The 56,674-nt window shown below is 64.4% G+C and carries 54 protein-coding genes (2 of these 54 only partly in view); 36 read left to right on the top strand and 18 right to left on the bottom strand.

What is annotated here, in order from left to right:
• Together ECTPHS_RS03585 and ECTPHS_RS03580 are read left to right on the top strand one after the other, a co-directional pair.
• Nucleotides 1–1,413, top strand: partial view of a methyl-accepting chemotaxis protein gene (locus tag ECTPHS_RS03585; protein WP_008931320.1) — the 3' portion only. It extends 213 nt beyond the left edge of the window; only the last 1,413 of its 1,626 coding nucleotides appear in the window; the start codon falls outside the window, past its left edge; its stop codon occupies nt 1,411–1,413.
• Between the two features lie 42 nt (nt 1,414–1,455).
• A complete protein-coding gene (locus tag ECTPHS_RS03580; protein WP_008931319.1) occupies nt 1,456–2,142 on the top strand; it encodes an HAD family hydrolase in 687 nt (228 codons plus the stop codon).
• A gap of 9 nt (nt 2,143–2,151) precedes the next feature.
• On the opposite strand, the gene ECTPHS_RS03575 is transcribed toward ECTPHS_RS03580, so the two are convergent.
• On the bottom strand, nt 2,152–2,763 hold the full coding sequence (locus ECTPHS_RS03575; RefSeq protein ID WP_008931318.1) for an arylesterase: 612 nt from the start codon (nt 2,761–2,763) through the stop codon (nt 2,152–2,154).
• Between ECTPHS_RS03575 and ECTPHS_RS03570 the strand changes: the two genes are divergently transcribed.
• The 6 genes from ECTPHS_RS03570 (at nt 2,762) to truD (ending at nt 11,822) form a co-directional block, all read left to right on the top strand.
• The gene (locus tag ECTPHS_RS03570; RefSeq protein WP_008931317.1) at nt 2,762–3,451 is read left to right on the top strand and encodes an ABC transporter ATP-binding protein; all 690 of its coding nucleotides are present in this window, start codon (nt 2,762–2,764) and stop codon (nt 3,449–3,451) included. The two genes, ECTPHS_RS03575 and ECTPHS_RS03570, sit on opposite strands and share 2 nt — an antisense overlap.
• Nucleotides 3,448–5,940: an ABC transporter permease gene (locus ECTPHS_RS03565; RefSeq protein WP_008931316.1), complete on the top strand. Its 2,493-nt coding sequence runs from the start codon at nt 3,448–3,450 to the stop codon at nt 5,938–5,940. Before ECTPHS_RS03570 ends, ECTPHS_RS03565 begins: the two co-directional genes overlap by 4 nt.
• A gap of 75 nt (nt 5,941–6,015) precedes the next feature.
• Nucleotides 6,016–8,187: a GTP diphosphokinase gene (relA, locus tag ECTPHS_RS03560; RefSeq protein ID WP_008931315.1), complete on the top strand. Its 2,172-nt coding sequence runs from the start codon at nt 6,016–6,018 to the stop codon at nt 8,185–8,187.
• 24 nt (nt 8,188–8,211) lie between these two features.
• Nucleotides 8,212–8,829 carry a tetratricopeptide repeat protein gene (locus tag ECTPHS_RS03555; protein WP_246828302.1) on the top strand — a complete coding sequence of 206 codons (618 nt, stop codon included), beginning with the start codon at nt 8,212–8,214 and terminating at the stop codon, nt 8,827–8,829.
• Complete coding sequence (locus ECTPHS_RS03550) at nt 8,826–10,766, top strand: ATP-dependent DNA helicase (RefSeq protein WP_008931313.1); 1,941 nt, start codon at nt 8,826–8,828, stop codon at nt 10,764–10,766. Before ECTPHS_RS03555 ends, ECTPHS_RS03550 begins: the two co-directional genes overlap by 4 nt.
• Nucleotides 10,767–10,790: 24 nt before the next feature.
• Entirely contained in the window at nt 10,791–11,822 is a 1,032-nt protein-coding gene (truD, locus tag ECTPHS_RS03545) for a tRNA pseudouridine(13) synthase TruD (protein WP_008931312.1), read from the top strand.
• A gap of 28 nt (nt 11,823–11,850) precedes the next feature.
• Here the strand turns inward: truD and tsaB are convergent, their stop codons facing one another.
• The 5 genes from tsaB to ECTPHS_RS03520 all read right to left on the bottom strand — a co-directional run bounded on the left by tsaB (nt 11,851) and on the right by ECTPHS_RS03520 (nt 15,054).
• The gene (gene tsaB, locus ECTPHS_RS03540; protein WP_008931311.1) at nt 11,851–12,543 is read right to left on the bottom strand and encodes a tRNA (adenosine(37)-N6)-threonylcarbamoyltransferase complex dimerization subunit type 1 TsaB; all 693 of its coding nucleotides are present in this window, start codon (nt 12,541–12,543) and stop codon (nt 11,851–11,853) included.
• Entirely contained in the window at nt 12,540–13,019 is a 480-nt protein-coding gene (locus ECTPHS_RS03535; protein ID WP_008931310.1) for a PAS domain-containing protein, read from the bottom strand. Before ECTPHS_RS03535 ends, tsaB begins: the two co-directional genes overlap by 4 nt.
• 1 nt (nt 13,020) lies before the next feature.
• On the bottom strand, nt 13,021–13,794 hold the full coding sequence (locus ECTPHS_RS03530) for a Crp/Fnr family transcriptional regulator (protein WP_083838745.1): 774 nt from the start codon (nt 13,792–13,794) through the stop codon (nt 13,021–13,023).
• A gap of 4 nt (nt 13,795–13,798) precedes the next feature.
• Complete coding sequence (locus ECTPHS_RS03525; protein WP_040404999.1) at nt 13,799–14,383, bottom strand: DUF3365 domain-containing protein; 585 nt, start codon at nt 14,381–14,383, stop codon at nt 13,799–13,801.
• Nucleotides 14,384–14,511: 128 nt separating this feature from the next.
• Nucleotides 14,512–15,054: a Smr/MutS family protein gene (locus ECTPHS_RS03520; protein ID WP_008931307.1), complete on the bottom strand. Its 543-nt coding sequence runs from the start codon at nt 15,052–15,054 to the stop codon at nt 14,512–14,514.
• 137 nt (nt 15,055–15,191) lie between these two features.
• Here ECTPHS_RS03520 and surE point away from each other — a divergent pair, with 137 nt between their 5' ends.
• The 5 genes from surE to rpoS are packed head-to-tail and all read left to right on the top strand — an operon-like array spanning nt 15,192 to nt 19,175.
• Entirely contained in the window at nt 15,192–15,944 is a 753-nt protein-coding gene (surE, locus tag ECTPHS_RS03515; protein ID WP_008931306.1) for a 5'/3'-nucleotidase SurE, read from the top strand.
• Nucleotides 15,941–16,606, top strand: coding sequence for a protein-L-isoaspartate(D-aspartate) O-methyltransferase (locus tag ECTPHS_RS03510; RefSeq protein WP_008931305.1), 666 nt, complete (start codon nt 15,941–15,943; stop codon nt 16,604–16,606). Before surE ends, ECTPHS_RS03510 begins: the two co-directional genes overlap by 4 nt.
• Entirely contained in the window at nt 16,603–17,187 is a 585-nt protein-coding gene (locus tag ECTPHS_RS03505) for a YqaA family protein (RefSeq protein ID WP_008931304.1), read from the top strand. Before ECTPHS_RS03510 ends, ECTPHS_RS03505 begins: the two co-directional genes overlap by 4 nt.
• A 10-nt stretch (nt 17,188–17,197) precedes the next feature.
• Nucleotides 17,198–18,112: a peptidoglycan DD-metalloendopeptidase family protein gene (locus tag ECTPHS_RS03500; protein WP_008931303.1), complete on the top strand. Its 915-nt coding sequence runs from the start codon at nt 17,198–17,200 to the stop codon at nt 18,110–18,112.
• Nucleotides 18,113–18,146: 34 nt separating this feature from the next.
• Complete coding sequence (rpoS, locus tag ECTPHS_RS03495) at nt 18,147–19,175, top strand: RNA polymerase sigma factor RpoS (RefSeq protein ID WP_008931302.1); 1,029 nt, start codon at nt 18,147–18,149, stop codon at nt 19,173–19,175.
• Nucleotides 19,176–19,193: 18 nt separating this feature from the next.
• Here the strand turns inward: rpoS and ECTPHS_RS03490 are convergent, their stop codons facing one another.
• Nucleotides 19,194–19,574, bottom strand: a complete 381-nt coding sequence (locus ECTPHS_RS03490; RefSeq protein WP_040404996.1) for an Mth938-like domain-containing protein — start codon at nt 19,572–19,574, stop codon at nt 19,194–19,196.
• 138 nt (nt 19,575–19,712) lie between these two features.
• On the opposite strand from ECTPHS_RS03490, the gene alaC reads away from it, so the two are divergent.
• The 18 genes from alaC (at nt 19,713) to thrC (ending at nt 36,433) form a co-directional block, all read left to right on the top strand.
• The gene (gene alaC / locus ECTPHS_RS03485) at nt 19,713–20,918 is read left to right on the top strand and encodes an alanine transaminase (RefSeq protein WP_008931300.1); all 1,206 of its coding nucleotides are present in this window, start codon (nt 19,713–19,715) and stop codon (nt 20,916–20,918) included.
• A gap of 194 nt (nt 20,919–21,112) precedes the next feature.
• On the top strand, nt 21,113–21,478 hold the full coding sequence (locus tag ECTPHS_RS03480; RefSeq protein ID WP_008931299.1) for a response regulator: 366 nt from the start codon (nt 21,113–21,115) through the stop codon (nt 21,476–21,478).
• Between the two features lie 67 nt (nt 21,479–21,545).
• On the top strand, nt 21,546–23,102 hold the full coding sequence (locus ECTPHS_RS13875; RefSeq protein ID WP_008931298.1) for an Hpt domain-containing protein: 1,557 nt from the start codon (nt 21,546–21,548) through the stop codon (nt 23,100–23,102).
• Complete coding sequence (locus ECTPHS_RS15090) at nt 23,057–23,836, top strand: chemotaxis protein CheW (RefSeq protein ID WP_008931297.1); 780 nt, start codon at nt 23,057–23,059, stop codon at nt 23,834–23,836. Before ECTPHS_RS13875 ends, ECTPHS_RS15090 begins: the two co-directional genes overlap by 46 nt.
• A complete protein-coding gene (locus ECTPHS_RS03470; RefSeq protein ID WP_008931296.1) occupies nt 23,829–24,332 on the top strand; it encodes a chemotaxis protein CheW in 504 nt (167 codons plus the stop codon). The genes ECTPHS_RS15090 and ECTPHS_RS03470 overlap by 8 nt, the downstream gene beginning before the upstream one ends.
• A gap of 34 nt (nt 24,333–24,366) precedes the next feature.
• Nucleotides 24,367–24,720 carry an MCP four helix bundle domain-containing protein gene (locus tag ECTPHS_RS03465; protein WP_008931295.1) on the top strand — a complete coding sequence of 118 codons (354 nt, stop codon included), beginning with the start codon at nt 24,367–24,369 and terminating at the stop codon, nt 24,718–24,720.
• Nucleotides 24,721–24,798: 78 nt separating this feature from the next.
• Nucleotides 24,799–24,945, top strand: coding sequence for a hypothetical protein (locus ECTPHS_RS14755; protein ID WP_008931294.1), 147 nt, complete (start codon nt 24,799–24,801; stop codon nt 24,943–24,945).
• A gap of 69 nt (nt 24,946–25,014) precedes the next feature.
• Complete coding sequence (locus ECTPHS_RS03460) at nt 25,015–26,805, top strand: methyl-accepting chemotaxis protein (RefSeq protein WP_008931293.1); 1,791 nt, start codon at nt 25,015–25,017, stop codon at nt 26,803–26,805.
• Nucleotides 26,790–27,626, top strand: a complete 837-nt coding sequence (locus ECTPHS_RS03455; RefSeq protein WP_008931292.1) for a CheR family methyltransferase — start codon at nt 26,790–26,792, stop codon at nt 27,624–27,626. The genes ECTPHS_RS03460 and ECTPHS_RS03455 overlap by 16 nt, the downstream gene beginning before the upstream one ends.
• A gap of 11 nt (nt 27,627–27,637) precedes the next feature.
• Nucleotides 27,638–28,249 (top strand): chemoreceptor glutamine deamidase CheD, encoded by a 612-nt coding sequence (cheD, locus tag ECTPHS_RS03450; RefSeq protein WP_008931291.1) that lies wholly within the window; start codon nt 27,638–27,640, stop codon nt 28,247–28,249.
• Nucleotides 28,250–28,266: 17 nt separating this feature from the next.
• Complete coding sequence (locus ECTPHS_RS15080; protein WP_008931290.1) at nt 28,267–28,563, top strand: hypothetical protein; 297 nt, start codon at nt 28,267–28,269, stop codon at nt 28,561–28,563.
• Complete coding sequence (locus tag ECTPHS_RS03440; RefSeq protein WP_008931289.1) at nt 28,563–29,507, top strand: methyl-accepting chemotaxis protein; 945 nt, start codon at nt 28,563–28,565, stop codon at nt 29,505–29,507. The genes ECTPHS_RS15080 and ECTPHS_RS03440 overlap by 1 nt, the downstream gene beginning before the upstream one ends.
• Nucleotides 29,508–29,570: 63 nt before the next feature.
• Nucleotides 29,571–30,635, top strand: a complete 1,065-nt coding sequence (locus ECTPHS_RS03435; protein WP_040404993.1) for a chemotaxis response regulator protein-glutamate methylesterase — start codon at nt 29,571–29,573, stop codon at nt 30,633–30,635.
• Nucleotides 30,636–30,687: 52 nt separating this feature from the next.
• Complete coding sequence (locus ECTPHS_RS03430; RefSeq protein ID WP_008931287.1) at nt 30,688–30,993, top strand: STAS domain-containing protein; 306 nt, start codon at nt 30,688–30,690, stop codon at nt 30,991–30,993.
• 12 nt (nt 30,994–31,005) lie between these two features.
• Nucleotides 31,006–32,703 carry a fused response regulator/phosphatase gene (locus ECTPHS_RS03425; protein ID WP_008931286.1) on the top strand — a complete coding sequence of 566 codons (1,698 nt, stop codon included), beginning with the start codon at nt 31,006–31,008 and terminating at the stop codon, nt 32,701–32,703.
• Between the two features lie 37 nt (nt 32,704–32,740).
• Nucleotides 32,741–33,877: an HD domain-containing phosphohydrolase gene (locus tag ECTPHS_RS03420; RefSeq protein WP_008931285.1), complete on the top strand. Its 1,137-nt coding sequence runs from the start codon at nt 32,741–32,743 to the stop codon at nt 33,875–33,877.
• Between the two features lie 81 nt (nt 33,878–33,958).
• The gene (locus ECTPHS_RS03415; RefSeq protein ID WP_008931284.1) at nt 33,959–35,269 is read left to right on the top strand and encodes a homoserine dehydrogenase; all 1,311 of its coding nucleotides are present in this window, start codon (nt 33,959–33,961) and stop codon (nt 35,267–35,269) included.
• A gap of 24 nt (nt 35,270–35,293) precedes the next feature.
• On the top strand, nt 35,294–36,433 hold the full coding sequence (gene thrC, locus ECTPHS_RS03410; protein WP_008931283.1) for a threonine synthase: 1,140 nt from the start codon (nt 35,294–35,296) through the stop codon (nt 36,431–36,433).
• Between the two features lie 157 nt (nt 36,434–36,590).
• Here the strand turns inward: thrC and ECTPHS_RS03405 are convergent, their stop codons facing one another.
• On the bottom strand, nt 36,591–37,448 hold the full coding sequence (locus ECTPHS_RS03405; RefSeq protein ID WP_008931282.1) for an ATP-binding protein: 858 nt from the start codon (nt 37,446–37,448) through the stop codon (nt 36,591–36,593).
• Between the two features lie 130 nt (nt 37,449–37,578).
• Nucleotides 37,579–38,028, bottom strand: coding sequence for a DUF2721 domain-containing protein (locus ECTPHS_RS03400; protein ID WP_008931281.1), 450 nt, complete (start codon nt 38,026–38,028; stop codon nt 37,579–37,581).
• A gap of 86 nt (nt 38,029–38,114) precedes the next feature.
• On the opposite strand from ECTPHS_RS03400, the gene ECTPHS_RS03395 reads away from it, so the two are divergent.
• Nucleotides 38,115–38,582, top strand: coding sequence for a bacteriohemerythrin (locus ECTPHS_RS03395; protein ID WP_246828301.1), 468 nt, complete (start codon nt 38,115–38,117; stop codon nt 38,580–38,582).
• Between the two features lie 38 nt (nt 38,583–38,620).
• Here the strand turns inward: ECTPHS_RS03395 and ettA are convergent, their stop codons facing one another.
• Nucleotides 38,621–40,288 (bottom strand): energy-dependent translational throttle protein EttA, encoded by a 1,668-nt coding sequence (ettA, locus tag ECTPHS_RS03390; protein ID WP_008931279.1) that lies wholly within the window; start codon nt 40,286–40,288, stop codon nt 38,621–38,623.
• A gap of 225 nt (nt 40,289–40,513) precedes the next feature.
• On the opposite strand from ettA, the gene ECTPHS_RS13870 reads away from it, so the two are divergent.
• Nucleotides 40,514–42,325 carry a diguanylate cyclase domain-containing protein gene (locus tag ECTPHS_RS13870; RefSeq protein ID WP_008931278.1) on the top strand — a complete coding sequence of 604 codons (1,812 nt, stop codon included), beginning with the start codon at nt 40,514–40,516 and terminating at the stop codon, nt 42,323–42,325.
• Here the strand turns inward: ECTPHS_RS13870 and ECTPHS_RS03380 are convergent.
• The gene (locus ECTPHS_RS03380; RefSeq protein ID WP_008931277.1) at nt 42,315–43,091 is read right to left on the bottom strand and encodes an ABC transporter permease; all 777 of its coding nucleotides are present in this window, start codon (nt 43,089–43,091) and stop codon (nt 42,315–42,317) included. The genes ECTPHS_RS13870 and ECTPHS_RS03380 overlap by 11 nt on opposite strands.
• Nucleotides 43,088–44,011, bottom strand: a complete 924-nt coding sequence (locus ECTPHS_RS03375) for an ABC transporter ATP-binding protein (protein WP_008931276.1) — start codon at nt 44,009–44,011, stop codon at nt 43,088–43,090. The genes ECTPHS_RS03380 and ECTPHS_RS03375 overlap by 4 nt, the downstream gene beginning before the upstream one ends.
• A 129-nt stretch (nt 44,012–44,140) precedes the next feature.
• Between ECTPHS_RS03375 and ECTPHS_RS03370 the strand changes: the two genes are divergently transcribed.
• Nucleotides 44,141–45,529: a M17 family metallopeptidase gene (locus ECTPHS_RS03370; RefSeq protein WP_008931275.1), complete on the top strand. Its 1,389-nt coding sequence runs from the start codon at nt 44,141–44,143 to the stop codon at nt 45,527–45,529.
• A 24-nt stretch (nt 45,530–45,553) separates the two neighbouring features.
• Here ECTPHS_RS03370 and ECTPHS_RS03365 read toward each other — a convergent pair whose 3' ends face one another.
• From ECTPHS_RS03365 to ECTPHS_RS03340, 6 genes are all read right to left on the bottom strand, one after another.
• Nucleotides 45,554–46,984 (bottom strand): Glu/Leu/Phe/Val dehydrogenase, encoded by a 1,431-nt coding sequence (locus ECTPHS_RS03365; protein ID WP_008931274.1) that lies wholly within the window; start codon nt 46,982–46,984, stop codon nt 45,554–45,556.
• Between the two features lie 91 nt (nt 46,985–47,075).
• Nucleotides 47,076–47,264 carry a hypothetical protein gene (locus tag ECTPHS_RS03360; RefSeq protein ID WP_050814200.1) on the bottom strand — a complete coding sequence of 63 codons (189 nt, stop codon included), beginning with the start codon at nt 47,262–47,264 and terminating at the stop codon, nt 47,076–47,078.
• A gap of 144 nt (nt 47,265–47,408) precedes the next feature.
• Nucleotides 47,409–49,085 carry a thiol reductant ABC exporter subunit CydC gene (gene cydC / locus ECTPHS_RS03355; protein WP_008931272.1) on the bottom strand — a complete coding sequence of 559 codons (1,677 nt, stop codon included), beginning with the start codon at nt 49,083–49,085 and terminating at the stop codon, nt 47,409–47,411.
• On the bottom strand, nt 49,082–50,725 hold the full coding sequence (gene cydD / locus ECTPHS_RS03350; protein WP_256364672.1) for a thiol reductant ABC exporter subunit CydD: 1,644 nt from the start codon (nt 50,723–50,725) through the stop codon (nt 49,082–49,084). The genes cydC and cydD overlap by 4 nt, the downstream gene beginning before the upstream one ends.
• Nucleotides 50,726–50,817: 92 nt before the next feature.
• Nucleotides 50,818–51,822 carry a cytochrome d ubiquinol oxidase subunit II gene (gene cydB, locus ECTPHS_RS03345; RefSeq protein WP_008931270.1) on the bottom strand — a complete coding sequence of 335 codons (1,005 nt, stop codon included), beginning with the start codon at nt 51,820–51,822 and terminating at the stop codon, nt 50,818–50,820.
• 19 nt (nt 51,823–51,841) lie between these two features.
• Nucleotides 51,842–53,230 (bottom strand): cytochrome ubiquinol oxidase subunit I, encoded by a 1,389-nt coding sequence (locus ECTPHS_RS03340; RefSeq protein ID WP_040405020.1) that lies wholly within the window; start codon nt 53,228–53,230, stop codon nt 51,842–51,844.
• Nucleotides 53,231–53,427: 197 nt separating this feature from the next.
• Between ECTPHS_RS03340 and ECTPHS_RS03335 the strand changes: the two genes are divergently transcribed.
• The gene (locus ECTPHS_RS03335) at nt 53,428–54,561 is read left to right on the top strand and encodes an efflux RND transporter periplasmic adaptor subunit (protein WP_008931268.1); all 1,134 of its coding nucleotides are present in this window, start codon (nt 53,428–53,430) and stop codon (nt 54,559–54,561) included.
• A gap of 18 nt (nt 54,562–54,579) precedes the next feature.
• Nucleotides 54,580–56,674: the 5' portion of an efflux RND transporter permease subunit gene (locus ECTPHS_RS03330; protein WP_008931267.1), read on the top strand. 965 nt of this gene lie beyond the right edge of the window; 2,095 of the gene's 3,060 nt are visible here — the first part of the coding sequence; its start codon is at nt 54,580–54,582; its stop codon lies off the right edge, out of view.

Here is a 56,674-nt window from a genome sequence, read left to right as displayed (position 1 = left end):
CTGAGTGACCCCAGGCAGGAAGTGATCGACGCAGCCATCGCCCGGGTCCGGGAGAATCAGCGGGCCATGGACGGGATCTGGGCGGAGTACATGCAGACTTATCTCACTCCCCGTGAAGCCCAGCTGGCGAGCAGTTTCGACGCCCGGCGCAGCGAGCTTCAGCGCCGGGGATTCGATCCGGTGGTGGGTGCCTTGCAATCCTGGAACTGGCAGGAAGGTGAGCGAATCGTGATGGGTGATCTGGCCGGCACTTATCAGCAGACCACGGACATTCTGCGGGAAATGATGAACCTTCAGCTGGAGGTGGGGCGGCAGGTTTACGATGAATCCCTGGTGTTTCACCAGCGCATTCAGAACGGAATGATACTGATCCTGTTGCTGGGTGTGTCCGTCACGGGGGCGACCGGGTGGTTCCTCATGAGACGGATCACTGCCTCCATGGACCAGTTGGTCACTGCCAGCGGTCGCATGGCCCAGGGGGATCTCCAGGTCAGGGTGCCGGTCGAAGGAAATGACGAACTGGCTCGGGTCGCTCGTGCCTTCAACGACATGGGGGACAGTTTCCGTAACATTCTGGGACAGGTGAGTGGTGCCGCCGCCCAGCTGGCGGCGGCATCGGAACAGCTTTCCACGGTGACGGATCAGACCTTGCGTCGCGTCGGTGAGCAGCAGTCCCAGACGGAATTGGTGGCCACGGCCATGAACGAGATGACGGCCACCGTGGTCGAGGTCGCTCGTAGTGCCTCGGAGGCATCGGCGGCCGCGGCGAAGGCCAACGACGAATCCCGCGAATCCCAGGCCATCTCGACCCAGGCCATCCGGGCCATCCAGGAACTGGCGGATGAGATCAGCCGCGCCGCCGACGTGATCCAGAAGCTGGAGGCGGACAGCGAGAAGATCGGGGCGGTGTTGGACGTCATCCAGGGCATTGCCGAGCAGACCAACCTGCTGGCCCTGAACGCGGCCATCGAGGCCGCCCGGGCCGGGGAGCAGGGACGCGGGTTTGCGGTGGTGGCGGACGAGGTGCGCACCCTGGCCAGCCGGACCCAGACCTCCACCCGGGAGATCGAGTCCATGATCAAGACGCTGCAGGATGGCGCCAGGGCCGCCGTGCAGGTGATGCAGTCGGGCCGCAAGCGGGCGGAGGACACCTCGGCCGGAGCCGGCGAGGCGGACAAGTCCCTGCGCACCATCGTCGCCGCGGTGGGCACCATCACCGACATGAGCGGACAGATCGCCAGCGCGGCGGAGGAACAGAGCGTCGTGGCCGAGGACATCAACCAGAATGTGGTGCGCATCAGCGAGAGCGGTCATGACGTCTCCTCCGGGGCCCAGGAAACCGCCCAGGCCGCCCATGATCTGGCCCGTCTGGCGGCCGAACTCAGGAGTTCGGTGGAGCGATTCAGGATTTAGCCGTGGCTGTATTCCGACCGCGCAACTGGGTATGCTTGCGGGATGAACATACGCTGCATCACCTTCGACCTGGATGACACCCTGTGGGACTGTGCCCCGGTGATCCAGAACGCGGAACGGGTCTTTCATGACTGGCTCGGGGTTCACTATCCACGCATTGCCGAGCGTCATGGCCTGGAGGCCATGATCCGTCACCGTCAGGCCTGGTTTGCCGAACGCCGGCACCTGCACTACGACATGACCCGGCTGCGCAAGCACTGGTTGCGCATCCTGGCGGCCCAGTCGGGCTATGGGGACGAACTGGTGGAACCGGCGTTCCGGGTGTTCTGGGAGGCCCGCAACCAGGTGTCCCTCTACGATGACGTGCTGGAGACCCTGGATCGTCTGCGGGGGCATTTCCGCATCGGCGCCATCACCAACGGCAATGCCTGCGTGCATCACATCGGCATCGGTGATCGGTTCGATTTCGTGATCACCTCCGCTGCCGCCGGGGCCGCCAAGCCATCGGCGCGGATTTTCACCGCCGCCCTGGACGAGGCCGGCGTGGCTGCGTCCGAGACCCTGCACGTGGGGGATGACGCGGAGCGGGATGTGCGTGGCGCGGCCCGGGTGGGGATGCGTACCGCCTGGGTCAATCCCCGTTCCCTGGCCTGGGAGAGCGGCGGCTCGCCACCGGATCTGACCCTGCGGTCGGTGTCGGAACTGCCGGCCCGGCTGTTGCCTCGCTGAGACGTCCGGCTATTCCAGCACCGCCTCCAGCACCGTCCATACCGTGTCCAGCATGATCGGCTGGGCCTCGGCGGTGGGGTGGATGCCGTCCGCCTGCATCAGGTCCGGCTCCAGGGCCACCCCCTCCAGCAGGAACGGCACCAGCGGAACCTGATATTCCTCGGCCAGTTCATGGTAGATCCGGTGGAACCTCTCGGTAAAATGTCTGCCCAAGTTGGGCGGCACCTGAATCCCCACCAGCAGTACCTGTGCGCCGCTGTCCCGGCTCAGTCGGATCATGCGGGACAGGTTCTCCCGGATTTCGCCCAGGGCGATGCCCCGCAATCCGTCATTGCCGCCAAGGCTGATGATCACCAGCTCGGGCTGGTGCCGTTCCAGGGCGCGGGGCAGGCGGGTCAGGCCGCCGCGGCTGGTCTCCCCGCTGATGCTGGCGTTGACCACGGTCCAGGCCTGACCGCTTTCCTCCAGGCGCCGTTCCAGCAGGGCCACCCAGCCCTGTTCCACGGGGATGCCCCAGGCAGCACTCAGGCTGTCACCCATGATCAGCAGGGCAGGACGTTCGGCCGCCGCCGCGGCGGGTAGGCACAACAAGCACAGAAAAAAAAGGAGTCGTGATCCCATGGTGTCTCAATCCTCTGCCGCCGTGGTGTCGGCAAGCGGTCTGGTCAAATCCGTTCATGGCCCGGGTGGTGAACTTGCCATTCTAAAGGGTGTGGACCTGACGGTGGCAAATGCCGAGGTGGTGGCCATCGTCGGTGCTTCCGGTTCGGGCAAGTCCACCCTGCTGGGCCTGCTGGCGGGGTTGGACCTGCCCACGGACGGCGAGGTTCAGTTGCTGGGGCGTTCCCTGGGCGGTCTTACCGAGGATCAGCGGGCCATGCTGCGGGCCGGTCAGGTGGGATTCGTGTTTCAGTCCTTCCAGCTGCTGCCGGCCCTGACCGCGCTGGAGAACGTGATGCTGACCCTGGAACTGTCCGGGCGGGCCGGGGATGCCCGGGCCGGTGCCATGGAGGCCCTGGAGCAGGTGGGCCTGGCCCGGCGAATGGCCCATTATCCCGGCCAGCTTTCCGGCGGCGAGCAGCAGCGGGTGGCCATCGCCCGGGCCTTTGCCGCCCATCCCCGGGTACTGTTTGCCGATGAACCCACCGGCAATCTGGACCAGCAGACCGGAGAACAGATCATCCGCCTGCTGTTCAATCTCAAGGCGGTCTACGGCACGGCCCTGGTGCTGGTGACCCATGACATGGCGCTGGCGGCCCGTTGCGAGCGTCGCTATCGGCTCAATGACGGCGTGCTGGAGGCGGCATGAACCAGGTGTTGCGGTATTCCTGGCTGTCCCTGGGACGGGAGTGGCGCGCCGGTGAGCTGCGCATCCTGGCCATGGCCCTGGTCATCGCGGTGGCGGCCGTCACCTCGGTCAGCTTCTTCACCGACCGGGTGCAGCGGGGCATGTCCCAGCAGGCCACCCAGTTGTTGGGAGGGGATCTGAGCATCACCTCGTCCGCCGCCCTGGCACCGGCCGTGACCCGGGAGGCCTCGCGCCTGGGACTGGAGACGGCCCGTCATGTGAGCTTCCCCAGCGTGGTCATGGCCGGTGATGACTCCCAGCTCACCGAGGTCAAGGCCGTCAGCGACGGCTGGCCGCTGCGGGGTTCGGTGCGGGTCAGTGATGTCCTCTTCGGGGACGAGCGGGAAAGCCGAGAGGTGCCCGGGCGGGGCGAGGCCTGGGCCGAACCCCGCCTTTTCCAGTTGCTGGGCCTGGCGGTGGGTGATCGATTGCAGGTGGGAGATCTGGAAATGACCCTGACCCGGGTCCTGACCTATGAGCCGGACCGGGGCGGAGACCTGTTTCAGCTGGGACCCCGGGTGCTGATTCATCTGGAGGACCTGGAAGCCACCGGGCTGGTGGTGCCTGGCAGCCGGGTGAGTCACCGCCTGCTGGTGGCCGGCACCGAATCCCAGGTGGCGGCGTTTCGTGACTGGGCCGGTGCGAACCTGACGGAGCGGGAGCGTCTGGAAGGGGTCGGTGATGCCCGACCCGAACTGCAGGGTGCCATCGCCCGGGGCGAGCAGTTTCTGGGGCTGGCGGCTCTGGTGGCGGTGCTGCTGGCGGGAGGCGCGGTGGCGGTGGCGGCCCGGCACTACAGCGATCGTCAGTCCGATGTGAGCGCCGTCATGCGGTGCCTGGGGGCGTCCCGGGCCTTCGTGCTACAGGTCTTCATCCTGCGCATCCTCTGGCTGGCCCTGCTGGCCAGTGCCGTGGGGCTGACGCTCGGCTTCCTGGCCCAGGGGTTCCTGGCGGCCCTGCTGGCTCAGTGGTTCCCGGGCACGTTGCCGTTGCCATCCCTGTGGCCGGCATTCACGGGTCTTGGGGTGGGGGTGGTCACCGCCCTGGGTTTTGGCCTGCCGGCCCTGTTACGGATCGGCCAGGTGCCGCCGCTGCGGGTGCTGCGGCGTGATCTGGGGGCGCCGCCCCCCGCCATGTGGCTGGCCCTGGTGCTGGCCCTGACCGCCCTGGGCAGTCTGTTGCTGTGGCAGGCGGGGGATGTACGGCTGGCGGCCTGGGTCCTGGGCGGTGCCGGTCTGACGGTGGTGATGCTGTGGGGCGCGGCCTGGGCGCTGGTGCTGGGACTCAAGCCCCTGCGCACCCGGGGCGGGGTGGCGCTGCGATTCGGTCTGGCCAACCTGTCCCGGCGCGGGGCCTTGAGCGCGGTCCAGCTGGCGGCCTTTGGTCTGGGGATCATGGCCCTGCTGTTGCTGGCGCTGGTGCGGGTGGATCTGCTTTCCAGCTGGGAGGGCAGCCTGCCGCCGGAGGCCCCCAATCACTTCATGATCAATGTCCAGCCGGACCAGGTGGAGCCCCTGCGGGCGCTGTTCGAGCGCGAGGGTCTGCCGGCGCCGACCTATTACCCCATGATCCGCGGGCGTCTGACGGCGGTGAACGACGAGCCGGTGCGTCCGGAGACGTTCGCCAACCCTCGGGCGGAGCGGCTGGCCTCCCGGGAGTTCAACCTCTCCTTTGCCCGTGATCCGCAGCCGGACAACCGGGTGGTGGCGGGGCAGTGGTGGTCAGACGACACCGACGGCCGGGAGTTTTCCATCGAGGAGGGTCTGGCACAAACCCTGGGCCTTACGCTGGGCGACGTGCTGGAATTCAATGTGTCCGGCGAGATCATGGCCGGCCGGGTCACCAGTCTGCGCAGCGTGGACTGGGATTCCTTCAACGTGAACTTCTTCGTGCTGTCACCGCCGGGCCCGCTGGAGGATCACCCCATGACCTATGTGACCAGCTTCCACCTGGCGGAGGGGCGTGCCGACCTGCTGACGGCGATGGTGAGGCAGTTCCCCAGCATCACCATCCTGGACGTGCGGGCCTTGATGCAGCAGGTGCGCGACATCATCGACCGGGCCAGTCTGGCGGTGGAATACGTGTTCCTGTTCACCCTGGCGGCGGGGGTGACCGTGCTCTACGCGGCCATTCACGCCACCCGGGATCTGCGTCGGCGTGAAAGTGCCATCCTGCGCACCCTGGGGGCCGGGCGGCGTCAGGTGTTGGTGGGCCTGCTGGCGGAATTTACCGTCATGGGCGCCCTGGCAGGCCTTCTGGCCAGCGCGGGTGCCAGCGGCATCGGCTGGGTGCTGGCCCGCCAGGTGTTCGATCTCTCCTATGTCTTCAACCCCTGGCTCTGGGTGCTGGGCATCGGCGGCGGTGCCCTGGGGGTGGGCCTGGCCGGCTGGCTGGGTGCCCGTTCCGTACTGCGCCAGCCGCCACTGCTCACCCTGCGTCAGCTCACTTGATAGCAATACCCATGGAAACTGCTGCCGGTGGGCGGAGATCGCCCCGGCAGCCACAGATGGATATACTCTGCGCCCATGCGTCATACCCGATACGACAAGTCATCCCTGGTTCACGAGTCCCGCGAAGCCCTGGTGGCGCGTTTCACGCCTCCCGGCGGGGGGACCGACGTGCGTCTTTCCATGGCCCTGACCCATGCCCTGGCCGAGCATGAGCGTCAGCCCCGGCAGCCCCATTGCCTGGATGTGGCCGAGAACCTGCGGGTACTGGGGGTGGACAAGGACACCCTGATCGCGGCCCTGTTGCTGGATGCCCATTTCGATGGCAGCCTTTCCGACGAGGATCTGTCCCGCCACTTCGGCGAGCCGGTGGCCCGGCTGGTGAAGAACGTGCATCTGCTCACCACCTTCCGCAGTGCTCCGGGTCAACTGGACGGCGCCCCTGAGCAGGCCGAGCGGTTGCGCCGCATGTTGCTGGCGATGGTGGATGATGTGCGGGCGGTGCTCATCAAGCTGGCCTATCGCCTGCAGCATCTGCGCCTGATGTCCCAGGAGCCGGATGCCCTGGCCCGGGCCTACGCCCGGGAGACCCAGGAAATCTTCACCCCCCTGGCCAACCGTCTGGGCGTGGCCCAGGTCAAGTGGGAGATGGAGGACCTGGCCTTCCGCATCCAGGACCCGGATCACTACCGCATGGTGGCCAAGCTGCTGGAAGAAAGCCGGCTGGAGCGGGAACAGTACATTCAGGACTTCACCGAGCGTCTGCGTCGGGCGCTGGCGGAGGAGCAGGTGGAAGGAGAGGTGCGGGGGCGGCCCAAGCACATCTACAGCATCTGGAAGAAGATGGACCGCAAGCAGCTGGAGTTCCAGGATCTGTACGACCTGCGGGCGGTGCGGGTGATCGTCGACAAGGTCGCCACCTGCTACGCGGTGCTGGGGGTGGTGCATAGCCGCTGGCCCCATATACCCAAGGAGTTTGACGACTACATCGCCAATCCCAAGGACAACGGCTATCAATCCCTGCACACGGCGGTCATCGGCCCCAATGGCAAGGTGGTGGAGGTACAGATCCGCACCCGCGACATGGACGCCTTCGCCGAACTGGGAGTGGCCGCCCATTGGCGCTACAAGGAAGGCGGACGGGAGGACCAGGCCCTGATGCGCGCCATCGCCTCCCTCCGACGCCTGCTGGAGCACCAGGAGGATGACCGGGAACTGCTGGAGGACTTCCGCTCCGAGCTGTTCCAGGACCGGGTCTTCGTGCTGACCCCCAGGGGGGATGTGGTGGATCTGCCCAAGGGCTCCACCCCACTGGATTTTGCCTATGCCATCCACACCGAGGTGGGCCATCGCTGCCGGGGCGCCAAGGTCAACGGACGCATCGTGCCACTGACCCACGAGCTGCGCTCCGGCGAACGGGTCGAGGTTCTCACCACCCGTCAGGGCGGCCCCAGCCGGGACTGGATGAATCCCAACATGGGGTATCTGCGCACCTCCCGGGCGCGGTCGAAGGCACGCAGCTGGTTCAAGCTCCAGGATCATGACAAGAACCTCCAGGAAGGACGCCAGATCCTGGAACGGGAGGCCCATCGCCAGGGCGTTGCCGAACCCGATATGGAGGAACTGATCCGGCGCTTCCACCAGCCCAGCCGGGAGGAGCTGCTGGTGGCCATCGGCGCCGGCGAGATCACGCCGGCCCAGCTTTCCAGTGCCCTGCAGGTGCCCATCACCCTGACCGCCGAGGAAACCCTCATGGGGCGGCGCAGCCGCCGTCCCACGGACAAGGGCGGCAGCGGCGAAAAAGGGATCCAGATCCGGGGCGTGGGCAATCTGCTCACCCAGGTGGCCCGCTGCTGCCGTCCGGTGCCGGGGGATCCCATTGTCGGTTTCATCACCCGGGGCAAGGGTGTCACCATTCATCGGCGGGACTGTGTCAATATCCTGCGCATGCCCACAGAAAAGCGCTATCGCCTGGTGGAGGTGAGCTGGGGCGAGGAACGCCAGGCCTACCCGGTGGTGGTGCATGTGGAGGCCTTTGATCGTCAGGGATTGTTGCGGGACATCACCCAGGTGCTGGCCAATGATCGGGTCAATGTCCTGGCCGCCTCCACCCGTACCGACCCGGCGGAGCGCACCGTGACCATGGATTTGACCCTGGAGATCAACGATACGGGCCAACTCAGCACGGTGATGGACAAGATCGGCGCCCTGCCGAACATCTTTGCGGTGAGACGGGTGGCCACCGGCTAGCCGATGCATCTGGAGGAGCCGTTTGTGAAATCCCTTGACCGATCCTGCCGATATCCGGCCGCCCTGGCGTTGCTGGTGTTGCTGTCGGGCTGTGCCGCCGTCCCCGACATGCGGCCGCCGCCCCGCACGCCCGTCCCGGCGCCCGCGCCGGTACCGCAGGCCCCGGCTCCGATCCCGGCCCCGGCCCTCCAGCCGGAGGTGCGTGCTCCCCAGGCCCCGGTGATTGCCGGCGACACCCGGACCCAGCGTCCGTCCGCCGCCGAACCCGCGCGCCCGGTGCCGCCGGTCGCCGCCCGGCCCCAGCAGCCTCCCGCCGTGGTGGCCCTGGCCGGGGATGCGGACCGTCACATGGCCGCCGGTCAGCCCGAGCGTGCCGCCGCCGCCCTGGAGCGGGCCCTGCGCATTGCCCCGGACGATGCCCGGCTCTGGCACCAGCTGGCCATGGTGCGGCTGCACCAGGGGCAGGCGGACGAGGCGGAGAGCCTGGCCGCCAAGTCCAACGGTCTGGCCAGAAGTGATCGTGCCCTGCAGTCGGACAACTGGCGCATCATTGCCCAGGCCCGGCGTCTGCGGGGGGATGAACGGGGGGCCATGGAGGCCCTGGAGCGTGCCCGGGCGCTGCAACCGGGACGCACCGGATGACCGGTCCGGGCGAGGCGGCCGAATGGCTCGGGGATGACGGCCCCCTGGCGAATGCCATCGAGGGCTTTCGTGCCCGTCTGCCCCAGCAGCAGATGGCCGCCGCCGTGGCCCAGGCCCTGGAGGACCAGGATACTCTGGTGGTGGAAGCGGGGACCGGCGTGGGCAAGACCTTCGCTTATCTGGTGCCGGCCCTGCTCAGTGGTCGCAAGGTCATCGTCTCCACCGGTACCCGCAATCTGCAGGATCAACTGTTTCATAAGGACCTGCCCCTGATCTGCCGAACGCTGGGGCTGTCGGTGCGCTGTGCCCTGCTCAAGGGGCGTTCCAACTATTTGTGCCCCCATCGCCTGGGCCTGACCGTGGCCGAAGGCGCGCTGCTGGAGGCCCGCCTGCACGCCCCCCTGCGCCTGGTGGAACGCTGGGCGGCGGGAACCCGCACCGGAGATACCGCCGAACTGTCCCAACTGGCGGAGGACGCGGAGATCTGGCCTCGGGTGACCTCCACGGCGGACAACTGCCTGGGGACGGACTGTCCCGAGTATGCGGGGTGTTACGTGCTGAGGGCACGGCGTCGCGCCCAGGAGGCGGATCTGGTGGTGATCAATCACCACCTGCTGTTCGCGGACCTGGCACTCAAGGATGAGGGATTCGGCGAACTGCTGCCGGCGGCCGAGGCCTTCATCCTGGACGAGGCCCACCAGCTGCCGGAAGTGGCCGGCAACTTCTTCGGCGTCAGCCTCAGTGCCAGGCAGTTGCTGGAACTGGCCCGTGATACCGTCTCGGAGCAGGTGAACGAGGCCCCGGACATGCCCCAGCTGAGGGAGCGGGCGGATAGCCTGAGCAAGGCGGTGAAGGATTTCCGGCTGGCCATGGGGGAGGGCATGCGACGCGCCCCCTGGCCGGCGCTGGCGGCCACCCCCGGCATGGACGAAGCCTTGCAGCGGTTGCGCGCGGCCCTGCAGTCCCTGGCCGAGGCCCTGGAGGTGGCGGCGGAGCGGGGCAAGGGCCTGGAGGGCTGTGCCCGGCGTGTCCTGGATCTGCTCCAGCGTCTGGCCCTGTTCGACGGCCCCCAGGAAGATGCGGTGCAGTGGTACGAAACCTGGACCCGGACCTTCAGCCTGCATCTGACTCCGCTGGATGTGGCGGGACTGTTCCGCCAGCATCGCGGGGCCTGTGACAGCGCCTGGGTGTTCACATCGGCCACCCTGTCGGTGGATGGCCGTTTTGATCACTTCAACCGGCGCCTGGGCCTCGGGGTGCCCCGTGGCCTGCAGCTGGACAGCCCGTTTGATTATGCCGCCAATGCTCGGCTCTACATTCCCTCGGGACTGCCCGAACCCAATGACCCCGGTTATACGACGGCGGTGGCGCAGGCGGCCCTGCCGGTGATCGAGGCCAATCCGGGTGGCACCTTCATGCTGTTCACCAGTCACAAGGCCTTGCAGGCGGCCGCCGCCTGGCTGTCCCGACATCTGGATCGGCTCGTGCTGGTGCAGGGCACGGCGCCCCGGCAGGAGCTGGTGGCGCGCTTTCGCGAGGCGGGTAATGCAGTTCTGCTGGGGGCCCAGAGTTTCTGGGAAGGGGTGGATGTGCGGGGGCGGGCGCTCAGTTGCGTGATCATCGACCGTCTGCCCTTTGCCTCGCCCGGTGATCCGGTGCTGGAAGCCCGCATGGAGGCCATCCGTCGCGAGGGCGGCAGCCCCTTCACGTCGTTGCAGATTCCCCAAGCGGTGATCGCCCTCAAGCAGGGGGTGGGCCGCCTGATCCGTGACCCGGATGACAAGGGGCTGCTGGTGCTGTGTGATCCCCGTCTGCAGACCAAGTCCTATGGCCGTATCTTCATGAAAAGTCTGCCACCGGTGGGCCGGGTCCGGGATCTTGACCAGGCCCGTACCTTCTTGCAGGGTCTGGGCGAGCCGTCCTGCCCGCAAGCCTGAACCTTCAACCCGATCGAGTCCCTGATGACCTCCTTTCACACCCCCCTTGCCCGTCCCCTGACGGCCATCCTGCGCCATCGGCCCGAAGACTTCCTGGTGGAGGAGATCCCCGCGACCCTGCCCGAGGGGGAGGGTGAGCATGTCTGGCTCAGCATCCGCAAGCGGGGCATGAATACCGATACCGTCGCCGCCCTGCTGGGACGCATCGCCGGTGTGCCGCGCCGTGCTGTCGGGTATGCGGGCCGCAAGGACCGCCATGCGGTGACCACCCAGTGGTTCAGCGTCCACCTGCCGGGTCGGGAGGCGCCGATCTGGTCCGAACACCTGCCGCCGGAGGTGGAGATCCTGGAGGCACGAAGACATCGTCGCAAGCTCCAGACCGGCCACCTGCAGGGCAACCGGTTCCTGCTGGTGCTACGCCACTGCGAGGGGGATCGGGACGCGGCACAGGCCAGGCTGGCGATGATGCAGCAGCGAGGGGTGCCCAACTTTTTCGGTGCCCAACGCTTTGGTCGTGACGGCGGCAATATCGCCAGGGCCGAGGCCCTGTTCCAGGGCACCCTGCAGGTACGCGACCAGAAGCTGCGGGGGATCTACCTGTCCGCGGCCCGTTCGGAGATCTTCAACCGCGTCCTGGCGGCCCGACTTGAGGATGGGACCTGGGATCATGCCCTGCCCGGTGATGCCCTGCAGTTGGATGGACGGGGCAGCTTCTTTATTTACCAAGAAGACGATCCCACGGTACCCGAGCGGCTGGCGGCCCAGGCCCTGCATGTGACCGGTCCCTTGTGGGGTCGGGGCGATCCGGCGACGACGGGGGCGGTGGCGGCGCTGGAGTCTGATGTCGTGGCGACCGTGCCGGTTCTGGCCCGAGGGCTGGAGGCGGCGGGTCTGACCCAGGAACGGCGTGCCCTGCGTATCCGCCCACAGGCGCTGACCTGGGAGTGGGAGGAGGAACAGACCCTGCGACTGGGTTTCACGCTGCCCGCCGGCGCCTTTGCCACCACCCTGGTCGAGGTCTTCGCCGACACCGGGGCCGACGGTGGAGAGGGGTGAGGGGAAATCCGTAACGGATGCCAGGCCGTCAGAGGGCCTGATGCCGGGGTTTTTCCGCCACCCGGTTGCGCAGGTACACCGGCAGGGCCGATTCCGCCGGGACCGCCCGGCCCCGGGTGAAATCCCGGGCGGCAAGCCGGGCCACCTCGGCGGCACTGGGCAGGGCGTCCGGCATCGGCCTTCCGCTCAGGCAGTCCCCGAAGCGGCTGGTCAGCACCGTCTCGTGGGCTGACCAGCCATGGCCCACCCCAAGCCAGCCCCGCCATTCCGGCAGGGGGGCATCCTCGGGGGGGCAGACCCGTTCCTCGCCTGCTGCGACGGCCAGGCCGTCCTCGTCTCCCCGGAAGGCGCCCCAGTAGACTTCTCCCATGCGCGCATCCAGGGCGGCCAGTACCTGGTCCGCCCCTTCATCCAGACCCTGCTGGGCCAGTGCCGCCAGGGTGGAGATGGGCACTACCGGCAGATCGGCGGCAAAGGCGGCACCCTGGATCACCCCGACGGCGATCCTGACCCCGGTAAAGGCCCCCGGCCCCCGGCCGAAGGCCAGGGCATCCAGCTGCCCCAGGGACAGGCCCGCCTCCGCCAGCAGCCCTTCCATCATGGGCAGGATCAGGCGGGCATGAGCGCGGGGTTCCACCTCGAAACGGACCCAGACATCCCGGTCCAGGAGCAGGGCGGCGGAACAGGCCTCGGTGGCGGTTTCAATGGCCAGCAGTTTCATTCGGGGGTTTCATCGGGGTGGTTGTGGGTCCGGGGCAGGGCACCGAGTCGGCTCAGTTCCCGGCGGGCGGTTTCCAGGGCCTGCTCGGCCTCCACCTGGTCGGTGATGTCCTTCTGGATGCCGATGTAGTAGGTCAGCCGGTCCTCGTCATTGAATACCGGGGTGATGCTCAGTTCGTTCCAGAACAGGCTGCCGTCCTTGCGGTAGTTGCGCAACCGCACCCGGCAGGGGATGCCCCGTTCCATGGCGTCGCGGATTTGCGCCAGGGCGGTCTGATCCCGATCATCGTTCTGCAGGAAACGACAGTCCTGGTACAGAATCTCATCGGCGCGATAACCGGTCAGCCGTTCAAAGCCTTCGTTCACGTAGATCAGGATGGTGTCCTCGCCCTCCCGCTCGGCAATGGTCACGCCGTCATTGCAGGCGTCCACCGCCAGGGTGAGCAGGGCGGGATCAATCAGACGTTCGCGTGCCATGTCAGATCCGGGAGAGGGATTCCGAGCCGCTCAGGGTCTCCAGGGCTTCCAGGTTGTGGAGATGGATGATGCCCGCCTTTTCGGACAGATAACCCCGTCGTTTCCAGTCGGCGAAGAACCGGCTGACGGTCTCCACCGTGAGGCCCAGCAGTTCACCGGTCTCGGTGCGGGACAGCGGCAGGGGCATGCTGGGGTAGTGGCCGTTCTTGGCCCGCCAGTAAAGCAGGAAGGTGGCGAGTCGTTCGCTGGCCTTTTTGGTGCCCAGTTCCAGGGCCAGGTTTTCCACCTGCTGAAGGGCCACTGCCCAGCGGGCCAGCAGGGCATGGTTCAGGGTGGGATGTTCCGCCTGCAGCTGCTTGAGCACCGGCAGCGGCAGGCGGCAGACCTGGACCGGGGTCAGGGTGGTGGCCGTGTGGTTGTAGGCAAGGCCCATCAGGGCTTCAGCCCCCATCACGTCTCCCCGGGTCAGCAGGCGCAGGATCTGGTCGCGACCGTTCACGGCGGTGCGGGTGAGCTTGATCACCCCGTCCTTGAGGGTGAAGGCCGCGTTGGCCGCGGCACCTTCCCGGTAGAGGACATGGCCCGCGGGCAGGTCCAGGTGTTCCGCCGGGTTGTTGAGACTGAACACCACCTCGTCCGGCAGGTCGCCGAACAGGCTGACATCCCTGACCGGGCAGCGACGGCAGTCGTTGTCCATTCGGGGCGCCACGGGACGACCCGGCAGGGCATGCTTGCGCCGCCGATGGGGCATCGCCGGGTCTTCATTGCCCGGCATCGGATCACATGGGTTGGACAACGGTGAACGCTCCCCTTATCTGGCCTTCTTCATAGCCGCGGGCCTGGTCGTCGGGATACATGCGCAGCAGGGCATGTTCCACGTCATAGCGGATCTCCTGACCGTGGCAGGTCAGGCAGGCCTCGCCGACGGGGATGGCACGCATGTACCGGAACTCACGCACTTCCCCGCGCTGATAGATTTCGTAGAATTCCATGGTCTGAGGGGATTCCCCGGCCGCCAGTCTGGCCTCGAAGGATTCCAGGACCAGCCGCTCCCAGGCGTCCGGGGCATTCTCGGGATTGCGGATCCTGAGACTGGTACGGCCGATCTCCAGCCGCCGGTCGGTGGATACATCCCGGGATATCTCTCCGGCCCGCTGGCTGCAGACCTCAATCGCGTGCAGGGGGCCGCCGCTCTCGAGTGCCTGTTTGAGTTCCCCTTGCAGACTGCCGCCGAAATGCTGCACGGCGGCGCGGCCGGCATCGACCCGGGACTGGGTATCCGGGATGGACTCCTGGGCCGACAGACCCATGCTGCCGATACCGAGCAGCAGGACCGCCAGTGTGGTCAATGGATATCGTTTCATGTCATTCCCCCCGGGCAACACGGCGGATATGGCCTAACCATGGGTCTTTCTCATGCTTTTCATACTAGCATGGTATGGAACTTCCCTGGCTATCGTAAAGATGCCTTTTCCGGGGCTTTTAGCGATCCTCACTCGCTGACTCGGAGCAGCACCAGTACGGCACCGGTACCACCGTCCGCGGGTCGGGCGGAGCAGAAGGCCAGAACCTCCGCGCGCTGTTGCAGCCAGTGGGCCACCCGGCTCTTGAGTACCGGACCCCGGTTGCTGGAGCGCAGGCCCTTGCCGTGGATGATGCGGACACAGCGCAGGCGTCGCTCCCTGGCGGCGGACAGGAACAGCACCATCTCTTCATGGGCTTCGCGGGCCGTCATGCCGTGCAGGTCCAGTTCCGCCCCGATCCGGTAATGGCCCCGCCGCAGCTTCTTGAATACCTGGCGCTGCAGACCTTCGCGCATGTAGATGAGTTCGTCGCCGGGCTGGATGTCGGTGACCTGAAAGGGATCATCGATCATGTCCTCCAGGGCACGGCGATGTTCGGCCTCGGTCTGACGGGGGCGAGGCGGCGGCCGCCGTGGCTGCAGCATGGCCCGGTCGGTGTGCACGGGCGCCACCGGGCCGACGGCCTGGCGGAAGAGGTCAAAGTCATCATCCTTCGAATCGGAAGGCGGCATGTCAGGAATCCGTTGCCGGTGGCTTGAGTCAGGACGGGTGTCGGCTGCCTGGGTTTGTCGGTCGGAAAGATGCGCCGGACATGCGCCGGGGACAGGCTTTCCAGTATATTAACCGCTTGACTTCAAAGTGACTCGATATGCGCATACTGCTCAGTAACGATGATGGTGTCCACGCGCCGGGCCTGCAACTGCTGGCCAAGGCCCTCAGAACCTGTGCCGATGTCCATGTGGTGGCACCGGACCGTGATCGCAGTGGTGCCAGTAACTCCCTCACCCTGTCTCGTCCGTTGCGGCCTGAAATCCTCGACAACGGCGACGTGCGGGTGGACGGCACGCCGACGGACTGTGTCCATCTGGCCATCACCGGCCTGTTGGCGGAAGAGCCGGACATGGTGATCTCGGGCATCAACGCGGGCGCCAACCTGGGGGATGACGTGCTCTATTCAGGCACCGTGGCCGCCGCCATGGAAGGTCGTTTTCTCGGCTTGCCGGCCATCGCCGTCTCCCTGGCCGGGTATCCCTGTCAGCACTTCGATTCCGCCGCCCGGGCCGTGCTGGAGCTGCTGGAACGGTTGCGCAACATGCCGTTGCTGTCCGACACCATCCTCAATGTGAATGTTCCGAACCTGCCCTGGGATGAGATCCGCGGTTTTCAGGCCACCCGCCTGGGCCACCGTCACAAGGCGGAGCCGGTGACCCGTTCCGCCGATCCCAGGGGACGTCCCATTTATTGGGTCGGCCCCGCAGGGCCGGAACAGGATGCCGGACCTGGCACGGATTTTCATGCCATCCGTTCCGGATATGTCTCCGTCACGCCGATCCAGGTGGACCTGACCCGTTACGATGCCATGGATGTGGTGAGTCGCTGGCTGACGGGAGAGCGGGCTTGAACCACGATCTTGCGGGAATCGGCATGACCTCCCAGCGCGCCCGGGATCGGCTGGCCCGCCGGCTGCTGGAACTGGGCATCCGCGACCCACGGGTACTGGAAGTGATGCGCTCCACCCCGCGACACCTGTTCGTGGATGAAGCACTGGCCCATCGTGCCTATGAGAACACGGCCCTGCCCATTGGTTTCGGCCAGACCATTTCCCAGCCCTATATCGTGGCCCGGATGACCGAGGCCCTGCTGGAAGAGGGGGTGCCGGAGCTGGTGCTGGAGGTGGGTACCGGGTCCGGGTATCAGGCGGCGGTCCTGGCCCAGCTGGTGGGGCGCGTGGTCAGCCTGGAACGGGTCCGGCCCCTGCAGCGTCGTGCCCGGGAGGTGCTCAGCAGCATGCGTCTGCACAATGTCAGCCTGCGCCACACCGACGGCACCCAGGGCTGGCCGGAGCATGCGCCCTATGACGGCATCCTGCTCACCGCGGCGCCCCGGCAATTGCCCGAGGCCCTGTTGTTGCAGCTCAAGGTGGGCGGGAGACTGCTGGCCCCGGTGGGGGGAGAGAACGAGACCCAGTCTCTGGTGCGCATCACCCGTACCAGCAAGGCGTTCGTGAAGGATGAACTGGGGCCGGTGAGTTTCGTGCCCCTGCTGCCGGGAGAGGTGCCATGAGGCTGTTCGGTCCACTCTATGATCGGGTCATGGGCTGGTCCCGCCACCGCCATGCCCCACGCTATCTGGCGGCCTTGTCCTTTGCCGAGTCGTCCTTCTTTCCGGTGCCGCCGGATGTGATGCTGGCCCCGATGGCGGCGGCCAGACCCCATCAGGGCCTGTATCTGGCCTTCATCACCACCCTGTTCTCGGTATTGGGCGGGGTGCTGGGCTATATGCTCGGCTATCTGGCCTTCGGCATGCTCGAGCCGGTGATCGTCAATGCCGGGTATGGGGAAGAGCTGTCGCTGGCCCAGGAATGGTTTACCGTCTGGGGGGTGTGGGTGGTGCTGGTGGCCGGGTTCTCGCCCATTCCCTATAAGCTGTTCACCATCACTGCCGGTGCCCTGTCCATGGCCCTGCTGCCCTTCATCATTGCCTCGTTCCTGGGGCGGGGGGCGCGGTTCTTTGCCGTGGCCTTGCTGATCAGCTGGCTGGGACCCCGGGTGGAACCAAAATTGCGGCCCTATATCGAATGGCTGGGATGGCTGACGGTGGTCTGCCTGCTGCTGGCGGTTGCCCTCTATCAATGGCTGGGATGAACAAGACACGGTGAAGGGACTGGCACTCATTCTGCTGCTGTTACTGCTGGTATCGGGCTGTGCCGTCATCAAGCCCGAAGAGCCGGCGTTCCGTTCCGGCACCTATACCGTGCGCCAGCATGAAACCCTCTATTCCATCGCCTGGCGCTATGGCCTGGAATGGCAGGAACTGGCCCGCTGGAACGGGATCAGGGAGCCTTACACCATCTATCCCGGTCAGCGCCTGCGGATGAATCCACCGCCGGGGCAATCCAGGACGGCATCGGCACCGACACCGGCCGCCACGCCGGCGCCGAGGACCACGGCCGCGACGCCCCGGGAAACCCGGACCGAGCCGCCGCCGCGGGCGGCCACGCCGGCGCCGGCTTCCGCTTCCGCGCCTCCCGCCACGCGTCCCGCTCCCACCGCATCGGTTCCGCCCCCGACTTCATCCTCTCCGGCCCCGACGCCGCGGCCGTCTTCACCGGCCAGTTCCACGCCACCCCGGCCGGCCCCCGTGGCCCAGCCGGTGCGTGAGCCGGCCACTCCCACCTCCGCCCCGGCGGCCACCGGTCCCCTGGTGTGGCAGTGGCCCACCGAAGGGCAGGTCATTCGTCGATTCGATGCCCAGGGAACCGGGAAGAAAGGGATTGCCATCGCCGGTCAGCGGGGCCAGCCGGTGCGTGCCGCGGCCCCGGGTCGGGTGGTCTACAGCGGCAGTGGACTTGTCGGATATGGAAAGCTTATCATCATCAAGCATAACGACAGTTACTTAAGTGCTTACGGCCATAATGAAAAAATCCTTGTAAATGAAGGCGCCATGGTATCTGCGGGGCAGCAGATTGCCTTGCTGGGAGATACCGGTACGGATCGTCCCATGCTGCATTTCGAAATTCGCGAGGACGGCAAGCCGGTAGATCCTCTGCGCCATATGCCGGGCCGATAATCAAGGGGCGTGGCAGCCCCGCACAGGAGGTCACATGCCCAAAAGGCGAGACGAGAACCCCGTGTACGAGGATGTGGAGGAGAAACTGGAGGAGGATGTCAGGGATGGTCCGCTGGATCCGGAGGGGCAGGAGTCGTCGGCATCCCTGCCGGATGAGACAGAGTCGGTCGATGAGTCGGAGGACGACGGGGAACCCGTGGTCTTCGCCGCTGGCGCAGTTCCCAAGGGTGACATGGATGCCACCCGGATCTATCTGAGCGAGATCGAGTTCTCGCCCCTTCTGACACCGGAGGAAGAAGTCCATTACTCCCGCCTCGCTCAGCAGGGGGACGAGTACGGTCGGCGCAAGATGATCGAATGCAATCTGCGTCTGGTGGTCAAGATTGCCCGCCGTTACATGAATTGCGGCCTGGCCCTGCTGGATCTTATCGAAGAGGGCAACCTGGGTCTGATCCGCGCCGTGGAAAAGTTTGATCCGGAACGGGGGTTCCGCTTTTCCACCTACGCCACCTGGTGGATCCGTCAGACCATCGAGCGTGCGATCATGAATCAGACACGCACCATTCGCTTGCCCATCCACGTCATCAAGGAACTGAACGTCTACCTGCGGGCCTCTCGCCAACTGGCTCAGGAACTGGACCACGAGCCGACGGCGGAAGAAGTGGCCAGACACCTGGACAAACCGGTGCAGGATGTGAAGAAGATGCTGGCACTGTCGGAGCGGGTGACGTCAGTGGACCTGCCCATCGGCAAGGAGAGCGACCGTCCCCTGCTGGATGTGATTCCCGACGAGCAGACCCCGGAGCCCTCGGAACTGATCCAGGACGAGGACGTAGTCCACTATGTGGACGAGTGGCTGATGGAACTGGATGAAAAACAGCGGGAAGTGATCGTGCGCCGCTTCGGGTTGCATGGCTTCGAGCGCAGCACCCTGGAGCAGGTGGGGCTTGAACTGGGCGTCACCCGGGAACGGGTCCGGCAGATCCAGATGGATGCCTTGAAGCGTCTGCGCAAGATCCTGGAAAGCCGGGGGTTTTCCGAAGAGACGCTGCTGCAGAACTGAAGCGCCCTGCGGCGGGCGTCATCCATGCCCCGGCAGCATCAGGGCGGCGGCCACCCGCCGCCCTTCGTTCATGATGACGTTGTAGGTACGGCAGGCGGCCGGGGTGTCCATGACTTCCAGGCCGATGCCGCGATCCCGGAACAGACGCAGGATATCCCGGGGCGGGAACTTCAGCAGCGGACCGGTTCCCAGCAGGATGATCTCCGGCGTGTGTGTCAGAATGGGTTCCAGGGCGGCCGCCGTCAGTGTATCCGGCTGTTCGATCCCCCAGTCCAGGATGAGGGCATGGGGCAGGACCACCAGGCTGTCTTCGTAGCGGGTCTGGTTGACCTGCACCCAGGTGGCGTCGTGGGCCGTGATCACGTGCCGGCCGTCACCGTATTCGCGTGTCATCTTCATGCGGTCGAAGCTAACGCCGCGATGCCGTCAAGGCAAGTGCGGCCCGCCCCTGATTGACAGCCTTTCGGGTGCCCAGTATCGTTTCCGGTTCATCTGCAGTCTTCTCTTTCATTCCCTTCTGCAACGCGGATTACCCCTGTGATCGAAGAGTTTCCGAGAATCAAGCGCCTTCCCCCCTATGTCTTCAGCATCGTCAACGACCTGAAGGCCAAGGCCCGTGCCAGAGGCGAGGATGTGATTGATTTCGGCATGGGGAATCCGGATCAGCCCACCCCGGATCACATCGTTGAAAAGCTGGTCGAGGCATCCCGGCGCGGCGACACCCACCGCTATTCCATGTCCAAGGGCATCCCCCGCCTGCGTCGGGCCATCTGCCGCTGGTACAAGGACACCTACGATGTGGATCTGGATCCGGAAACCGAGTCCATTGTCACCATCGGTTCCAAGGAAGGCCTGGCCCATCTGGCGCTGGCGACTCTGGGACCGGGTGACGCGGTGCTGGTGCCCAATCCGGCCTATCCCATTCACCCCTACGGCTGTGTCATTGCCGGCGCCGATATCCGCCATGTTCCGTTGACCCCGGATGTGGACTTCTTTGCGGAACTGGAGCGGGCCATCCAGGATTCCTGGCCGCGTCCCAAGATGCTGATCCTGAATTTTCCCGCCAACCCCACCACCCAGTGCGTGGAACTGGAGTTCTTCGAGAAGGTGGTGGCCATTGCCCGGGAACACAAGATCTGGGTGGTCCACGACCTGGCCTATGCCGAGATCGTGTTCGACGGCTACAAGGCGCCTTCCATCCTGCAGGTGCCCGGCGCCAAGGATCTGGCGGTGGAGTTTTACACCCTCTCCAAGACCTATAACATGCCCGGCTGGCGGGTGGGTTTCATGTGCGGCAATCCCACCCTGGTGTCCGCCCTGGGGCGGATCAAGTCCTACCTGGACTACGGTACCTTCACCCCGATCCAGGTGGCGGCCATCACCGCCCTGGAAGGTCCCCAGGAGTGCGTCGAGGAAATCCGGCAGCTCTATCGGGTGCGCCGGGATGTGCTCTGCGACGGCCTCAATGCCCTGGGCTGGCCGGTGGAAAAGCCCAAGGCCACCATGTTCGTGTGGGCGCCCATCCCCGAACAGTATCGGCACATGGGATCTCTGGAGTTCTGCAAGAAGCTGTTGCGGGATGCCAAGGTGGCGGTCTCCCCGGGGATCGGTTTCGGCACCTACGGCGATACCCATGTTCGCTTCGGCCTGATCGAAAACGAGCACCGGACTCGCCAGGCCTTGCGTGGGATCAAGGCCATGTTCCGGGCCGATGCCAGGGCCGAGGCCGAGCGCAGCAACTGAAAATACGGCCCCGCCGGCCGGGATTTGTGAAAGGGGTGACCTTCGGGTCGCCCCTTTTTTGCGCAGTTCGTCACATTCCGACTACCGGTCTTTTTAGATTGAATTTAGGATGTATCCGGAATGGGGCCTTCAAGGCTCAAGAATGTTCAATCCGGGCCGATGATGACGGGTAAGAGATAAGGAGAAGTATGCCAATGCCCAAAACGATCCTCACGGTGGATGATTCCGCCTCGATTCGTCAGATGGTGACCTTCACGCTCAAGGGGGCGGGTTATGCCGTCACCGAAGCCGTGGATGGTCAGGACGGACTCGACAAGGCCCGTGCGGGTCGGTTCGATCTGGTCTTCACCGATCAGAACATGCCGCGCATGGATGGCATCAGCCTGATCAAGGCTCTGCGAGGACTGCCTCAGTACAAGACGACTCCCATCCTCATGCTGACCACCGAGTCAGGGGACGCCATGAAGGCCCAGGGACGTGCCGCCGGCGCGACGGGGTGGCTGGTCAAGCCGTTTGATCCCCAGAAGTTGCTGGAGGTCGTTCGCAAGGTCATCGGCTGAATCAGGAGGCTCCACAACCCGTGCGGGGACAAGCGGCATGACCATCGACATGAGCTAGTTTTATCAGGTGTTTTTCGACGAGGCCGCCGAGCACCTGAGCGAAATGGAAAGCCTGCTCCTGGAGCTGGACGTGACGTCGGTCGACAAGGAGATGCTCAACGCCATCTTTCGTGCCGCCCACTCCATCAAGGGCGGGGCCGGTACTTTTGGTTTTACCGATATGGCTCAGGTGACCCATGTGCTGGAGACGCTGCTGGACCGCCTGCGCAAGCAGGAGCTGCAGCCGACCACCGCCATGGTGGATGCCTTTCTGGATGCCGGTGACGTGCTCAAGGCCCAGCTGGTGGCCCATCAGGAAGGGGGGATTTATGAAGATCCCCGCATCGCCGAGGTCTGTGGCAGACTGGAAAGACTCTCCGTGGTCGGCCCGGATCAGGCAGCACCCGCGGCGGACGCAGCCCCGCCCTTGCCGGCGGGCATCCGGGACGTGTCGCCGCAAGAGGAGGGCGATATCACTGTGGGCGGGGCTGAACAGGACTGCCGGGTCTGGCTGATCCGGATTCATCGGGCGCAGGCGGGACTCACGCCGGATACGTCGCTGGATGGACTGGTGTCGGCCCTGGGCGAGCTGGGGAATCTCGAATCCCGGACGGCGGATGCGGATACCCTGTGCTGGCAACTGACCGCCCCGGTCTCCCATGACCAGATCGTGGAATTGCTGGACTTTGTGTGTGATGCCGCCGGCGTACAGGTGGAAGTCCTGGATCATTCCCCGGCGGCGGATGAAGATCCCGGTTACGGTTTTTTTGAACCATTGCCCGACATTTCCGCCGACGCGGCGTCGGTCGCGGATGAGGAGCCGGGATTTGGCCTGTTCGAAGATGCGCCGGGAGCGGTGCAGGCGCTGGATCAGGAGCATCCCGGATATGGTCTGTTCGGCGGTAGTCCGGGGATGGTCCAGGTTGCGGAACTGGCGGCACGGGAGCAGGGGGAGGCCGCCCAGGGCTTTGGCTTCTTCGATGATGCGCCCGGAACACCGGGGCAGGCCCCCGTCGCGGACAACCGGGCACCCTCAACACCGCCTCCCGGCGGCACCGGTTCCCCCCCGGAAGAGGGACGTCAGCCTCCAGCGCGGCGGATGCCCGCCGGTGATGCCTCCATCCGGGTCAGCGTGGAAAAAGTGGACCAGCTCATCAATCTGGTGGGAGAGCTGGTGATCTCCCATGCCATGCTGGCGGAGTCGGTGTCGGGCCTGGACCCGGTCAGCCATCAGTCCATCTTCAACGGCCTGTCCAATCTTGAGCGCAATTCGCGGGATCTTCAGCAGGCCGTCATGTCCATCCGCATGATGCCCATCAGTTTCGTCTTCAATCGGTTTCCCCGGGTGGTGCGCGATACGGCCGCTTCCCTGCAAAAGAAGGTCAACCTCAAGCTGGTGGGAGAGGATACCGAGCTGGACAAGGGTCTGATCGAGCGACTGGCTGATCCATTGAATCACCTGGTGCGCAACAGCATTGACCACGCATCGAACCCCCGGCCCAGCGCCTGGCCGCCGGCAAGTCAGAAACCGGCCAGATCGTGCTTCGTGCCAGCCATCAGGGCGGCAACATCGTGGTGGAGGTGAGCGACGACGGTGCTGGACTCAGTCGGGACAAGTTGCTGTCCAAGGCCGCGGAGAAGGGCGTTCCCCTGCCCGATAACCCGTCCCCGAAGGAGGTCTGGCAGCTCATCTTTGCCCCGGGCTTCTCCACCGCGGAGCAGGTGACCGACATCTCCGGCCGCGGCGTGGGCATGGATGTGGTGCGTCGGAACATCGAGCAGATGAATGGTCGGGTGGAGATCGACTCCGAACCGGGCAAGGGCACTCGCATCGTGATCCGGCTGCCCCTGACCCTGGCGATTCTGGACGGCATGTCGGTGCGAATGGGAGACGAGATCTTCATCCTGCCGCTGACCGCCATCCGCGAGTCGGTCCAGCCCCGGCGCGAGCAGGCGAAGACCATATCGGGCAAGGGCCGCGTTTTCCAGGTGGGCGGGGATTACCTGCCCCTGGTGGAGCTGGACCGACTCTTTTCCCGTGGCAGGCGCAGGACCGCCCTGGAAGAGGGCATCGTGGTGATCGTGGATACCAACGAGGGTCGGGCAGCGCTGCTGGTGGATGAGCTGATGGCCCAGCATCAGGTCGTGATCAAGAGTCTGGAAACCAATTATCGCAAGGTGGAAGGGGTGTCCGGGGCCACCATCATGGGCGATGGAAGGGTTGCCCTGATCCTGGATGTGGACGAACTGATGCGCCTCAATCGCAAGTTCGGGTTTTCAACGGCAATCCCCGAGGCACGGGAGCAGGCACATGACTGAGACACCGAAGGACAGGGCGGGCATCAGCGGCGATGACCGTCGAGAATATTTGACCTTCACTCTGGGGGACGAGGAGTACGGCATCGACATTCTCAATGTCCAGGAGATTCGCGGCTACGATGCCGTCACGAAGATCGCCAATTCCCCCGACTTCATCAAGGGCGTGATCAACATGCGCGGGGTGATCGTGCCGATCATCGACATGCGCCTGAAGTTCCATCTGGGGGTGGCCGAGTACAACCAGTTCACGGTGGTGATCATCCTCAACATCAGCGGCCGGGTGGTGGGCATGGTGGTGGACGGTGTTTCCGATGTCATCGCCCTCAAGTCCGAGCAGATCCGTCCCGCGCCTGAATTCGGTGCCATTCTGGACACCGCCTATATCGACGGACTGGCCACGCTGGACGACCGTATGGTGATCATGGTGGATATCGAAAAACTCATGAGCAGTGGCGAGATGGGGCTGGTGGATCAGGTCCAGTCCGGCTCGGTCTAGTCATTTTGCTCAGAAACCGGTAGAGGATACGCACATGCGCTGGTTCGACAATCTTTCAGCAGGGATCAAGATCGGTTTTCTCGGTGGGGTGCTGATCCTGGCCCTGGGCTACGCCGCCTACGAGGCCTACCTGGGCTTCAGCAGCTGGGCCAATTATTCACAGCAGATCCGCGACAATCGATTGCCCTCCATCCGGGCTCTGAGCAATCTCAATACCGAGCGCATGGTGATCCGTGCTCAGACGGTGGAAGTCCTGATCCAGGATGAAGCCTATACGGACAAGACGGCCCTGCGCAGCATCGCCAGCCAGCGGGCGCGCTCCTGGGAGATCATCGATCGCAACTGGAACGAGATCAGCAGTATTCCCCGAATGACGGAGGAAGGGTAGCGGGTCTTCACCCGGCTCAGCGGAGAGTATCTGGCCTGGAGAACCATTTATGTCGAGCTCGATCGTTTGATTGAGGCCATGATCAACACCACGGACCCGGTGCGCTACGACCAGTTGATGGAAGAATACCGGGCCACCATGAATCGGATGGTGCCCTTGTCCAACACCATGGGGACCACCTTCGATGAACTGGTGACCGGAAACATGGCCCGCGCAAGCGCCTAGGCCACCGAGGCGGTCGAGGCTTCCGAGTCCGAGATTCGTCAGCTGGTCTGGCTGGCCACCATCGCCCTGTTGCTGGCCGTTGCCCTGGCCATCCTCACCGTCATCAGCATGGTACGGCCCCTCAAGGCCCTGGTGACCCATTTCCATGCCATCGGCGAGGGTGACTACGATCAGAAGATCCAGTCCGACCGCAAGGACGAGATCGGCCTGGCCCTCAAGGGCCTCTCGGAAATGCAGGCCAAGCTCAAGGCGGACATTGCCGAGACCCGGCGAGTGGCGGCGGAAAACCTGCGCATTCGTTATGCCCTGGACAGTGTCTCTTCCAGTGTGATGGTGTCCGAACCCGGCGGTCAGATCATCTACGTCAACGAAGCGGTGGTGGGCATGTTCCGCCGGGCCGCCAACGAGATCCGCAAGGATCTGCCCAGCTTCAATCCGGATCAGGTGCTGGGTGCCAGCGTGGATATCTTCCACAAGAATCCGGCCCATCAGCGTCAGATGATGGACACCATGCGTTCCACCCATGACACCCAGATCAAGATTGGCGGGCGCACCTTCCGCCTGGTGGCCAATCCCATCATGAACACCGGCGGTGAGCGGGTGGGCGTGGTGATCGAGTGGACGGACCGTACCGAGGAGCTGCGCGTGGAGGAGCAGGTCAGCGCCCTGGTGGAAGGTGCCGTGAAGGGGGACTTCACCAAGCGCATCCCCACGGAAGACCTGAGCGGTTTCTTCAAGCGTCTGGGCGAGGGCGTCAATACCCTGATGGAAAAGACCGCCACGGGACTGGCGGAAGTGGCCCGGGTGCTGGACGCGGTCTCCCACGGGGATCTGACCCAACAGGTGAACGGCGACTACGAAGGCACTTTCGGCCAGCTCAAGAACGATACCAACAGCACGGTGAATCGCCTCAAGGAACTCATCGGCCAGATCAAGGAATCCGTGGACGCCATCAACACAGCGGCCCGGGAGATTTCGGTGGGCAACGCCGATCTGTCCCAGCGGACCGAGGAGCAGGCCTCCAGCCTGGAGGAAACCGCCTCCAGCATGGAACAGCTCACCTCCACGGTGAAACAGACCGCCGACAACGCCCGTCAGGCCAATCAGTTGTCCAATACCGCTCGTGAAACCGCGACCCAGGGCGGCGACAAGGTCAGGGAAGCCGTGACCTCCATGAAGGCCATTACGGAAAGTTCCGAAAAGATCAGCGAGATCATTACGGTCATCGATGGTATCGCCTTCCAGACCAATATTCTGGCACTGAACGCCGCGGTGGAAGCGGCCCGTGCCGGTGAGCAGGGACGAGGTTTTGCCGTGGTGGCCGGTGAGGTGCGCAATCTGGCTCAGCGCTCGGCCTCTGCCGCCAAGGAGATCAAGGGGTTGATCGCCGAGGATGCGGCCACCATCAGCCAGGGCAGCAAGCTGGTGCTCGAAGCCGGCGAGGCCATGGAGGAGATGGTGACTCAGGTCAAGCGCGTGGCCGATCTCATTTCCGAGATCTCCGCCGCCGCCGACGAGCAGAGTTCGGGGATCGAGCAGGTGAACACCGCCGTGACCCAGATGGATGACGTGACCCAGCAGAACGCTTCGCTGGTGGAAGAGGCGGCGGCCGCCGCCGAGTCCCTGGAAGAGCAGGCCCAGGGCCTGGCCCGCGCGGTCAGTGTCTTCCGGGTAGACGATCTGGGCAGCGGGGCCGGGGTTGCACTGACGCCACCCCAGCGCAAGGCCCTGCCGGCGGCGGGTGTCGCCAGACCCAAGACGCAGTCGAACACCAAGGCGATGCCCAGACCTGCCGCCGGCAGCGTGAAAAAGGCACCGCCGCCGAGCAAGTCGTCGGATGATGAGTGGGAGGAGTTCTGAGTCGGGAATTTCACTTTACCGATCAGGATTTCGAGCGCGTCCGCGGCCTGATCCATGCCCACGCCGGTATCTCCCTCAACCCGGGCAAGCGCGACATGGTCTACAGTCGCCTTGCCCGGCGGTTGCGGGCTTGCCGGCTGCAATCCTTCGGGCAGTATCTGGATAGGCTGGAAGTGGATACCCCGGAATGGGAGCAGTTTGTCAATGCCCTGACCACCAATCTGACCGCCTTCTTCAGGGAATCCCATCACTTTCCGGTTCTGGCCGCGCACCTGGTCAATGCCCATGCGGTGCATCGGCGTCCGTTGCGCATCTGGTCCGCCGGCTGCTCGACCGGCGAGGAGCCCTATACGATCGCGATGACGGCCATCAATGCCTTCGGCTCCTGGACCCCGCCGGTGAAAATTCTCGCCACCGATCTGGATACCCAGGTGGTGGAGCATGCTTCAGAGGGTATCTACGGCATGGAACGGGCGAGCAAGGTGCCGGCGGAGGAGATGCGGCGCTTTTTCCTGCGTGGCCGTGGCCGTCAGGAGGGGATGGTCCGGGTGCGTCCCCAGGTCAGGTCGCTGGTTACCTTCCGCACCCTGAATCTATTGGGTGGCACCTGGCCCCTGAAAGGCCCCTTTGATGCCATATTCTGCCGTAACGTATTGATCTATTTTGACAAGCCGACACAATACAGGCTGATGAGCCGCTTTCATCCTCTCATGCCCCCCGGCTCACTGCTGTTCGTGGGGCACTCGGAGAGCCTGGCCCATGCCGCGGATCTGTTCCGGCTCAAGGGAAAGACCATTTACGAGCCTGTCATTCGGGCTTGAGACCTGACTGCATGACCAAGAGCTTTGAAGAAGTCCTGGCCACCACCCATTACTTTGACAGACATTTCGAGATGAATGCGGTCAAGGTCTTGCCCGGGGAATACTATGTGTCCGAGCCCGGCCTGCTCATGGTGACGGTGTTGGGCTCTTGTGTGGGCGCCTGCATCCGGGATCGGGTGAGCGGTATCGGCGGGATGAATCATTTCATGCTGCCCGATGACCGTCGCGAAGAAGATTCCAGGGTGGGGAGTGCCATGCGCTATGGTGATTACGCCATGGAGATACTCATCAACGAGCTACTCAAGAAGGGTGCCCGGCGCGCCAATCTGGAGGCCAAGCTGTTCGGTGGCGGAAACGTGATTGCCGGCTTCACGCAGAACGTGGTTGGAGAGCGCAATGCACGTTTTGCCGTGAATTATCTCAAGACCGAAGGGATTCCCGTGGTGGCCAAGGATCTGATGGGGAATCTTCCACGCAAGGTGTATTTCTTTCCGGCGGATGGGCGGGTGCTGGTACGCAAGTTGAGGACGTTGCGAAACGATACGCTCCTGGAGCGGGAAATCAAATACAGTCAGCGGCTGCGACAGGCCCCCGTGGCCGGCGACGTGGAGCTGTTTTCCTGACCCGGTGAATCCGCTGAATGGATCATGAGGAACAAGACATGCTGGGCTTGAGCGTGACGGATGTGATGAATGGACTGAGGCCGCACTGGCCCGCGGCGTTGCTCAGCGTGGTGATGCTGCTGCTGGTGCTGGTACCGGCCTGGGTACCGGGCTGGCTCGGCATGGTGTTAGTGATGCTGTTCTGGCCGCTGTCGATCCTCATGGCCGGACGGGCGGGGGGGGCGGCGCTGCCGATGAGTCTCGCTCCGGGGGCGAGGCGTCTCTCGACCATGATCAGGCCCTGTGGGCCCTGGTGCTGGAAATCGACCAGTTGATGGTCAGTGAAATCGATGAACTCCGGGAGTTGGTGCGGCAGGCGGGCAACCTGGTGTCGCACGCGGCCGGCGATCTGCGGCAGAGTTTCGAGAATCTCTCCGCGACTTCGCAGGAGCAGCAGATCCTGATCCTGCGTCTGGTGGGCGGTATGTCCGGGCAGGGGGATGGTGCCACGGAGATGATCGATATCAATAACTTCATGCATGAGAACTCACGGGTCATGAATGATCACGTGAAGATGTTGATCGATGTGAGCAAGCACAGTGTGGAAGTGGCTCATCAGGTGGATGATCTTTCCTCGCAGATGGAACAGATCTTTTCTCTGCTGGATAGCGCCAAGCATATCGCCGGACAGACCAATCTGTTGGCGCTCAATGCGGCCATCGAAGCGGCCCGGGCGGGGGAGGCCGGCCGGGGCTTTGCCGTGGTGGCCCAGGAAGTCCGTAAGCTGTCTCGGGATTCGGACAAGTTCAACGAAGAGATCCGCACCCTGGTGGAGCAGGCCAATCGTGTATTTGCCTACACTCGCGAGATCGTCGGGCGCATGGCTTCCCAGGACATGAATGCCTCGATTGATGCCAAGGGATCGGTGGACGAGATGATGGTGCAGGTACGGCAGATGAACCAGGTGATGGAGGAGGGGCTGCAGCGGGTTTCGGCAGGGGCGTCGTCGGTGCAGCAGAATGTGGGTGACGCGGTGCGTCTGCTCCAGTTCGAGGACATTACCGCGCAGGTGCTGGAGCGAGCCGTTCGCCGCATCGATTTCATGGAGCGGTTCGTTGCCGAACTGCGTCAGTTGCCCCTGGACGAACCGGGGCACTCAAGGAGCCAGTTGCAGGATTCACGGACCCGACTGGAGGCGCTGCGCTCCCAGTTGCGGGATGCCGCCCATCGGCCCGTGCATCAGAAGTCCATGGAAGAAGGCGAGATCGAGCTTTTCTGACATCCCCTTACGGCGGTATCGCCGCCCATTCCAAGATTGGATAAACCCCAGGGTGTGCATGACTTGAACCGGAAGATTCGCGTATTGATCGTCGATGATTCGGCGCTGATCAGAAAGGTCCTGACCGAGATCCTCAACACCGCGCCGGATATAGAGGTGGTCGGTACTGCCCAGGATCCCTATGTGGCACGGGAGCGGATCAAGGGTCTGAATCCGGATGTAATGACGCTGGACGTGGAAATGCCCCGCATGGACGGCCTGACCTTCCTGCGTAATTTGATGCGGTTGCGACCCATGCCGGTGGTCATGGTCTCCTCCCTGACGGCCCGGGGGGCCGATGTCACCCTGCAGGCCCTTGAACTGGGGGCGGTGGACTTCGTGACCAAGCCGACCCTGGATGTATCCCGTGCCCTGACTGAATACGCGGATCAACTGATCGACAAGGTGCGCATGGCGGCGGGTGCCCGGGTGCGTAGTCAGGTACAATTGGCCGCGCCGCCGCCCAAACATTCGGTGGATCAGGTGATCCCGGCCCGTCCGGCGCCGGTACGGCTCCATACCACGGATCGGCTGCTGGCCATCGGTGCATCGACGGGCGGGACCGAGGCGGTCAAGGATGTGCTCATGGGGCTGCCCACCGACTGTCCGGCGGTGGTGGTCGCCCAGCATATTCCGCCCGGTTTCAGCCGGGCCTGGGCGGAGCGCATGAATCGGCAGACCTCGCTGGTGGTGCGGGAGGCGGAGGAGGGTGATCGCCTCGTGAGCGGTCACGTCTATATCGCGCCCGGCGATCATCATCTGCTGGTGGCCAGGGATGGGGCGCGTTACGTCTGCCGACTCAGCCGGGGGGAGCCGGTGAACCGTCACCGCCCCAGCGTGGATGTGCTGTTCCGTTCCGTGGTTCAGGTCGCCGGCACCAATGCCTGTGCCGCACTGTTGACCGGGATGGGTGCCGATGGGGCACAGGGACTCAAGGAACTCCATGACGCGGGCGTGTTCACCATCGCTCAGGACGAGGCCACCAGTGTGGTATGGGGCATGCCGGGAGAGGCGGTGAAGCGCGGCGCCGCCGCGAAGGTGTTGCCATTGCAGGAGATTGCCGCCGCCTTGCTCAGGGCTTCTTCGTGATGTCGGGCTTGGGGTGTTTGACCTGCCATATCATTCAAGTGGAGTGTGTGTCATGAGTATCAGTCGCAAGGTCGACAGCGATAAATGTGTTGTCATCATCAGTATCGAGGGGCGTTTCGACTTTTCCGAACACCGTCCGTTTCGCGATACCTATCGCGACATAGCACCGGGTTCCATGCGTTTTCTGGTGGACCTGTCCCGTGCCGACTATCTGGACAGCTCTGCCCTGGGGATGCTGCTTTTGTTGCGCGAGCATGCGGGTACGGATACCGGACGGGTCACCATCCAGGGATGTACCGAGGAGGTCCGAAGAATCCTGCGTATCGCCAATTTCGACCGCCTTTTCGTCCTCGAGTAGCGGAGTCCACCGATGAGTGCCAGTCTCACTCCGGCGCCTGGCGGTCGCGGCACTGCGCTGGTGGTGGATGATGAACCCACCAACCGTCTGGTGCTGGCCACCATGCTCAGGCGCGAAGGTTTCCAGGTGACCGAGGCCGTGAACGGTGAACAGGCGCTGGCGCAGTTTGCACATGCCCGTCCGGATATCATCTTCATGGATGTGATGATGCCCGGCATGGGGGGAATGGAAGCCACACGGCAACTCAAGATCCTGTGCGGGTCTGATTTCGTCCCTGTCATTTTTCTGACGGCCTTGCATGATGATCAGTCCCTGGTCCGCTGCATCGAGTCCGGCGGGGACGATTTTCTGTCCAAGCCCTTCAGCTTCAATGTTCTCAAGTCCCGGATCGTGGCCATGGAACGGGTTCGTGACCTGCATCGCCACATCGCGGCCAAGAGCCGGATGCTGGCCGGGTTGATCGAGATTGATCGTCAGGAGCAGAAGCTGGCCGAGCGGATCTTCAGTCATGCGGTCAATGATCGCAACGTGGCCGCGGACCACCTGGGGATCCTGATGCGTCCGGCATCCACCTTCAACGGCGATGTGTTGCTCAGTCAGCACCTGCCCGACGGCAGTTTGCGTGTTCTGTTGGGAGATTTCACCGGTCACGGACTGTCGGCGGCCATCGGCGCCCTGCCGGTGGCCGATGCCTTTCATGCCATGACCCGCAAGGGTGTGACTGACGAAGTGGTGTTGGAGGAGATCAATCGCAAGCTTTACCGGTTGCTGCCCGCGGATCGTTTCATGTGTGCCTTTATGGCAACATTGTCGGTTGCTGGCGATGAACTGCGCTGGTGGAACGGCGGCATGCCGGACGGCTGGCTGTGCCAGGCGGACGGCGTTCACCCGATGGCATCCCACGCCCTGCCGCTGGGCATCCTGCCCGAACTGTCTCACGGCGATGCGCCGCGCCGGCGAGTCCTGCGCAAGGGGGATCGGGTGTTGCTTGTCACCGACGGGTTGATGGATGCGCAGGATGTCGACGGCCATCTCTTCGGACAGGTTGGATGGCCGGCACTGATCGCAGGCTGGCGCCGTGAGCACGGCCTGCTGAATCCCTTGCTTGAATCCTTGGATGCCCATTGCGCCGACACGGACCAGAAGGATGACATCGGCGCGGTGGAGATTTTCGTTGATGCCGACATCTTCGGCGGTGCCGAATTAGGATTGAAATGCGCTACGCCGAGCGGGGGGGGCTGTTCGGTGCTATTGCTGGATCAGCGCCTGATTCACCCCCCGTCGATGGCGCAGATGCTGGACATGCTGGGGCTGGGGCAGGCGGTGGCCTGCCACTTGAATACCCTGGAGACCATTTTCCACGAACTCTACACCAATGCCCTGGACCATGGGGTTCTCCGGCTGCCTTCCTGGATGAAGGCGACACCCGAGGGGTTTTCGGCTTATTATAGCGAGCGCGAAAGCCGTCTGGCGGCAGGCCCCGTCGGCAGTATACGAGTGGATATCAGCCAAGAGCCGGGACCGCCCGTCACCATCAGGATCAACGTGACCGACAGCGGTCAGGGATTTGACCACGAAAGGCCTCGTGAGCCGCTAGGGGACTCCGTCAAGCCCTGGGGACGCGGCATCGCCCTGGTACGGGAGTTGTGCGAATCCGTGAATTACTACAATCAAGGCACCCAAGTGGAGGCAGTCTATCGGTGTGTCTGAATGATCGGTATCTCTGAATCACAAGGCCAAGTTTCCCATGTCCAGTCCTCATTATCACGAGCATGATTATCATCCGGATCGCCACACCGCCCGCATCATGGTGGTGGATGACGAACGTGCCAATCTGATCCTGATGGAGCGGCTGTTGCGCAGCGACGGCTACGCCAATCTGGTGCTGGTCCAGGATCCTCGCCAGGTCATGAGCGCCTATCGGGAAGCACGAACGGATCTGATCCTGCTGGATATCCAGATGCCTTATATGGATGGTTTTCAGGTCATCGAACAGTTGGTCACGCTCCAGGATCCGCTATTGCCGCCGATCCTGGCGCTGACCGCTCAGGCAAGTCGTGAGTACATGCTGCGGGCCCTGAACGTGGGAGCCAGGGATTTCATCGGCAAGCCGTTTGACCGCGCCGAAGTGCTGGCCCGGGTTCGCAACATGCTGGATGTGCAACTGGCCCATCGCATGACCCATGACCAGAAGGACGTGCTGGAACAGATGGTCCGCGAGCGAACCCGGGAAATTCGCAGGACAAGGCTGCAGGTGGTTCAGCGTCTGGGGCGGGCTGCCGAATATCGGGACAACGAGACCGGTTTCCATATCCTGCGCATGAGCCACACCAGTGAACTGCTGGCTCGACATCTTGGCTGGAGTCAGTCGGAATGCGAGCGCCTGCTGCATGCCAGTCCCATGCATGATGTGGGCAAGATCGGCATCCCCGACTCTATCCTGCTCAAGCCCGGCAAGCTCACGCCGGAAGAGTGGCGCATCATGCAGACCCATACCACCATCGGCGGGGACATCCTCGGTGGGGACGAGTCGGATCTGCTGAATCTGGCCCGGGAAATCGCCCTGACTCATCATGAAAAATGGGACGGCAGCGGTTATCCGCTGGGGCTGAGCGGGGAAGAGATTCCCGTCAGTGGACGCATCACCGCCCTGGCGGATGTGTTCGATGCCCTGACCTCGGAGCGGACCTACAAGAAGGCCTGGCCGGTTCAGGACGCCCTGGAACTCATTCGGGAGTTGAGCGGCTCCCATTTCGATCCGCAACTGACCGAGCTGTTTTTCAGTCTGGTCCCCGAGATTCTGGCTATTCGGGATCGATTTGCCGAGCCGCAGGACCCGGAGGCGCTTGAGCGCCGCTGTCCCGGTGGAAACAGCGACGGCTGAGTCTTGGGGCGGTGTCATGCCCATGGGGCTGCCCGATTCCGCTATAATCTCGCGATTTCCCGCGCCGAAGGAGTGTTCCTTTTGAAACCCGTCAAGCTTGGCCTGCTGGGCCTGGGTACCGTGGGCAGCGGTACTGCCAACGTGCTCAAACGCAATAGTGATGAGATCACCCGCCGAGCCGGTCGGGGCATCGAGATCATGGCCGCCGCCGGCAAGAACCTGGACAGTCACAATTGCCGCGATGTCACCGGCATGCGCCTGACCGAAGATGCCTTCTCGGTGGTCAACGATCCCGAGGTGGAGGTGGTGGTGGAGTTGATCGGCGGCACCACACTGGCCCGTGAGCTGGTGCTATGCGCCATCGACCAGGGCAAGCATGTGGTCACTGCCAACAAGGCCTTGATCGCCCTGCACGGTAACGAGATTTTCGCTCGCGCCCAGGAGAAGGGCGTCATTGTCGCCTTCGAGGCCGCGGTGGCCGGCGGTATTCCCATCATCAAGGCGATTCGCGAGGGACTGGCAGGCAACCGCATCAACTGGGTGGCCGGAATCATCAACGGCACCGGCAACTTCATCCTCACCGAGATGCGCGACAAGGGTCGCGATTTCCAGGATGTGCTGGCCGAGGCGCAGCGCCTGGGCTATGCGGAGGCCGATCCCACCTTCGACGTGGAAGGCATTGACGCCGCCCACAAACTGACCATCCTGGCCTCCATTGCCTTCGGCATCCCGCTGCAGTTCGAGAGGGTGTACACCGAGGGCATTACCGGCATTACCCGGGAGGATGTGGCCTATGCCAATGAGTTGGGTTATCGCATCAAGCACCTGGGGATTGCCCGCCGCACCGAGCAGGGCATCGAACTGCGGGTGCATCCCACTCTCATTCCGGAGCGACGCCTGATCGCCAACGTGGACGGGGTCATGAATGCGGTCCTGGTCTCCGCCGACGCCGTGGGTCCGACCCTCTATTACGGTGCCGGTGCCGGTTCCGAGCCCACCGGTTCCGCCGTGGTGGCGGATATCGTGGACGTGGTGCGGGCCATGACCACGGACCCGGAGAATCGCGTGCCCCATCTGGCCTTCCAGGCGGATACCTTGTCGGATACCACCATCCTGCCCATGGAAGACGTGAAGACCTCCTTCTACCTGCGGTTGCGGGTGCTGGATCGTCCCGGCGTGATGGCCGACATCACCCGCATCCTGGCCAGCCTGGACATCAGTATTGAAGCCATCCTGCAGAAGGAGCAGGATGACGACACCACGGAAGCGGACGTGATCCTGCTCACCCACGAGGTGCGCGAAGGCAACATGGTCCAGGCCATTCGGGAGATCGAGGCCCTGGAGACCGTGAAGACGCCGGTGATCCGCATTCGCCTTGAGAATCTGAAGTAAGCCATCCGTACCCGAGAGACCATCATGCCTTTTCGACCCCGCTACACCGGTATCATCGAGCGTTATCGCGACCGTCTGCCGATCCACGATGACACCCGCATCATCGGTCTGGGGGAGGGCAACACGCCCCTCATCCGCCTGAATAACATTCCCCGCCTGATCGGCAAGGAAGTGGATATCTACGTCAAGTACGAGGGCCTGAATCCCACCGGCTCCTTCAAGGACCGGGGCATGACCATGGCTGTGACCAAGGCAGTGGAGGATGGCTCCAGGGCCATCATCTGCGCCTCCACCGGCAATACCTCCGCGGCGGCCGCGGCCTATGCGGCCCGGGCCGGCATCACCGCCTTCGTTCTGATCCCCGACGGCAAGATCGCTCAGGGAAAACTGGCCCAGGCCATGATGCACGGCTCGGTGGTGATCCAGATCAAGGGCAATTTCGATGACGGCATGCGCCTGGTGAAGGAGGTGGCCGACAGTGCGCCGGTGACCATCGTCAATTCCGTCAATCCCTATCGTCTGCAGGGCCAGAAGACGGCGGCCTTCGAGATCGTGGAGGAGCTGGGTCGGGCGCCGGACTACCACTGTCTGCCGGTGGGCAATGCGGGCAACATCACCGCCCACTGGATCGGTTACTGCGAGTATTCTTCCGCTTCCGGCGATCATGTCACCGAATCCTGCGGCTTCTGCAAGGGGCGCTGCATGTATGCCGGTGGCGCGGTGGTGGGCAACCGGCCCAGGATGGTGGGGTATCAGGCCGCGGGCAGCGCACCCTTCATGCGGGGTCACATGGTGGATAACCCGGAAACCGTGGCCACCGCCATCCGCATCGGTCATCCCCAGTCCTGGGACTATGCCTGGAAGGTCAAGGAAGAGTCCGGCGGCTGGTTTGACGAGTGCAGCGACGAGGAGATCCTGGCGGCGCAGAAGCTTTTGGCGGAGAAGGAGGGCGTGTTCTGTGAGCCGGCTTCGGCCACCTCCCTGGCGGGGGCGCTGCGGGACGTGCAGCAGGGCAAGATCCCCGAGGGCTCCAGCATCGTCTGTACCCTGACCGGGCATGGCCTGAAGGACCCCGATACCGCCATCCGCCAGTCCACCCGGGCGCCTCTGACGGTGGATGCGACCCTTGACTCGGTGAAGCGGGCGATCCTGGAAAACATGTAAGGTCTCCTGCCCCCTTACCCCGGCCCTCTCTCCCCGCATCCTTCACTCCCGCGAAGGCGGGAGTCCGGTATTTTCAGTCCGCCACTGGACTCCCGCTTTCGCGGGAGTCCAGGCCAGGAACAGGGGGCAGGCAGCATTTCCTTTCCCCGGCGTCCCCTTACTTCACATGCAGCCCCCCCACCCAGTCACGGGCAAACTGCCACGCCACCCGGCCGCTGCGCGATCCCCGCAGCAGGGCGAACCGCAGTGCCTGGGTCCGGCAGTGATCATCCATGGTTACGCCGCCCAGCCGTCCCAGCCAATGTTCCACCACCGCCAGATACTGTCCCTGGTTGAAGGGATGAAACGATACCCAGAGTCCGAACCGCTCGGACAAGGACACCTTCTCCTCCACCGCTTCTCCCGGGTGGATCTCGTCCCCCTCCCGTCGGACTTCCAGGTTGTCCGTCAGTCGCTCGGGCATCAGGTGGCGCCGGTTGGATGTGGCATAGATCAGCACATTCTCCGGCGTGCCTTCCAGGGCGCCGTCCAGGGCCGCCTTGAGTGCCTTGTAGGCAGGTTCGTCCGCCTCGAAGGAAAGGTCATCGGCAAACAGGATGAACCGCTCGGGGCGCTCCCGCAGGGGGGCGACGATCTCCGGCAGATTGACCAGGGCCTGGGCGTCCACCTGCACCATGCGCAGCCCCTGGTCCGCGTAACGGGTCAACAGGGCGCGCATCAGGGATGACTTGCCCGTGCCCCGGGCGCCCCAGAGCAGGGCGTTGTTGGCGGGCAGTCCCTGCACGAACTGGCGGGTATTGCGATCCAGGAGCGACTTGGGACGGTCGATGTGCAGCAGGTCATCCAGATCCAGGGGCGGTACGCTGGGAATCCCCTGCAGATGGTGATCTCGCCAGCGAAAGGCGGGGGCCTTCCAGTCGGGTGCCGGGGCGGCCCCGGGCAGCAGGGCGTCCAGGCGGTTCAGCAGGGATTCGGCCTGGTCCAGCAAGTGATTCAGCGGATGGGTGTCTTGCATGCGACGTCAACGGGTTTGAGGGGAAGGCTTGCCTGATCGTGTATCTTACCGCAGACCGCGCAGCCTGGATCAGCGAGTCCGGGCCGAAAGTCCCCGGCCCTTGCCGGAAAGTGAAGTGACCGTTTTCCGCTCATGATTTGCCGATCTGGCTGAGGTTGAGGCTGCGGATGGCCAGGAAGACCTCCCTCAGAAAGGCCAGCAGGGCACCGATGAGGGAGAACATGGCCAGTACGAACAGGGCGCCGATGAGCAGGGGATTATCGATGCCGAGAAAGTATTCGATGAAGGCAGAGACGATGGTCAGGCAGATCAGCAGGGCGGTGGTGATGCCCAGGGTGATGCCCAGGTGCACCATTCGCACCCTGGCCTCCAGTAGCTCCAGTTCCCGGATGGCGGTCTTGTGGAACTCGTGGTCTTCGTGACGGATGCGTGCCTGCAGGTAACGCCGCCGATCCACCACCCGGGACAGTCTGGAGACGAAGGCGTTGATGAATCCCGCGATGCCCACCAGCAGGAACACAGGGGCAACCGAAAGCTGGATCACGGTGGAGATATCGTAAAGGGTCTGTGTCGACGACATGGTTTTTCCCGATGGGGTTTCCCGAGGTGTTGTAATGGCCTGCGCGGACCCGCTTTATTCTCCGCTGTGCTATGGTCATAGGCGAGATGAACAGACTGATCCAGAGGTGCCGCATGATGACCGAGCACACCGAGTCTGCAGATATACCCCAGGTGGCGGCAAATTTTATGGACAAGGACCATGACGAGGCCTTGGCTTTGCTGGCGCGGGTGGTCCGGTGTCTTGAGGAGATGCCGACATCAAAGGCGGAGAGCGGTCGGCTGCGTGATGATCTGCGGGATTTCATCGAGCACAGTCGCGCTCACTTCCGGCGTGAAGAGGCGCTGATGAAGGCAGTGGAATTCCCGCCGTTCCAGCTCCACAAGCAGGAGCATGATGCCCGCCTGGAGGCGCTGGTGGCCTATGTGGATGATCTGGATGCCGGTGTCATGGCGCCGGCGGACCTGAAGCCGTTGCTGGTGGAGGATTTCGTGCCTTGGTATCGGCGGCATTGCGCCACCATGGACAGGGCCACCGCCAGGTTCGTGGCGCGAAAGGAGGGCGGTGAACCGTAGAGGCACGGCATGCCGTGCCTCTACGGTCCACCCTCGGGTCAGCCCTCCAGGCGCCGGTACTTCACCCGGTGGGGCTGGTCCGCCTGGGCACCCAGGCGCTTCTTGCGGTCTTCCTCGTACTCCTGGTAGTTCCCCTCGAAGAACACCACGTTGCCGTCCTCCTCGAATGCCAGGATGTGGGTGGCGATGCGGTCCAGGAACCAGCGGTCGTGGGAGATCACCACTGCGCTGCCGGGGAAGGCCAGCAGGCCTTCTTCCAGCGCCCGCAGGGTTTCCACGTCCAGGTCGTTGGTGGGTTCGTCCAGCAGCAGCAGGTTGCCGCCGCTCTTGAGCAGCTTGGCCAGATGCACCCGGTTGCGTTCCCCCCCGGAGAGCTGCTTCATCTGCTTTTGCTGATCCCCGCCCTTGAAGTTGAAGCGGCCCACGTAGGCCCGCGAGGGCATCTGGTACTGCCCCACCTGGATGATGTCCTGGCCGTTGGAGATCTCTTCCCAGACGGTCTTTTCATCCGCCAGGGCGTCACGGCTCTGATCCACATAGGCCACCTGGACCGTCTCGCCGATGCGGATGGTGCCGCTGTCGGGCTGTTCCTGGCCCACGATCATGCGGAACAGGGTGGACTTGCCCACGCCGTTGGGTCCGATGACGCCGACAATACCCCCGCGTGGCAGGCTGAAGCTCAGGTTCTCGTACAGGATCCGGTCGCCATAGGCCTTGCCGACCCCGTCCAGTTCCACCACCACGTCACCCAGGCGGGGGCCCGGCGGGATGTAGATTTCCTGGGTCTCGCTGCGTTTCTGGAATTCCTGGGAGGAGAGTTCCTCGAAGCGCTTGAGGCGGGCCTTGCTCTTGGAGGTGCGCCCCTTGGGGTTGCTGCGCACCCATTCCAGTTCCGCTTCCATGTTCTTGCGGCGGGCGCTTTCCTGCTTTTCCTCGATGGCCAGGCGCTTTTCCTTCTGTTCCAGCCAGGAGGAGTAGTTACCTTCCCAGGGGATACCGTGGCCCCGGTCCAGTTCCAGGATCCAGCCCGCCACGTTGTCCAGGAAGTAGCGGTCATGGGTGACGGCCACCACGGTGCCGGGGAATTCCTGCAGGAAGCGCTCCAGCCAGGCCACGGATTCGGCATCCAGGTGGTTGGTGGGTTCGTCCAGGATGAGCATGTCCGGGGAGGAGAGCAGCAGACGGCACAGGGCCACGCGGCGGCGCTCGCCGCCGGAGAGCTTGGTGACATCGGCGTCCCAGGGGGGCAGGCGCAGGGCATCGGCGGCCACTTCCAGCTTGCGATCCAGATCCCAGGCGCCGGCGGCGTCGATCTTGTCCTGCAGTTCCGCCTGTTCCGCCAGCAATGTGTCGAAGTCGGCGTCCGGATCGGCAAATGCTTCTGCAATGGCGTTGAACCTGTCCACCAGGCCCTTGATCTCGCCGACACCGTCCTCCACGTTGCCGCGCACGTCCTTGGCCGGGTCCAGCTGGGGTTCCTGGGGCAGGTAGCCGATCTTGATGCCCGGCTGGGGACGGGCCTCGCCGACAATATCCTTGTCCACGCCGGCCATGATGCGAAGCAGGGTGGATTTGCCGGCCCCGTTGTACCCCAGCACGCCGATCTTGGCGCCGGGGAAGAAGTTCAGATAGATGTCCTTGAGGATTTCCTTCTTGGGCGGGACAACCTTGCCCACACCATTCATGGTGTAGATGTACTGGGCCATGGATTCAACCTGTGAGTGAAACGTAACCCACTATTATGTTGAATCTTCCTGGTAGTTTCCACTACCCGGTATCGACCACTGATGACCCCGGGTGGTGCGTCGATCCGGTGGCGGCTTGCGGCCAGACCGCCAGTTTGCGATGCTCGGAAGACTTCTTTTTCGCCCCGTCAATGATGGTGTGGAGCCCATGACCTGCAAAGTTGAGTTGTCCGGGGAAGCCCGCTGATGGGCGGGTCCGTGGGTAAGTCGCCACTGCTGCATGGTGCCTTGGTGGCCGTCCTGTCCCTGGTGCTCTTCATAGTGGCGGACATGACCTGGGAGCAGCGTCTGGTGGACCGCGCTCGGGCGGAGGTGACCGGACAACTGGCTGCCCTGCGGGCCCGTCTGGAAGGGGAACTCAACGCCACCATTTTCCTCTCCCAGGCCCTGGCGACCTACGCCACCCTGAATCCGGGTCTGGACCAGGAAGAGTTCGCGCACGTGGCCGGGCACATCATGAGTGAGCGGCCCGGGGTGATCCGCAGCATTGCCCTGGTGCCGGACAACGTGATTCGCTTCATCCATCCACTGGAAGAGAATCGTTCCGCGCTTGGCGCGGACTTGCTCAATCATCCCGAGCAAGGGGAGTCCGTGCGGCGGGTGATGGCGACTGGTGAGCCGGTTCTGGCCGGTCCGTGGCAGTTGGTACAGGGGGGGGAGGCGCTGATCATCCGGGTGCCGATTCATGTCCGCCAGAACCTGGAGGAGGCGGTTGGGCGAGGGAGCTACTGGGGTCTGGCCAGCGTGGTTGTCGACATGGACGAGGTCTATCGGTTGGTGGGCATGGGCGAGTCTCGGCAAAGGCTGTCCATTGCCATTCGAGGCCGTGACGGCATGGGCGCGCGAGGGGAGGTCATATTGGGTGATTCCGGCCTGTTCGACAACGACGCGGTAGTGCAGGATGTGGTGATGCGCGGTGGGCGCTGGCAGCTGGCCGCGGCGCCCGATGCAGGATGGCAGGCGGTCGCCCAAAGGCCGCCAACCTGGTACTGGACAGGTACGTTGTTTTGTCTGCTGTGCGCGAGCATGGCATGGAAGCTGTCTCATCAGGCCCGGCAGGTCAGGGACTCCGAACTGCGTTACCGTGCCTTGAGCGAGCGCCTGGAGGCCATCATCACCGCCATGCCGGACATCTGTTTCGTGCTGGATCACGAGGGGCGTTATCTGGACATCTTCGGCGGCCGGGATGCACGTTATTACCACCATGGCCACCAGGCCCTGCTGGGCAGGCGCCTGCACGAGGTATTGCCCGCGGACAAGGCGGATGCCTTCCTGAACATGATTCGGGTGGCACTGGACAGCGGGCAACTGCAGTTCATCGAGTATGATCTGGATGCAACCGAGGTCGATGGCCTGGATCCTGGGTCGGGTCCAGGGGAGCGGCTGTGGTTCGAGGCCAGGATCATGCCTTTGGGGGAGCATGTCATGGGGTGTCCGGCGGTGATCTGGATCTCGGTGAACATTACCCAGCGGAAAAATGCCCAGGATCGTATCCGGTATATGGCGCTGCATGATTCGCTGACCGGTCTGGCCAATCGGGTTCTGCTGCAGGATCGCGTCCTCCATGCCCTGGAGCAATCACGGCGCCAGGGTACCCATTTCGCCCTGCTGTTTCTGGATCTGGATGAATTCAAGCCCATCAATGATCGGTTTGGTCACGAGGCGGGCGATCTGTTGCTGCGCGAGGTGGCCCGGCGTCTGGAAGGCTCGGTGCGTGCGGTGGACACGGTGGCCCGGCTTGGCGGTGACGAGTTCGTGATTCTGCTGGAGAGTGTTCCCGATGCCGCGCTTCCCTGCGCGGTTGCGGAAAAACTGCTGTCTGTGTTGAGTCGGCCCTTCACCTTGCAGGGTGTCGAATGCACCGTCACTTGCAGCATCGGCATCAGTATCTATCCCATGCATGGTGAGCATTATGACACGCTGATGCGGCATGCGGATCAGGCCCTTTACCAGGCCAAGACGCTGGGCAGAAGGGGGTATCGCGTCTTCACTGCCTGATCCCGATGCCCTTGTTGAGCAGGTAGAGGGCGATACCGTAGAGCGCCAGGATGAAGCCGATGATGATGCCGTAGGACAGCCACAGGCTGAAATCCGTGACCCCCAGAAAGCCGTAGCGGAAGGCATTCACCATGTACAGGATCGGGTTGAACATGGACACGCCTTGCCAGAACTCCGGCAGCAGGCTGATGGAATAGAACACCCCGCCCAGGTAGGTGAGGGGGGTGAGAATGAAGGTGGGGATGATGGAGATGTCATCGAAGCTGCGGGCAAACACCCCGTTGATCAGCCCCGCCAGGGAGAACAGGGCCGCGGTGAGGACCACCACGGACAGGGCCACCGCCGGGTTATGGATGCTGAAGGGGCTGAAGAACAGGGACACCAGGGTGACCGCCACCCCCACCGCCAGGCCCCGGCAGATGCCGCCGCCCATGAAGCCCAGGATGATCAGGTAATTGGGGACGGGGGAGACCAGCATCTCCTCCAGATGGCGCTGGAACTTGGAGCTGTAGAACGAGGACACCACGTTGGCATAGGCGTTGGTGATCACCGCCATCATGATCAGACCCGGGATGATGAAGTCCATGTAACGGATGCCGTCCATCTCCCCGATCCGGGCGCCGATCAGGCCGCCGAAGATGACGAAGTACAGCCCCATGGTGATCACCGGGGGCAGGATGGTCTGGATCCAGATGCGCGAGAAGCGCAGGACTTCCTTGATGATGATGGTCTTGAAGGCGATCCAGTTGCTGTGGGCGTTGGTCATTTTGCGCGCCCCCTGTCCACCATGTGCATGAAGAGTTGTTCCAGTCGATTGGTCTTGTTGCGCATGCTGCGCACCTGGATGCCTTCCCGGTTCAGGTCCACGAACAGGCGGTTGAGGCTCACGTCCCGATCCACGTCCGCCTCCAGGGTGAGTTCATCCACCCAGCGCAGGCGATGGCCGGTCAGATCGGGCAGATGCACCAGGGGGCGGGTCAGATCCAGGACGAAGGTCTCCGTGTTGAGCTGACTCAGCAGGCCCTTCATGGTGGTGTTTTCGATGATCCGGCCGTGATCGATGATGGCGATGTTGCGGCAGAGGGTCTCGGCCTCTTCCAGATAGTGGGTGGTGAGGATGATGGTGCACCCCTGCTGGTTGATGTCCTTGAGGAACTGCCACATGGAGCGCCGGATCTCGATGTCCACCCCGGCGGTGGGTTCGTCCAGGATCAGCAGTCGGGGCTCGTGGACCAGGGCACGGGCAATCATCAGACGCCGTTTCATGCCACCGGAAAGCATGCGGGCCATGTCCTTGCGCTTCTCCCAGAGACCCAGTTCCACCAGGTATTTTTCCGCCCGTTTCCAGGCCTCCTTGCGGGGGATGCCGTAGTAGCCTGCCTGGTTGACCAGGATTTCCTGTACCGGCTCGAAGGTGTTGAAGTTGAATTCCTGGGGCACCAGCCCCAGGCAGCGCTTGGCGGCATACAGATCCCGGTCAAGGTCATGACCGAAGATGGACACGCTGCCGCCGCTCTTGTTCACCAGGGAGGCGATGATGCTGATGGTGGTGGACTTGCCGGCCCCGTTGGGGCCGAGCAGGGCAAAGAAGTCCCCGGGCTCCACGTCCAGGTCGATGCCTTTGAGGGCCTCAAGGCCGTTCTTGTAGGTCTTGGTGAGCTGACGGATGCAGAGGGCTTTGGGCATGGTCTGTCTGTGGCATTCCCGCAGGAGAGGGCGAGTAAAACAGCAAATTCTAACATAACTTCGAAGCTGGGCTTCTGCGCACCGTAAAACCGCGTAAAATGGTCACTCACGCCTTCTCAGGACACACCCATGCTCGACTGCTTCGATACCCGTTCCGACGCCGATCTCATTGCCCTCGTCCCGGTGGAAGGGGATACCCTTGAGCCGTGGCTGGCGGATCAGCCGGCACGTATCGGCAACTGGGTGCGGGCCTCCCGTTTCGAGGGGCGTACCGGCAGTGTCCTGCCCCTGCCGGACGAGGACGGCAAGGTGCGGCGGGTGCTGGTGGGCGTGGACAGCCAATCCTCCACCTGGGCCATCGGCAATGTCTCCAGTCGCCTGGGAGAGGGGACCTATCAGCTGGCGTGCGACTGGCCGCTGGAACGGCTGACCCGGGCGGCCATCGGCTGGGGTCTGGGGTCGTATCGCTTCGAGCGTTACAAGACCGCCGAGCGGCCACGGCCGAGGCTGAGCCTGGCGCAATTGCCGGCCGCCGATGCCGATGCGGTGACGCGGATGGTGACCGCCATCGGACGGGTCCGGGATCTGATCAATACCCCCGCCCAGGACATGATGCCCCAGCACCTGGCCGAGGCGGCCCGGGAACTGGCCCATCGGCATGGGGCCGTCTTCAGCGAGATCGTCGGCGAGGACCTGCTGACGCAGAACTACCCCTGCATCCATGCCGTGGGCCGTGCCAGCACCCACCCGCCGCGTCTGATCGAACTGCGCTGGGGAGATCCGGCCCATCCCCGGGTCACCCTGGTGGGCAAGGGGGTCTGCTTCGACAGCGGCGGCCTGGACATCAAGCCCGCCAGCGGCATGCGCCTGATGAAGAAGGACATGGGCGGTGCCGCCCATGTGCTGGGGCTGGCCGACCTCATCATGGGGGCCGGGTTGCCCGTGTGCCTGCGGGTGATGGTGGGCGCGGTGGAGAATGCCATCTCCGGAGACGCCTTTCGCCCCGGCGACGTGCTGCGTTCCCGCAAGGGACTGACCATCGAGATCGACAATACGGACGCGGAAGGCCGGCTGGTGCTCTGCGACATGCTGGCCGACGCCGCCGAGGAATCCCCCGAGGTGCTGCTGGATTTCGCCACCCTGACGGGGGCGGCCCGGGTGGCGGTGGGCACCGAGATCGGTGCCTTCTTCACCAATGACGAGACCCTGGCCGAGGGTATCGGCCGGTATGGGGAGGCGGAGGAGGATCCCTGTTGGCGCCTGCCGCTGCATGCCCCCTATCGTTCCCAACTGGACAGCCGGATCGCGGACCTGACCAATACCGGCAGCGGACCCTACGCCGGTGCCATCACCGCCGCCCTGTTCCTGCAGGCCTTCGTGCCCGACGGGCAGGTCTGGGGACATTTCGACATCATGGCCTGGAACAACCGTAACCGTCCCGGCCGCCCCAAGGGCGGCGAGGCACTGGGGGTACGTGCCGCCTTTGCCTGGCTGGAGGATCGCTACGGCAAACGCTGACCTTGGCCTTGGGTGTATTGCCTCTCAGTAGGCCCCCAGGTCCAGGCTGGCCCCGCTGATGCGGCTGATGGCCACCGCATAGGCCGCCGTCCGGTAGTCCATGACCCGGTCATGGGCCCGGCGCATGCGGTCGATCTCCTGGAAGGCCACCCGCATGGCGTCATCCAGTCCGGAGCGCACCAGGTCCAGTTCGTCGGCACCGCGCAGCAGGGATTCTCGCAGCCAGTCCGGGGACTGCTCGCCGCTCATGAGTTCCAGGGCGGAGACGATGTGCTGTCCCCGCACTTCGTCCAGGCGGCGTTCCAGGCGGCCGAAGCGCATGTGGGAAAGGTTGCGGATCCATTCGAAGTAGGACACCACCACGCCGCCGGCGTTGGCGTAGATATCCGGCAGGATCACCGTACCCCTTGCGCGAAGGATCTCGTCCGCCTCGAAGGTGATCGGGCCGTTGGCCGCCTCAATGACCAGGGGGGCACGGATGCGCTCGGCGTTGTTGGCGTGGATGACCCCTTCCAGGGCGGCGGGAATCAGGATGTCGCAGTCCCGTTCCAGCGCCGCGGCACCCGGTTCCACCCATTCCACCCCGGGAAACCCCTGTACGCCGCCGGTCCGGTTCATGTACTGGCGGACTTCCTCCACGTTCAGGCCCGCTTCTTGGACCAGGGCGTCGTCCCGTTCGATGATGGCGATGATGCGGGCGCCGTCCTCTTCCTGGAGCAGCTTGGCGGCGTGGTAGCCCACGTTGCCCAGGCCCTGGATGATGATGCGCTTGTCCTTGAGACCGCCTTCCAGTCCGGCTTCGGCCATGGCTTCCGGGTGGCGGAAGAACTCCCGCAGGGCATAGTGGATGCCCCGGCCGGTGGCATCCAGCCGGCCCGGCATGCCGCCCAGTTCCACCGGCTTGCCGGTCACGCAGCCCACGTAGTTGATGTCTTCCGGGTACAGGTTCTTGTAGGTGTCCAGGATCCAGGCCATCTCCCGCTGGCCCGTGCCCACGTCCGGGGCGGGGACGTTGGTGGCCGGGCTGAGAAATCCCCGGCGGGCCAGTTCCCGGGCAAAGCGTCGGGTGATGAGTTCCATCTCGTCGCGGGAATACTGTTCCGGATCGATGCACAGGCCGCCCTTGGAGCCGCCGAAGGGAATGTCGACGATGGCGCATTTGTAGGTCATCAGGGCCGCCAGGGCCTCGGTGGTGTCCTGGTCGATGCTGGGGGAGAAGCGCAGGCCGCCCTTGGCGGGCAGGCGGTGGGTGCTGTGTACCGCCCGCCAGCCGGTGAAGGTACGCACCTCACCGCGAATCTTGAGGGGAAAGGTGACCTGCAGGATGGCGCTGCAGGTCTTGATGGCCCGGTCGGCGCCCGGTTCCAGTTTGACGAAGGCCAGGGCGCGATCCACCATCCGGGCCACGCTCTGCTGGAAACTCACGGGCGGCGGGGACTGTGTATCGTCCGGCATGGCTGACTCCTGGCGTATGGGCTGTCTGAGTTCAGCCTACACCCGATCCCGCGGGAGATGCCAATCCCGGGCCGGGGATCGCTGATCCGGGTCAGGTGGCGGGTTTTTGCTGTCGTCGGCCGAGTTTGTCCCTCAGTACCCGCCGGGTGTTCTTGTCGGCGTCGCTGAAAACGAAGCGGCCGGCCAGCACGCAGCCCTTCATGCCCGGCTCACAGGGGCGGTTTTCCACCTTGTGGCAGAGCCCCTTGCTTTCATGGGGACAACCCCAACCTCCCATCATGGTCTCCTGTCTTTTGTCGTTTTCGGCATCTTCCCCGTCATCACTCCCGCTGTCGTCCGTCACTCCCGCGAAAGCGGGAGTCCAGAGGCTCCGGTCAGTGAGTGGATTCCCGCCTGCGCGGGAATGACGCGATTCCTGCAAAATCTACGATGACACCATTTCCCGCAAGCGACCCTCCTGCAGCCTGTAGTGGGCAGTGCAGGGCGGAGCCATGGCCGGCTCGTGGGCGATCACCAGGGTTGCCCGTCGGGACAGCCAGGGTGTCAGACGCTGCCTGAGCCGCTCGATGGTGGCCGGATCCAGGCCCCGGAAAGGCTCATCCAGGATCACCACGGGGGCATCCTTGAGGATCAGCCGGGCCAGGGCCAGGCGCCGGGCCTGACCACCGGAGACCAGGGCACCGCCTTCGCCCACCGCGGTGTCCAGACCCTGGGGCAGGGCGGCGATGAAGTCGTCCAGACCGGCCAGGAACAGGGCTTCGCCCAGGGCCTCGTCGTCGGCCTCCGGTCGTGCCAGGCGCAGGTTGGCGGCGACGGTGTCGGCAAACAGCACTGTCTCCTGCCCGAGTACCCCCACGGTGTCGTACAGGTCGGTATAGCCCATGGACTGGACCGGGATGCCGCACACCCGGGCCTCGCCCGCCTGGGGCGCCACCAGACGCAGGGCCACGGCGGTGAGACTGGTCTTGCCCGCGCCGCTGGCGCCGGTAACGAGCACGCTCCGACCCGGTTGAAGATTCAGATCCACCCCGTCCAGAATCCAGGGGGCATCGTTGCCGTAGCGCAACCGGATGCCCTCCAGGGTGAGGCTGCCTTCACCGTCGGGCCGTTGGGGGTGGGCCGGTTCCGGCAGGCTGGGACGGGTATGGGCCACCTCCAGCAGTCGGGCGGCGGCGGTACGGATCTGCCCCAGACGCTGATAGGCCCCCGGCAGCATGGCCACGGCCTCGGACAGGCCCAGGGTGGCCAGAACCAGCAGTACCACGATAGGGGCCGTCACCAAGTCTTGCGACAGCCAGCCCACGCCCAGCCACAGGGCCAGCCAGACCGCCCCCAGACCCGCCAGCATGGCGGCCGTGTCCCCCAGGGCGCCCCAGCGCACCAGCCGGATCTCGGCCTCGGCCCGGTCCCGTTCGGCGGCGGCCAGGGCGGCCTGTTGCCGGGGCAGGGCGCCGAATACCCGCAGCTCCGCCAGTCCCTGCACGCCTTCCACCGCCCGTTCCCGCACCCGGGCGGCGGCCTGGATGCGCGCCTCGCCGCTGCGCCCGCCCAGGGCCACGGCGATGGCGGGCAGGATCAGGCCGGCCAGGGCCAGCACCGCCACCACCCACAACACCGCGAGGGGCGCCAGCAGGCCGAAGAACAGGGCGCCCCCGAGCAGGGTGAGGACGGCGGTAAGGGTGGGTGTGATGACCCGCAGGAACAGACCATCCAGGGTGTCGATATCGCCCACCAGCCGCTGCAGCAGGTCGGCGGCGCGAAAGCGGGCCAGGGTGCCCGGATCCAGGGGCGACAGGGCACGGAACAGCCAGCTGCGCAGATCTGCCAGATGGCGCAGCACCGCTTCATGGTTGACGATGCGCTCGGCATAGCGGGCCACGGTACGTCCCACGGCCAGGGCGCGGATGCCGCCGGCGGGTCGGTAGACATCCAGGGCGATGATCAACCCGGCACCCGCCAGGGCCGAGGCGGTGATGAACCAGCCGGACAGGGCCAGCAGGCCGGTGGCGGCCACTACGGTGAGGACCGCCAGCAGCAGTCCGCCCAGGAACCAGGGCAGGCGCGGCAGGGAGAGGCGAAGGAAGGGGATCAGTTCTTTCATGCAGATTCGCCGATATCGCCGGCATCATGGACCACGCGACCGTCCTGGATGGTGATGACTCGATCCGCCCAGGCCAGTACCCGAGGGTGATGACTGGCGATGAGCACGGTGGCGCCGGCGGTGGCGGAGCGTTCCAGGGCTTCGAGCACCAGGGCTTCGGCCTCCGGGTCCAGCCCGGCGGTGGGTTCGTCCAGCAACCACAGGGGTGCCTGTTTGAGGGCGGCCCTGGCCAGGGCAACCCGCTGGGCCTGCCCACCGGAGAGACCGCGGCCCCGTTCTCCCAGCACGGTCTCCAGTCCCCGGGGCAGCCGGTCGGCAAAGGCCATCACCCCGGCGTCGGTGGCGGCCCGGATCACCGTGGCCTGATCCGCGTCGGGGCGGCTCAGACGGATGTTGTCGGCCAGGGTGCCGGTGAAGAGATGGGGGCGCTGTCCCACCCAGGCAGCTTGGCGCAGGGGATCGGGGGCGGCGCCGTCCACGCTCACCTGCCCCTGGTCGGGCTCGATGAAACCGGCCAGCAGGTGCAGAAGCGTGGACTTGCCCGCGCCGCTGGGTCCGGCCAGGGCCACCCGTTCACCGGGGCGGATATCCAGGTTGATCCCGCTAAGGGCGGTGCGCCGACCTTCATCGAAGCCGACATGCACGTCCCTGAACCGGATCGACACCCCGCCGGGACGAGACGGCGTGGGCGTCGGCGGGGTGGATGTCGGTGGGGCCTGTTGCCGCAACAGGGGCAGGAGGGTCTGGGCCGCGCCCAGGGCCGCCGCCCGGTCATGATAGTGCAGGGCCAGCTGCCGCAGGGGCTGGAAGAAATCCGGTGCCATCAGCAGGATGAACAGCCCCGAGAACAGGGTGAGTTGGGTGGCCGGCCCCCATTGCAGATAGCCGATCAGGGCGAAACCCACGTACATGGCTACCAGGGCGATGGCGACGGCACTGAAGAATTCGAGCACGGCGGAGGAGAGAAAGGCCACCCGCAGGACCTTCATGGTGGTGATCCGGTAGCCGTCGGCGGCCTCGGCCACTTCCCGTGCCGCCCGTTCCTGAGCGTTGAACAGGCGTAGCGTGGTCAGGCCCTGGAGCCGGTCGAGAAAGTGCCCGCCCAGGCGGGACACGGTTTCCTGCTGACGCCGACTGACCTGTTCGGCACCCATGCCCAACAGGGCCATGAAGAAGGGAATCAGCGGGGCGGTGAACAGCAGGATCAGGGCGGCGAGCCAGTCCTGGGTGAGGGCGGCGATGAAGATCCCCAGGGGTACCAGCAGGCTCACCGCCATCTGCGGCAGGTAGCGGGCGTAATAGCCGTTCATGCCCTCCACCTGCTCGACGATGGCCGAGGAAAGGCTGCCGCTGTGGCGATTTGCCAGGCGGACCGGGCCCAGGGCGGCCATGTGGGCAAAGAGTTCGTCCCGCAGCCGGCTCTGGATGCTCAGGGCCGCGGCCTGGCCCAGGGTTTCCCGGGACCAGTTCAGGGCTGCCCGCAGCCCCATGACCAGGGCCAGCCAGGCAAAGGCTCCCGTCAGTGCCGACAGGCCGTCGCCATGGGTGATGGCGCGATCCAGGATGAAGGCCAGCAGGCCCGCCTGGGCGATCACCAGCAGTCCGGACAGGACGCCGGCACCGCTGGCCAGGCTGAGCAGACCCCGGGCCGGGGCGACACGGGCGTTGAGCCAGCGTTTCGCCTCGGCATTGGGGATGGCGGGGGTGTCGTGGGGGGGTGTGCTTGCGTCGTTCAGTGGTAACCCTCTCCGATCCGGACCTTGCCGCGGAACACCCAGTAGGTCCAGGCGGTGTAGGCAAGGATGATGGGGATGACGAACAGAAGCCCGATCAGGGTGAAGAGCTGCGAGTCGGGCGATGAGGCCGCATCCCAGAAGGTGTGGTGGGGCGGGACCGCGTAGGGCCACATGCTGATCAGAAGGCCCAGGTAGGCCAGCAGGAACAGGGCCAGGGTGGCGATGAAGGGCGTGCCCTCGGCCCGCCGACCCAGGCCGCGCCAGAGCCACACACCGGCCAGCAGGGACAGGGTGGGGAAGATCCACAGCACGGCGGCGTGCTCCAGCCAGCGTTCGAGGATATGCGGGTGGGCCACGGCGGTCCACAGGCTCACCAGCAGGAAGACGAACAGCACCGCCAACACCATGCGCCCGGCGATGCGGTAGGCCAGGGTCTGCAGGTCGCCTTCGGTCTTCATGATCAACCAGGTGGCGCCCAGCAGGGTGTAGCCGGCCACCAGGCCCAGCCCGGTCATGACCGTGAACGGGGTGAGCCAGTCGAAGGCGCCGCCCACATAGGAGAAGCCCTCGACCTCGAAGCCCTGGATGTAGGCGCCCACCACGGCCCCCTGGGCAAACGCGGCCACCAGGGACCCGCCGAAGAAGGCAATGTCCCAGCGCCGTCGCTTGTGGGGTTCGGCCTTGAATCGGAACTCGAAGGCCACGCCGCGGAAGATGAGCCCCGCCAGCATCAGGAACACACCGATGTAAAGGGCGGGCAGGAACACGGCATAGATGAGCGGAAACGCCGCCAGCAGGCCGGCGCCGCCCAGGATCAGCCAGGTTTCGTTGCCATCCCATACCGGGGCTACGGAGTTCATCATGACATCGCGGTGTTCGTCACTGCCGGCAAAGGGGAAGAGTATACCCACTCCCAGGTCGAAACCGTCCATGAACACGTACATGAACACACCAAAGCCGATGATGACGATCCAGATCAGGGTCAGGTCGATCAGTTCCATGTCTGCGCGCTCCCGGCCGTCAGGCCATGGTCTTGTCGTCGGCGGCGGAAAACGGCCGCTTGGCGTGGGCACCCGGATGGTCATCCGACAGGTCCGTCTGATCCGGTCCCTGGCGGATGATGCGGACCAGGAAGCTGATGCCGGCGATGAATACCACCGCGTAGACGGTGACGTAGCCCACCAGGGTGAACAGGGCCATGGCGCCGGTCAGGGAGGGGGTGAGCCCTTCCGCGGTACGGATCAGGCCGTAGGCCAGCCAGGGCTGACGTCCTACCTCGGTGACGAACCATCCCGCCAGAACGGCCACAAAGGGTAGCGGAATCATCAGGCTGGTCAACCTCAGGAAGCGTTTTGATTCCACCAGACGATCCCGCCAGGTGAGCCAGGCGCCCCACAGGGCGATGATGATCATGAGCAGGCCGATGCCCACCATGACCCGGAAGGACCAGAACACGATGGGCATGTGGGGGCGGTCTTCGGGCGCCCATTCCTTCAGGCCGGGGACCGTGCCGTTCCACTCATGGGTCAGGATCAGGCTGGCCATGTTGGGGATGCCGATCTCCAGGAAATTGCGTTCCTGGGATTGACTGGGAATGGCGAACAGGAGCAGGGGGGCGCCGTCGGTGGTTTCCCAGACCCCTTCCATGGCCGCCACCTTGGCGGGCTGATGCTTGAACGTGTTGAGACCGTGCACGTCCCCCACCAGTAGCTGGGCCGGGGCAGCGAAGGCGAGCATGATCAGGCACATCTGCAGGGCCTTCCTGGATGCCTCCGGTGCCTTGCCCTTGAGCAGATACCAGGCCGACACGCCGGCGACCACGAAGCCACCGGTGAGAAATGAGGCCAGGGCCACATGGAAGAAGCGGGGGACGAAGGAAGGATTGAAGATGGCCTCGCTCCAGGAAGTCAGGTGGACGATGCCGTCCCGCAACTCGGCGCCCGCGGGGGTCTGCATCCAGCTGTTGGTGGAGAGGATCCAGAACGAGGATATGAAGGTGCCCAGGGCCACCATGCAGGCGGCGAACAGGTGGGTACCCCTGGGGACCTTGTCACGACCGAACAGCAGCACCCCCAGGAACACCGCTTCCAGGAAGAAGGCGGTGACCACTTCATAGGCCAGGATCGGGCCGAGGAAGTTGGCGCTGGCATAGGAGAATACGCTCCAGTTGGTGCCGAACTGGAACGACATGACGATCCCGGACACCACCCCCATGCCGAACACCACGGCAAAGACCTTGGTCCAGAATCGGGACAGTTGCTCGTAGGCGGGGTTGCCGGTGCGGTAGAGCAGGCCCTCCAGCAGGGCGATGTAGGAGGCCAGGCCGATGGTGAAGACAGGAAAGATGGCGTGGAACGAGACCACGAAGGCAAACTGGATTCGGGATAGGAGTAGGGGGTCAAGTTCCATCATGGGGTCGGTCCTCTTGTCATGGGTGGGGTTACCGTATTTTGTTCTGTGCCTGGGTTAATTCCCATGATTTTGGTCAAATTTAAATTTTTGCACCTGGCGCGCTTGTCGTGAAAAGGAAATGCGGTAGGCTTACGGATTGCCACTCGCTTCGGCTTCGAGAACGGCTTCCACTCAAGGATTCCTGATCTCCCGCTATGAAAAAAAGATTCTTCAATCGGCGCATGATCCTCATGCTGCTTGCCGTGTCCCTGCTGCTGGGCGGCGTATTCGGTTACAAGGCCTTCATCAATGCCCTGATCACCGACATCTTCGACAACATGCCCGAACCGGTGGCCACCATCACCGCCACCGAGGCCAGGGAACAGATCTGGCGACCGCAACTGGAGGCGGTGGGCAGCTTTGCCGCCGTGCAGGGGGCCGACCTGACCACCGAGGTGAGCGGCATCGTGCAGGAGATCCTGTTCGATAACGGCGCCCGGGTCCGGGCGGGGGATGTGCTGCTGCGCCTGGACAGCCGCACCGATGTGGCTCAGCTCCGCCGCCTGGAGGCGGCGGCCCGGCTGGCGGATCTGGAACTGGAGCGGGCCCGTCGGCTGGTGCGTCAGAACAATATCTCTGAAGCGGAGTTGCAGCGCCGGGAGAGCGAGGCCGAACAGGCCGCGGCGGCGGTGCAGGAACAGGCGGCCCGCATCCAGCAGAAGACCCTGACGGCACCCTTTTCCGGGCAGCTTGGCATCCGCCGGGTGAATGTGGGCCAGTTTCTCTCCGCCGGCGATCCCGTGGTGTCCCTGCAGGCCCTGAATCCGATTTATCTCAATTTCTCCCTGGCGGAGCGACGCCTTGGCGAGGTGACGCCGGGACAGCCGTTGCGGGTGAGGGTGGATGCCTTTGAGGATACCTTCGAAGGTCGCATCCGCGCCATCGAGCCGGCCGTGCGGGCCTCCACCCGTACCTTCGAGGTACAGGCCATCATCCCCAATGCGGAACAGCGGTTGCGCCCCGGCATGTTCGGTCGCGTGACCCTGGATGTGGGGGAGGAGGCGACGGTGGTGGTGGTGCCCCAGTCGGCGGTGAGTTTCAATCCCTACGGCGACTCGGTCTATGTGATCCAGTCGGGCGACGGGGATGAGTTGCGGGTGCGCCAGCGTTTCGTGCGTACCGGCACCCGGCGTGGGGATCTGGTGGTGATTCTGGAAGGGCTGGCGCCAGGTGAGCAGGTGGCCACCAGTGGTCTGCTCAAGCTGCGCAACAACGCCGTGGTGAAGATCAATGATGATCCCGATCTGCAACCCGGCGAAGAGTTGGCACCCACACCGCCCAACGCCTGATGCGGCCGGAGAGCCTTGATGCGATTCACTGATGTTTTCATCCGCAAGCCGGTGCTGGCCACGGTGGTCAGCCTGTTCATTCTGCTGCTGGGTATCCGGGCCGGCTTCGACCTGAACGTGCGCCAGTTTCCGGAGATCCGGAATGCGGTGGTTACCGTCACCACGACTTACATCGGTGCCGATGCCAACCTGATCCAGGGCTTCATCACCACCCCCCTTGAACGGGAGATTGCCGCCGCCGAGGGGATTGATTACCTGGTCTCCACCAGTCTCTCCGGCGTCAGCACGGTGCAGGCCTATCTGCGCATGGACTATGACCCCAACGAGGCCCTGACCCAGATCGCCGCCCAGGTCAACAAGGTCCGTTCGGATCTGCCCCAGGAGGCGGAGGAGCCGGTGATCCAGTTGTCGGTGGGCGAGACCATCGCCGCCATGTACATGAGCTTCTATTCCGAGGTGCTCAGCGACAACCAGATCACCGACTATCTGGTGCGGGTGGTGGAGCCTCAATTGGCCACCCTGCCGGGGGTGCAGCGGGCCGAGATCCTGGGGGCACGGACCTTCGCCATGCGCATCTGGCTCGATCCGGAGCGGATGGCGGCCCTTGACGTGACCGGTGCCGATGTGCGCCGTGCCCTGCAGGCCAATAACGTGCTCTCGGCGGTGGGGAGCACCAAGGGCCGCCTCATCTCGGTGGAGCTGACGGCGGAAACGGACCTGTCCAGCGCCGAGGGTTTCGAGCAACTGGTGGTTCGATCGGAGCAGGGCGCCATCGTCCGGTTGCAGGACATTGCCGAGGTGGAGTTGGGTTCCGAGAGCTATGACAGTTCCGTGAGCTTCAATGGCCAGTCCGCCACCTTCATCGGCATCGAGATCTCCCCGGATGCCAATGCCCTGGATGTGATCGCCGATGTTCGACGGGTCTGGGAGCGGGAGATCGAGCCCCAGTTCCCCGAAGGCCTCAAGGGGGATATCGTCTATGACTCCACCCTCTATATCGAGAGCGCCATCCAGGAGGTGCTGATCACCATCGTGCTGGCGCTGGTGATCGTGGTGGGGGTGATCTATGCCTTCCTCGGTTCCATGCGCAGCGTGATCATTCCGGCCCTGGCGGTGCCCCTGTCCTTGATCGGCACCCTGTTCCTGATGCTGCTGATGGGGTTTTCCATCAACCTGCTCACCCTGCTGGCCATGGTGCTGGCCATCGGCATCGTGGTGGATGACGCCATCATCATGGTGGAGAATGTCCATCGTCATATCGAGGAGGGCATGAAGCCGATGGAGGCGGCCTTACAGGGTGCCAGGGAACTGGCCTGGCCCATCGTTGCCATGTCCACCAGTCTGGTGGCGGTCTTCATTCCCATCGGCTTCGTCGGCGGCATCACCGGCACCCTGTTCGTGGAATTCGCCTTCACCCTGGCGGCCTCGGTGATCCTATCCGGCGTGATCGCCCTGACCCTTTCCCCCATGCTCTGCTCCCGCCTGCTCAAGCCCCATGGTGAGGGCGGCAAGGGACGTTTCGAGGCCTGGCTCGATGCCCGCTTCGAGGGGTTGCATCGGCGTTACGAGCGTCGTCTCCATGGTGCCCTGGAAGATCGCCATGTGGTGCTGGTGTTCGGCTTCATCGTGCTGGTGTCCTGCTATTTCCTGTTCATCACCAGCAGCAGCGAGCTTGAGCCCCCGGAGGACCAGGGCTTCGTCTTCTCCATTGCCCAGGGGGATGCCCCCATGACCCTGGATCAGCTGGAGCGCAACACGGCGGTGATGAACCGGTATCTGGACGAGATTCCGGAACTCTCCAACATCTTCATCATCAACGGTTTCGGCGGCGGTACCCATTCTGCGGTGGCGGGTTTCGTGCTGGCGCCCTGGGACGAGCGTGATCGCAGCACCCAGGCGGTGCTGGATAACGACCTGCAGCCCCGGCTGGAAGAGATCCCGGGTCTGAGCATCTTCGCGCTGGCGCCGCCGTCCCTGCCCAGTGCCGGAGGCGGGGCTCCGGTGGAGTTCGTCATCCGCTCCACCGATCCTTCGGAGAACCTGCTGGAAGTTTCCCGGGAAGTGATCGGCCGAGCCATGGCCAGTGGTCGCTTCATCTACATCGACGGTGATC

It is taken from the genome of Ectothiorhodospira sp. PHS-1, assembly GCF_000225005.1.
Lineage (GTDB): Bacteria > Pseudomonadota > Gammaproteobacteria > Ectothiorhodospirales > Ectothiorhodospiraceae > Ectothiorhodospira.
Note: the sequence above shows the minus strand (reverse complement) of the source record. Positions and strands in the feature narration are given on the sequence as shown.

Coding starts and splice junctions, on each gene's coding strand:
- ECTPHS_RS03405 (WP_008931282.1), bottom strand. CDS start 37,448: ATGCAAGACACCCATCCGCTGAATCACTTGCTGGACCAGGCCGAATCC.
- ECTPHS_RS03490 (WP_040404996.1), bottom strand. CDS start 19,574: ATGAAGATGACACGCGAATACGGTGACGGCCGGCACGTGATCACGGCC.
- ECTPHS_RS03360 (WP_050814200.1), bottom strand. CDS start 47,264: ATGATGGGAGGTTGGGGTTGTCCCCATGAAAGCAAGGGGCTCTGCCAC.
- ECTPHS_RS03400 (WP_008931281.1), bottom strand. CDS start 38,028: ATGTCGTCGACACAGACCCTTTACGATATCTCCACCGTGATCCAGCTT.
- ECTPHS_RS14755 (WP_008931294.1), top strand. CDS start 24,799: ATGATCAACACCACGGACCCGGTGCGCTACGACCAGTTGATGGAAGAA.
- ECTPHS_RS03430 (WP_008931287.1), top strand. CDS start 30,688: ATGAGTATCAGTCGCAAGGTCGACAGCGATAAATGTGTTGTCATCATC.
- ECTPHS_RS15080 (WP_008931290.1), top strand. CDS start 28,267: ATGGATCATGAGGAACAAGACATGCTGGGCTTGAGCGTGACGGATGTG.
- ECTPHS_RS03520 (WP_008931307.1), bottom strand. CDS start 15,054: ATGCCGCCTTCCGATTCGAAGGATGATGACTTTGACCTCTTCCGCCAG.
- ECTPHS_RS03550 (WP_008931313.1), top strand. CDS start 8,826: ATGACCGGTCCGGGCGAGGCGGCCGAATGGCTCGGGGATGACGGCCCC.
- ECTPHS_RS03340 (WP_040405020.1), bottom strand. CDS start 53,230: ATGGAACTTGACCCCCTACTCCTATCCCGAATCCAGTTTGCCTTCGTG.
- truD (WP_008931312.1), top strand. CDS start 10,791: ATGACCTCCTTTCACACCCCCCTTGCCCGTCCCCTGACGGCCATCCTG.
- rpoS (WP_008931302.1), top strand. CDS start 18,147: ATGCCCAAAAGGCGAGACGAGAACCCCGTGTACGAGGATGTGGAGGAG.
- ECTPHS_RS03465 (WP_008931295.1), top strand. CDS start 24,367: ATGCGCTGGTTCGACAATCTTTCAGCAGGGATCAAGATCGGTTTTCTC.
- ECTPHS_RS03375 (WP_008931276.1), bottom strand. CDS start 44,011: ATGCCCAAAGCCCTCTGCATCCGTCAGCTCACCAAGACCTACAAGAAC.
- cydC (WP_008931272.1), bottom strand. CDS start 49,085: ATGAAAGAACTGATCCCCTTCCTTCGCCTCTCCCTGCCGCGCCTGCCC.
- ECTPHS_RS03470 (WP_008931296.1), top strand. CDS start 23,829: ATGACTGAGACACCGAAGGACAGGGCGGGCATCAGCGGCGATGACCGT.
- ECTPHS_RS03395 (WP_246828301.1), top strand. CDS start 38,115: ATGAACAGACTGATCCAGAGGTGCCGCATGATGACCGAGCACACCGAG.
- ECTPHS_RS03580 (WP_008931319.1), top strand. CDS start 1,456: ATGAACATACGCTGCATCACCTTCGACCTGGATGACACCCTGTGGGAC.
- ECTPHS_RS03530 (WP_083838745.1), bottom strand. CDS start 13,794: ATGCCGGGCAATGAAGACCCGGCGATGCCCCATCGGCGGCGCAAGCAT.
- ECTPHS_RS03525 (WP_040404999.1), bottom strand. CDS start 14,383: ATGAAACGATATCCATTGACCACACTGGCGGTCCTGCTGCTCGGTATC.
- cheD (WP_008931291.1), top strand. CDS start 27,638: ATGACCAAGAGCTTTGAAGAAGTCCTGGCCACCACCCATTACTTTGAC.
- ECTPHS_RS03370 (WP_008931275.1), top strand. CDS start 44,141: ATGCTCGACTGCTTCGATACCCGTTCCGACGCCGATCTCATTGCCCTC.
- surE (WP_008931306.1), top strand. CDS start 15,192: ATGCGCATACTGCTCAGTAACGATGATGGTGTCCACGCGCCGGGCCTG.
- ettA (WP_008931279.1), bottom strand. CDS start 40,288: ATGGCCCAGTACATCTACACCATGAATGGTGTGGGCAAGGTTGTCCCG.
- ECTPHS_RS03380 (WP_008931277.1), bottom strand. CDS start 43,091: ATGACCAACGCCCACAGCAACTGGATCGCCTTCAAGACCATCATCATC.
- ECTPHS_RS03535 (WP_008931310.1), bottom strand. CDS start 13,019: ATGGCACGCGAACGTCTGATTGATCCCGCCCTGCTCACCCTGGCGGTG.
- ECTPHS_RS03505 (WP_008931304.1), top strand. CDS start 16,603: ATGAGGCTGTTCGGTCCACTCTATGATCGGGTCATGGGCTGGTCCCGC.
- thrC (WP_008931283.1), top strand. CDS start 35,294: ATGCCTTTTCGACCCCGCTACACCGGTATCATCGAGCGTTATCGCGAC.
- ECTPHS_RS03440 (WP_008931289.1), top strand. CDS start 28,563: ATGGTCAGTGAAATCGATGAACTCCGGGAGTTGGTGCGGCAGGCGGGC.
- ECTPHS_RS03420 (WP_008931285.1), top strand. CDS start 32,741: ATGTCCAGTCCTCATTATCACGAGCATGATTATCATCCGGATCGCCAC.
- ECTPHS_RS03480 (WP_008931299.1), top strand. CDS start 21,113: ATGCCCAAAACGATCCTCACGGTGGATGATTCCGCCTCGATTCGTCAG.
- ECTPHS_RS03575 (WP_008931318.1), bottom strand. CDS start 2,763: ATGGGATCACGACTCCTTTTTTTTCTGTGCTTGTTGTGCCTACCCGCC.
- ECTPHS_RS13870 (WP_008931278.1), top strand. CDS start 40,514: ATGGGCGGGTCCGTGGGTAAGTCGCCACTGCTGCATGGTGCCTTGGTG.
- relA (WP_008931315.1), top strand. CDS start 6,016: ATGCGTCATACCCGATACGACAAGTCATCCCTGGTTCACGAGTCCCGC.
- ECTPHS_RS03335 (WP_008931268.1), top strand. CDS start 53,428: ATGAAAAAAAGATTCTTCAATCGGCGCATGATCCTCATGCTGCTTGCC.
- ECTPHS_RS03565 (WP_008931316.1), top strand. CDS start 3,448: ATGAACCAGGTGTTGCGGTATTCCTGGCTGTCCCTGGGACGGGAGTGG.
- cydB (WP_008931270.1), bottom strand. CDS start 51,822: ATGGAACTGATCGACCTGACCCTGATCTGGATCGTCATCATCGGCTTT.
- ECTPHS_RS03425 (WP_008931286.1), top strand. CDS start 31,006: ATGAGTGCCAGTCTCACTCCGGCGCCTGGCGGTCGCGGCACTGCGCTG.
- ECTPHS_RS03365 (WP_008931274.1), bottom strand. CDS start 46,984: ATGCCGGACGATACACAGTCCCCGCCGCCCGTGAGTTTCCAGCAGAGC.
- tsaB (WP_008931311.1), bottom strand. CDS start 12,543: ATGAAACTGCTGGCCATTGAAACCGCCACCGAGGCCTGTTCCGCCGCC.
- ECTPHS_RS03570 (WP_008931317.1), top strand. CDS start 2,762: ATGGTGTCTCAATCCTCTGCCGCCGTGGTGTCGGCAAGCGGTCTGGTC.